General features: G+C 72.2%; 56 protein-coding genes (1 of these 56 cut by a window edge). 30 read left to right on the forward strand and 26 right to left on the reverse strand.

Translation table 11 applies throughout. From position 1 onward, the window contains the following. A protein-coding gene (locus tag HP507_RS12280; RefSeq protein ID WP_175352076.1) for a DHA2 family efflux MFS transporter permease subunit crosses the window boundary here: on the forward strand, positions 1-260 show its end. 1,312 nt of this gene lie to the left of the window's left edge; the window shows 260 of its 1,572 coding nt (coding positions 1,313-1,572); its start codon lies off the left edge, out of view; the stop codon is at positions 258-260. Between the two features lie 11 nt (positions 261-271). Here HP507_RS12280 and HP507_RS12285 read toward each other — a convergent pair whose 3' ends face one another. Continuing rightward, a complete protein-coding gene (locus HP507_RS12285; protein ID WP_338085063.1) occupies positions 272-1,102 on the reverse strand; it encodes a cytochrome c oxidase assembly protein in 831 nt (276 codons plus the stop codon). A gap of 223 nt (positions 1,103-1,325) precedes the next feature. On the opposite strand from HP507_RS12285, the gene HP507_RS12290 reads away from it, so the two are divergent. Together HP507_RS12290 and HP507_RS12295 are read left to right on the forward strand one after the other, a co-directional pair. Beyond that, a complete protein-coding gene (locus HP507_RS12290; RefSeq protein ID WP_175352078.1) occupies positions 1,326-1,769 on the forward strand; it encodes a Fur family transcriptional regulator in 444 nt (147 codons plus the stop codon). Between the two features lie 75 nt (positions 1,770-1,844). Further along, positions 1,845-3,350 carry a catalase gene (locus HP507_RS12295; protein ID WP_175352079.1) on the forward strand — a complete coding sequence of 502 codons (1,506 nt, stop codon included), beginning with the start codon at positions 1,845-1,847 and terminating at the stop codon, positions 3,348-3,350. Between the two features lie 74 nt (positions 3,351-3,424). On the opposite strand, the gene HP507_RS12300 is transcribed toward HP507_RS12295, so the two are convergent. Further along, entirely contained in the window at positions 3,425-3,991 is a 567-nt protein-coding gene (locus HP507_RS12300; RefSeq protein ID WP_175352080.1) for a GNAT family N-acetyltransferase, read from the reverse strand. Between the two features lie 104 nt (positions 3,992-4,095). On the opposite strand from HP507_RS12300, the gene HP507_RS12305 reads away from it, so the two are divergent. The 5 genes from HP507_RS12305 (at position 4,096) to HP507_RS12325 (ending at position 7,722) form a co-directional block, all read left to right on the forward strand. Then, a complete protein-coding gene (locus HP507_RS12305) occupies positions 4,096-4,380 on the forward strand; it encodes a hypothetical protein (protein WP_175352081.1) in 285 nt (94 codons plus the stop codon). Between the two features lie 36 nt (positions 4,381-4,416). Beyond that, complete coding sequence (locus HP507_RS12310; protein WP_175352082.1) at positions 4,417-4,986, forward strand: hypothetical protein; 570 nt, start codon at positions 4,417-4,419, stop codon at positions 4,984-4,986. Positions 4,987-5,123: 137 nt separating this feature from the next. Continuing rightward, the gene (locus tag HP507_RS12315) at positions 5,124-6,029 is read left to right on the forward strand and encodes a peptidoglycan-binding domain-containing protein (protein ID WP_175352083.1); all 906 of its coding nucleotides are present in this window, start codon (positions 5,124-5,126) and stop codon (positions 6,027-6,029) included. After that, entirely contained in the window at positions 6,020-6,622 is a 603-nt protein-coding gene (locus tag HP507_RS12320) for an ABC transporter ATP-binding protein (protein WP_175352084.1), read from the forward strand. Before HP507_RS12315 ends, HP507_RS12320 begins: the two co-directional genes overlap by 10 nt. Positions 6,623-6,645: 23 nt before the next feature. Further along, positions 6,646-7,722, forward strand: a complete 1,077-nt coding sequence (locus tag HP507_RS12325) for a hypothetical protein (RefSeq protein ID WP_175352085.1) — start codon at positions 6,646-6,648, stop codon at positions 7,720-7,722. 27 nt (positions 7,723-7,749) lie between these two features. Here HP507_RS12325 and HP507_RS12330 read toward each other — a convergent pair whose 3' ends face one another. Next, entirely contained in the window at positions 7,750-8,610 is an 861-nt protein-coding gene (locus tag HP507_RS12330) for a VOC family protein (protein WP_254701096.1), read from the reverse strand. A 225-nt stretch (positions 8,611-8,835) separates the two neighbouring features. On the opposite strand from HP507_RS12330, the gene HP507_RS12335 reads away from it, so the two are divergent. Beyond that, entirely contained in the window at positions 8,836-9,333 is a 498-nt protein-coding gene (locus HP507_RS12335) for a hypothetical protein (protein WP_175352086.1), read from the forward strand. Then, entirely contained in the window at positions 9,330-9,962 is a 633-nt protein-coding gene (lepB, locus tag HP507_RS12340) for a signal peptidase I (protein WP_175352087.1), read from the forward strand. The genes HP507_RS12335 and lepB overlap by 4 nt, the downstream gene beginning before the upstream one ends. Positions 9,963-9,976: 14 nt before the next feature. Here lepB and HP507_RS12345 read toward each other — a convergent pair whose 3' ends face one another. The 7 genes from HP507_RS12345 to purD form a co-directional block, all read right to left on the reverse strand. Then, positions 9,977-10,300, reverse strand: coding sequence for a hypothetical protein (locus tag HP507_RS12345; RefSeq protein WP_175352088.1), 324 nt, complete (start codon positions 10,298-10,300; stop codon positions 9,977-9,979). 67 nt (positions 10,301-10,367) lie between these two features. Then, a complete protein-coding gene (locus HP507_RS12350; protein ID WP_175352089.1) occupies positions 10,368-10,994 on the reverse strand; it encodes a response regulator transcription factor in 627 nt (208 codons plus the stop codon). After that, complete coding sequence (locus HP507_RS12355) at positions 10,991-12,247, reverse strand: sensor histidine kinase (protein WP_175352090.1); 1,257 nt, start codon at positions 12,245-12,247, stop codon at positions 10,991-10,993. The genes HP507_RS12350 and HP507_RS12355 overlap by 4 nt, the downstream gene beginning before the upstream one ends. A 23-nt stretch (positions 12,248-12,270) precedes the next feature. Then, positions 12,271-13,068: an ABC transporter permease gene (locus tag HP507_RS12360; RefSeq protein WP_175352091.1), complete on the reverse strand. Its 798-nt coding sequence runs from the start codon at positions 13,066-13,068 to the stop codon at positions 12,271-12,273. After that, positions 13,065-13,991 carry an ABC transporter ATP-binding protein gene (locus HP507_RS12365; RefSeq protein ID WP_175352092.1) on the reverse strand — a complete coding sequence of 309 codons (927 nt, stop codon included), beginning with the start codon at positions 13,989-13,991 and terminating at the stop codon, positions 13,065-13,067. Before HP507_RS12365 ends, HP507_RS12360 begins: the two co-directional genes overlap by 4 nt. 114 nt (positions 13,992-14,105) lie before the next feature. Further along, on the reverse strand, positions 14,106-14,975 hold the full coding sequence (locus HP507_RS12370) for a phosphoribosylaminoimidazolesuccinocarboxamide synthase (protein WP_175352093.1): 870 nt from the start codon (positions 14,973-14,975) through the stop codon (positions 14,106-14,108). Further along, entirely contained in the window at positions 14,972-16,240 is a 1,269-nt protein-coding gene (purD, locus tag HP507_RS12375; protein ID WP_175352094.1) for a phosphoribosylamine--glycine ligase, read from the reverse strand. The genes HP507_RS12370 and purD overlap by 4 nt, the downstream gene beginning before the upstream one ends. Positions 16,241-16,297: 57 nt before the next feature. Here purD and HP507_RS12380 point away from each other — a divergent pair, with 57 nt between their 5' ends. Next, entirely contained in the window at positions 16,298-16,660 is a 363-nt protein-coding gene (locus HP507_RS12380; RefSeq protein WP_175352095.1) for a sterol carrier family protein, read from the forward strand. A gap of 223 nt (positions 16,661-16,883) precedes the next feature. Here HP507_RS12380 and HP507_RS12385 read toward each other — a convergent pair whose 3' ends face one another. Then, entirely contained in the window at positions 16,884-19,457 is a 2,574-nt protein-coding gene (locus HP507_RS12385; protein WP_217508759.1) for a helix-turn-helix transcriptional regulator, read from the reverse strand. Between the two features lie 109 nt (positions 19,458-19,566). On the opposite strand from HP507_RS12385, the gene HP507_RS12390 reads away from it, so the two are divergent. Next, the gene (locus tag HP507_RS12390; RefSeq protein ID WP_175352096.1) at positions 19,567-19,962 is read left to right on the forward strand and encodes a hypothetical protein; all 396 of its coding nucleotides are present in this window, start codon (positions 19,567-19,569) and stop codon (positions 19,960-19,962) included. Positions 19,963-20,103: 141 nt separating this feature from the next. Here HP507_RS12390 and purF read toward each other — a convergent pair whose 3' ends face one another. Next, positions 20,104-21,561: an amidophosphoribosyltransferase gene (gene purF / locus HP507_RS12395; protein WP_175352097.1), complete on the reverse strand. Its 1,458-nt coding sequence runs from the start codon at positions 21,559-21,561 to the stop codon at positions 20,104-20,106. 70 nt (positions 21,562-21,631) lie between these two features. On the opposite strand from purF, the gene purM reads away from it, so the two are divergent. Next, positions 21,632-22,726, forward strand: coding sequence for a phosphoribosylformylglycinamidine cyclo-ligase (purM, locus tag HP507_RS12400; protein WP_175352098.1), 1,095 nt, complete (start codon positions 21,632-21,634; stop codon positions 22,724-22,726). Positions 22,727-22,983: 257 nt separating this feature from the next. On the opposite strand, the gene HP507_RS12405 is transcribed toward purM, so the two are convergent. Then, positions 22,984-23,205, reverse strand: coding sequence for a DUF3073 domain-containing protein (locus tag HP507_RS12405; RefSeq protein WP_175352099.1), 222 nt, complete (start codon positions 23,203-23,205; stop codon positions 22,984-22,986). Between the two features lie 157 nt (positions 23,206-23,362). Between HP507_RS12405 and HP507_RS12410 the strand changes: the two genes are divergently transcribed. Then, a complete protein-coding gene (locus HP507_RS12410; RefSeq protein WP_175352100.1) occupies positions 23,363-24,478 on the forward strand; it encodes an NAD(P)-binding domain-containing protein in 1,116 nt (371 codons plus the stop codon). 81 nt (positions 24,479-24,559) lie between these two features. Here the strand turns inward: HP507_RS12410 and HP507_RS12415 are convergent, their stop codons facing one another. The 3 genes from HP507_RS12415 to HP507_RS12425 are packed head-to-tail and all read right to left on the reverse strand — an operon-like array spanning position 24,560 to position 27,879. After that, on the reverse strand, positions 24,560-24,838 hold the full coding sequence (locus HP507_RS12415; protein ID WP_175352101.1) for a DUF3072 domain-containing protein: 279 nt from the start codon (positions 24,836-24,838) through the stop codon (positions 24,560-24,562). A 51-nt stretch (positions 24,839-24,889) separates the two neighbouring features. Beyond that, positions 24,890-25,645 carry a hypothetical protein gene (locus HP507_RS12420; RefSeq protein WP_175352102.1) on the reverse strand — a complete coding sequence of 252 codons (756 nt, stop codon included), beginning with the start codon at positions 25,643-25,645 and terminating at the stop codon, positions 24,890-24,892. A gap of 11 nt (positions 25,646-25,656) precedes the next feature. Then, positions 25,657-27,879, reverse strand: a complete 2,223-nt coding sequence (locus tag HP507_RS12425) for an APC family permease (protein ID WP_175352103.1) — start codon at positions 27,877-27,879, stop codon at positions 25,657-25,659. A 130-nt stretch (positions 27,880-28,009) separates the two neighbouring features. Between HP507_RS12425 and HP507_RS12430 the strand changes: the two genes are divergently transcribed. After that, on the forward strand, positions 28,010-28,798 hold the full coding sequence (locus tag HP507_RS12430; RefSeq protein ID WP_175352104.1) for a MerR family transcriptional regulator: 789 nt from the start codon (positions 28,010-28,012) through the stop codon (positions 28,796-28,798). A gap of 165 nt (positions 28,799-28,963) precedes the next feature. On the opposite strand, the gene HP507_RS12435 is transcribed toward HP507_RS12430, so the two are convergent. From HP507_RS12435 to yczE, 3 genes are all read right to left on the reverse strand, one after another. After that, complete coding sequence (locus tag HP507_RS12435) at positions 28,964-29,545, reverse strand: PadR family transcriptional regulator (protein ID WP_175352105.1); 582 nt, start codon at positions 29,543-29,545, stop codon at positions 28,964-28,966. Further along, a complete protein-coding gene (locus tag HP507_RS12440; RefSeq protein WP_175352106.1) occupies positions 29,542-30,375 on the reverse strand; it encodes a DUF4097 family beta strand repeat-containing protein in 834 nt (277 codons plus the stop codon). Before HP507_RS12440 ends, HP507_RS12435 begins: the two co-directional genes overlap by 4 nt. A 76-nt stretch (positions 30,376-30,451) precedes the next feature. Then, positions 30,452-31,117, reverse strand: coding sequence for a membrane protein YczE (yczE, locus tag HP507_RS12445; protein WP_175352107.1), 666 nt, complete (start codon positions 31,115-31,117; stop codon positions 30,452-30,454). A gap of 61 nt (positions 31,118-31,178) precedes the next feature. On the opposite strand from yczE, the gene yczR reads away from it, so the two are divergent. The 3 genes from yczR (at position 31,179) to HP507_RS12460 (ending at position 36,642) form a co-directional block, all read left to right on the forward strand. Continuing rightward, on the forward strand, positions 31,179-32,633 hold the full coding sequence (yczR, locus tag HP507_RS12450) for a MocR-like transcription factor YczR (RefSeq protein ID WP_175352108.1): 1,455 nt from the start codon (positions 31,179-31,181) through the stop codon (positions 32,631-32,633). A 104-nt stretch (positions 32,634-32,737) separates the two neighbouring features. After that, a complete protein-coding gene (locus tag HP507_RS12455; protein ID WP_175352109.1) occupies positions 32,738-33,406 on the forward strand; it encodes a DUF6518 family protein in 669 nt (222 codons plus the stop codon). Between the two features lie 89 nt (positions 33,407-33,495). Continuing rightward, complete coding sequence (locus HP507_RS12460; RefSeq protein ID WP_175352110.1) at positions 33,496-36,642, forward strand: efflux RND transporter permease subunit; 3,147 nt, start codon at positions 33,496-33,498, stop codon at positions 36,640-36,642. Here HP507_RS12460 and HP507_RS18440 read toward each other — a convergent pair. Continuing rightward, on the reverse strand, positions 36,639-36,953 hold the full coding sequence (locus tag HP507_RS18440) for a hypothetical protein (RefSeq protein ID WP_175352111.1): 315 nt from the start codon (positions 36,951-36,953) through the stop codon (positions 36,639-36,641). The genes HP507_RS12460 and HP507_RS18440 overlap by 4 nt on opposite strands. Before the next feature lie 89 nt (positions 36,954-37,042). After that, a complete protein-coding gene (locus HP507_RS12470; protein ID WP_175352112.1) occupies positions 37,043-38,071 on the reverse strand; it encodes an alpha/beta hydrolase in 1,029 nt (342 codons plus the stop codon). A gap of 72 nt (positions 38,072-38,143) precedes the next feature. On the opposite strand from HP507_RS12470, the gene HP507_RS12475 reads away from it, so the two are divergent. Together HP507_RS12475 and HP507_RS12480 are read left to right on the forward strand one after the other, a co-directional pair. Further along, on the forward strand, positions 38,144-39,025 hold the full coding sequence (locus HP507_RS12475) for a PPK2 family polyphosphate kinase (RefSeq protein ID WP_175352113.1): 882 nt from the start codon (positions 38,144-38,146) through the stop codon (positions 39,023-39,025). Between the two features lie 268 nt (positions 39,026-39,293). After that, positions 39,294-41,393: a DEAD/DEAH box helicase gene (locus tag HP507_RS12480; protein WP_175352114.1), complete on the forward strand. Its 2,100-nt coding sequence runs from the start codon at positions 39,294-39,296 to the stop codon at positions 41,391-41,393. A gap of 79 nt (positions 41,394-41,472) precedes the next feature. Here HP507_RS12480 and HP507_RS12485 read toward each other — a convergent pair whose 3' ends face one another. After that, a complete protein-coding gene (locus HP507_RS12485; protein ID WP_175352115.1) occupies positions 41,473-41,982 on the reverse strand; it encodes a mycothiol transferase in 510 nt (169 codons plus the stop codon). A 92-nt stretch (positions 41,983-42,074) separates the two neighbouring features. On the opposite strand from HP507_RS12485, the gene HP507_RS12490 reads away from it, so the two are divergent. Both HP507_RS12490 and HP507_RS12495 read left to right on the forward strand, forming a co-directional pair. After that, a complete protein-coding gene (locus HP507_RS12490) occupies positions 42,075-43,238 on the forward strand; it encodes a metallophosphoesterase family protein (protein WP_175352116.1) in 1,164 nt (387 codons plus the stop codon). Further along, positions 43,238-46,213, forward strand: coding sequence for an AAA family ATPase (locus HP507_RS12495; protein ID WP_175352117.1), 2,976 nt, complete (start codon positions 43,238-43,240; stop codon positions 46,211-46,213). Before HP507_RS12490 ends, HP507_RS12495 begins: the two co-directional genes overlap by 1 nt. Positions 46,214-46,291: 78 nt before the next feature. On the opposite strand, the gene HP507_RS12500 is transcribed toward HP507_RS12495, so the two are convergent. Next, entirely contained in the window at positions 46,292-46,468 is a 177-nt protein-coding gene (locus HP507_RS12500; RefSeq protein WP_175352027.1) for a hypothetical protein, read from the reverse strand. After that, positions 46,465-47,280, reverse strand: a complete 816-nt coding sequence (locus HP507_RS12505) for a class E sortase (RefSeq protein ID WP_271207294.1) — start codon at positions 47,278-47,280, stop codon at positions 46,465-46,467. The genes HP507_RS12500 and HP507_RS12505 overlap by 4 nt, the downstream gene beginning before the upstream one ends. A gap of 97 nt (positions 47,281-47,377) precedes the next feature. Here HP507_RS12505 and HP507_RS12510 point away from each other — a divergent pair, with 97 nt between their 5' ends. Beyond that, entirely contained in the window at positions 47,378-47,815 is a 438-nt protein-coding gene (locus HP507_RS12510) for a GNAT family acetyltransferase (protein ID WP_175352118.1), read from the forward strand. A 37-nt stretch (positions 47,816-47,852) separates the two neighbouring features. Here the strand turns inward: HP507_RS12510 and HP507_RS12515 are convergent, their stop codons facing one another. Then, positions 47,853-48,776, reverse strand: a complete 924-nt coding sequence (locus HP507_RS12515; RefSeq protein WP_175352119.1) for an EamA family transporter — start codon at positions 48,774-48,776, stop codon at positions 47,853-47,855. A 36-nt stretch (positions 48,777-48,812) separates the two neighbouring features. Here HP507_RS12515 and HP507_RS12520 point away from each other — a divergent pair, with 36 nt between their 5' ends. From HP507_RS12520 to HP507_RS12545, 6 genes are all read left to right on the forward strand, one after another. Further along, entirely contained in the window at positions 48,813-49,934 is a 1,122-nt protein-coding gene (locus HP507_RS12520) for a CPBP family intramembrane glutamic endopeptidase (RefSeq protein WP_175352120.1), read from the forward strand. Positions 49,935-49,943: 9 nt separating this feature from the next. Beyond that, on the forward strand, positions 49,944-51,791 hold the full coding sequence (gene recQ, locus HP507_RS12525; protein WP_175352121.1) for a DNA helicase RecQ: 1,848 nt from the start codon (positions 49,944-49,946) through the stop codon (positions 51,789-51,791). A gap of 79 nt (positions 51,792-51,870) precedes the next feature. Beyond that, complete coding sequence (locus HP507_RS12530) at positions 51,871-52,614, forward strand: lysophospholipid acyltransferase family protein (RefSeq protein WP_175352143.1); 744 nt, start codon at positions 51,871-51,873, stop codon at positions 52,612-52,614. A gap of 116 nt (positions 52,615-52,730) precedes the next feature. Then, complete coding sequence (locus HP507_RS12535) at positions 52,731-53,087, forward strand: hypothetical protein (protein WP_175352122.1); 357 nt, start codon at positions 52,731-52,733, stop codon at positions 53,085-53,087. A 17-nt stretch (positions 53,088-53,104) separates the two neighbouring features. After that, on the forward strand, positions 53,105-54,310 hold the full coding sequence (locus tag HP507_RS12540; RefSeq protein WP_175352123.1) for a M23 family metallopeptidase: 1,206 nt from the start codon (positions 53,105-53,107) through the stop codon (positions 54,308-54,310). Between the two features lie 61 nt (positions 54,311-54,371). Further along, positions 54,372-55,220 (forward strand): NAD(P)-dependent oxidoreductase, encoded by an 849-nt coding sequence (locus tag HP507_RS12545; RefSeq protein WP_338085240.1) that lies wholly within the window; start codon positions 54,372-54,374, stop codon positions 55,218-55,220. A 6-nt stretch (positions 55,221-55,226) separates the two neighbouring features. On the opposite strand, the gene HP507_RS12550 is transcribed toward HP507_RS12545, so the two are convergent. After that, a complete protein-coding gene (locus tag HP507_RS12550) occupies positions 55,227-55,451 on the reverse strand; it encodes a hypothetical protein (protein WP_175352124.1) in 225 nt (74 codons plus the stop codon). A gap of 135 nt (positions 55,452-55,586) precedes the next feature. Between HP507_RS12550 and HP507_RS12555 the strand changes: the two genes are divergently transcribed. Continuing rightward, complete coding sequence (locus tag HP507_RS12555; protein ID WP_175352125.1) at positions 55,587-56,480, forward strand: alpha-E domain-containing protein; 894 nt, start codon at positions 55,587-55,589, stop codon at positions 56,478-56,480. Positions 56,481-56,508: the final 28 nt, after the last annotated feature.

A 56,508-nucleotide genomic window follows, 5' to 3' on the forward strand; every position in this document is an offset into this window, starting at 1 on the left:
GTGGCACGAGCGCCGGCGGTGCGGAGCAGCAGGTCGGCGCGCTCCCGGGTTTCCTGCAGCAGCCGTTCGCCACCGCCATGGGGCAGTCCCTCGTGCTGCCGGCCGTGGTGCTGGTCATCGCGATCGTCGCGGCCCTGTTCCTGGCGAAGCCGAAGCAGACCGTCGCCTGGCAGCAGACGGGGTCCGTCGCGACCCAGCCCGCCACCCACGACGAAGAGCTGGCGGCTGCCGACCACCACGGCAAGCACGCGGGTGCGTAGCCCGCAGGGACTCACCCGCGGCGCTGCAGGTGCGCCCGGGTGAGCTCCTCCATCTCCTCGTCGCTGAGCGCGTCGACCGTGCGGGCCTCCCGCCGGTCGGTGCGCTGCCACCGGATGAACAGGGAGATGAGCACGGGGACGTCCGCCACCTCGGCGATGAACCAGAGCAGGTCGCCAGCCAGGTGCTGATCGCGCAGGGGCGACGGGAACCACGGTTGCCCGACCGCCTGGACGAGCGATCCGTCGAGCACGTGGTTCGACACCCGGAGCACGATGCCCGGGATCGCGTCCGCCAAGAGCTCGACGAAGGCGAGCAGGAACTCGACCGTGACGAACGTCGAGGACCGCAGGACCCCGGGCTCGGACAGGGGCGTCAGCAGGGTGAACCCGAGCATCGGCACGAGCACGGTGATGACCGTCGCGCAGACCGGTGACTCGCGGATCGTCGCCGAGAGCGGGGTGAGCAGGACGCAGAACAGCGCGAGGGCGATCAGTGGCGACACGATCGCGTTGCCGAGGAACCGTGCCGGGCGCGACGCGAGCAGGGCGGAGGCGGTCCGCGCGAGGCGAGCCGGGCCTCCAGTCCGGAGCAGCGAGACCGGCGCGGCGAACGCGGCGAAGGTGGGGACCGCGAAGAACAGCAGGGCCAACCGCAGCACGAAGGCCCACCGCAGGTCGCGGTCGTGCACGCCGACGATGCCGAACTGCAGGATCCCGAACAGGACGAGCGCACCGAGGAACGCGAGGCTGCGCCACCACGGCCACCGGCTGCCGCGTCGGGCGGCCCCGACCACCCACCAGCCGTAGGTGACGGCCGCGACGACGATGAGGGCCGTGGCCAGCGGGTCGAACTGCCAGGTGCTCCAGAACTCGGGTGTCGACGGCGTGGGGTGCCTCCTGCGGGTCGTGCTGCCGAGGACAATCCTCCGCCCGCTCCCCGGTTCGCAGGGGGCGTGAGCGGTGAGAACCGGTTCAGATCCGGGAGGCGCCGGTGGCGGGTGAGGGGCTGCCGGGCTGGTGTACAGTGGTTGCGTTGTCTTGATCTCTGCAAAAGAAAGGCTCAGCATGGACGTCGACGCCGACCTGCTCCGCGCCTCCGGACTCCGGGTCACGACACCGCGGCTCGCCGTCCTCCGGGCGACGGAGACGATGCCGCACGCGACCGCCGACGACATCGTCACGGCACTCGCCGCGGAACTCCCGACGACGAGCCACCAGGCCGTCTACGGCGTCCTCGCCGCGCTGACCGGCGTCGGACTGGTCCGGCGCATCGAGCCCGCCGGCAGTCCCGCGCGCTACGAGCGGCGGACCGGCGACAACCACCACCACATCGTCTGCACGATGTGCGGCGCGATCGAGGACGTCGACTGCGCCGTCGGGCACGCGCCCTGCCTCACCCCGTCCGAGACGCACGGCTTCGCGGTGACCACCGCCGAGGTCACCTACTGGGGCATCTGCGAACGGTGTGCCGCGGCCGAGCGCGACGACGCGGAGCCCCTCCCGGCGTGATCGCCGACGCGATGCGCCCCCACGAGCAACCCGAGCATCCCTGACCGAACCAACCGTTCCACCTGAGGAGGAACCGTGTCCGACCAGCACACGCCCACCACCACGACCAACAGCGGCGCACCCGTCTCGAGCGACCAGCACTCGATGGGTGTCGGCGCCGACGGCCCCCTCGCCCTCCACGACCACTACCTCGTCGAGAAGCTCGCCCAGTTCAACCGCGAGCGGGTGCCGGAGCGCGTCGTGCACGCCAAGGGCGGCGGCGCCTTCGGTACCTTCACCGTGACGCAGGACATCAGCCGGTACACCCGTGCCGCCTTCCTGCAGCCGGGCCAGACCACCGAGATGCTCGCCCGCTTCTCCTCCGTCGCCGGCGAGCAGGGGTCCCCGGACACCTGGCGCGACCCCCGCGGCTTCGCGCTGAAGTTCTACACGACCGAGGGCAACTACGACCTCGTCGGCAACAACACCCCGGTGTTCTTCCTCCGCGACGGCATCAAGTTCCCGGACTTCATCCGCTCGCAGAAGCGCCTGCCGGGCTCGCACCTCCGCGACCACGACATGCAGTGGGACTTCTGGACGCTCTCGCCCGAGTCGGCGCACCAGGTGACGTGGCTGATGGGCGACCGTGGCCTCCCCGCGAGCTGGCGGAACATGGACGGCTTCGGCTCCCACACGTACCAGTGGATCAACGCCGAGGGCGAGCGCTTCTGGGTGAAGTACCACTTCCTCACCGAGCAGGGCCACAAGACCCTCACGCAGGAGGACGCCGACCGCATCGCCGGCGAGGACGCGGACTTCCACATCCGCGACCTGCACGAGGCCATCGAGCGCGGCGACCACCCGCGATGGACCCTCAAGGTGCAGGTCATGCCCTACGCCGACGCCGAGAGCTACCGCTTCAACCCCTTCGACCTCACGAAGGTCTGGCCGCACGCCGACTACCCCCTCATCGAGGTGGGCACGATGGAGCTCAACCGCAACCCAGAGAACTACTTCGCGCAGATCGAGCAGGCGACGTTCGCCCCCTCGAACTTCGTTCCCGGCATCGCGGCGAGCCCGGACAAGATGCTCCTCGCGCGCATCTTCAGCTACGCGGACGCCCACCGCTACCGCGTCGGCACGAACCACGCGCAGCTGCCGGTGAACGCCCCGAAGAACGAGGTCCACTCGTACTCGAAGGACGGGGCGATGCGCTTCGACTTCCAGAAGTCCGAGGTCCCCGTGTACGCGCCGAACTCCCTCGGCGGCGCGCACGCCGACCACGGCGCGACCGACGACACCCCGGGCTGGGAGTCCGACGGCGCCCTGCAGCGCTCCGCCGCGACCCTCCACCCCGAGGACGACGACTTCGGCCAGGCCGGCACGCTCTACCGCGAGGTCCTCGACGCCGCCGCCCGCGAGCGCCTGGTCGGCAACATCGCCGGGCACGTCTCGAAGGTGACGCGCGATGACCTGCGCGAGCGCGTGTTCGCGTACTGGACGAACGTCGACGCCGACCTGGGCGCGCGCGTGCGCGCCGCGGTCGCGCCGAGCGCGCCGGGATCCAACGAGGACCCGGAGAAGGTCGCGGTCGAGGCGTAAGCCCCGATCTCCACGGACGGGAGGCGCGGTGCGGGTCCGACCCGCACCGCGCCTCCCGTCCGTCTGAAGCGGCTCTAGACCTGCTGGCCGTTCAGCCAGATCGGGCCGGCCGGCCAGTCCTCGAGGCGTTCCGCCACCGGGAGCACCATCCAGCCGCCCTGGTCCGTCATCGGGAGGCCGGCGCCCTCCGCGGTGAACGCGGTGTAGTCGGCGACGGCGTCGTCGAAGACGTGCCACCCGAGGTTTGCGTAGAACGGCACGCGGTTCTCGCCCGCACCGAGGAAGCCGTACGGCACCCCGAGCCCCTCGAGCACGGCGTGCGCGCGCTCCATGAGGTCGCGGCCCTTGCCCGTTCCCTGCAGCCGGGGTGACACCGCGACCAATCCCGTGTCCCCGACCAGGACGTCCCGCCCGCCGACGGTGATGAACATCCGGCGGATGCCGACGTGCGCGAGGACGACGCCGCCCGCGTCACGTGCAAGCACGCGCCGTTCGGGTTGCATGCCCGCCCAGCTGCGGCCGCCCACGTACCAGTGCGACCAGTCGGGGAAGGCCCGCCCCAGGAGCGCTGCGATCGCCTCGTGGTCGGGAAGCGACAGCGTGCTCTCCTCGACCACCTCCCACCGGATGTCGTCAGTCACGCGTCCATCCTGCCGGGTTCCGGCCTCCGCGGTTGCATCGGTCCACTGAACGGTAATACGTTAACGGCGGCACCGGGGTGGTGCCACAAGGAATGGGGAGATCGATGTCGATCAAGAACGTCGTGCTCGGTGCTGTTGTGCTCGGGACCGTGGTGGCCGGAGGGGTCGCGGTCGATACCGCGAGCGCGCCGGAGGCGAAGGCTGCCGCCTGTTGGGGGCAGATCACCCTCACGCAGGGCAAGAACTACACCGGGTGCGGTCGAGCACAGCACTTCAACCGCTTCAAGAACGGCACGTACGCGTGGGGCAACATCGTCGGCTCGAACGCCTGGTCGCGGCAGAAGCTCTGTTACGCGAACGTGGCTCAGTACGGAATGGTCAGGGCCTGACCTGTGCCCGTTGGTCGGCCAGTTCGGACAGTCCTGGTGTCCGTCTTGGTCGGGGCGCTTCTCACGGCGTGCTCGGCCGAGCCAGAGGGCCAAGGTCTCGCTCACGAGTCGTTTGCATCAGCGGGCCCCTGGGCTGAGGAGTTCGCCGCGTCCTCCGAGCACGCGAGCGAGTTCGAGACAGCGATCCTACGGGACGGAGTCATCACTCCAGCCGAGCTCGAGGAAGCCCAGAGCCGCAAGCGCCGGTGCATGCTCGATGCGGGGATCATCTGGGACATCTTCGACGATGGAACGTCGCAAGCCGAAGCGGCTGACGGTGGTGCGCTGGGGCCGACCGACGAGGTCCATGCGGTCTTGGACAGGTGTGCTCGACGCTTCGACCGAAGCGTCACCTATCTGTTCAACGAGATCCGGCGCAACCCGGAGAGGCAGGACGAGGCAAAGATCACCGTGACGTGTCTTCGCAACGCGGGCGTCGTCGGCCCGGAGTACGACGAGCTGCGCTGGCGCGCGGACGATGAGGAAGGAACCTATCCGTTCGACGTGTACGACGCTCGAGTTGAGGAGTGTCGGCTGGATCCACTCGGGCTCTGGCGGTCGCCGTGATGCGGCCCCCATCAGGGACACTCGTCGGGCTCGGGGCGATGTTCGTCGCCGCGGGGACCGCGGTGGTGTTGGTGGTGACGCTGCCCGTCGAAGCGCCGCAAGCGCTGCGGACGGCGACGCCTGCCACCACCGTTCGCGTGACCGAACGGTCGGACGCGGATGAGCGGCAGGTGCAGCTCGCCCTCGACACCGGAGCGCCGCGGGCCGTCGTGACCAGTCGGACCGGCACGGTGACCTCGTCCGCCTGCTCGACGGGAGCGACGCTCCGGAGCGGGGACGTCGTCGCTCGGGTCGACGGCGCTCCGGTCATCACGCTCGCGTCCGACGTCCCGCTGTGGCGCGACCTCGCCCTGAACGACGCGGGCGACGACGTCCGAGGCCTGCAGCGCGCACTCAACGCCGGCGGTGCCGGACTCAGCGTGGACGGTGTGCTCGGGAAGGCCACCCTGCACGCGGCGCGGCGGTTCCTCGTGGATCGCGGCGTACACCGGGACGAACTCCCGGACGCCGTCGTCCCGCGCGCGCCCTTCGGCTGGGTTCCCGCGGTCGAGAACACCGTCCGGACCTGTACCGCGGTCGTGGGAGCTCCGGTGGGACCGGACGGCGTGCTCGTGGAGCTCCCCGCCGAGTTGCGCGGCGCACGCATCGACTCGGTGCCGGTCGACCCCGTGCCCGGTGAGCGGCAGCTGCGAATCGGGCGCACCATGGCTGCGGTCGACGCGAGCGGTGTGGTGTCGTCGAGCGAAGCCCTCGCCGCAGTCGCCGCGCTCCCGGAGTACGCCGCGACCGTCGCATCGGCCGACGGTGTGCCGACGCTGCCGGTGACCTGGTCGCTGCGCCGGCCCCGCACGGTGCAGGTGGTCCCGCCGACTGCGTTGTTCGCGATCGAGGGCAACCGCGCCTGTGTCCAGCCGACGAGGGGCGACCCGATCGACGTCGAGGTCCTCGGGTCCGAGCTCGGTCAGTCCTTCGTCCGCGCGCCAGACGGTCGGACGCTCGACCGACTGCGCGCTGTACCCGATCGGACCCGCTCGTGTCGGTGACGCTCGAGGGTGTGGGGCACGGGTGGTCGACCGGATCGGAGCTGTTCCACGGGGTCGATCGCACCTTCGACGAGGGCACCGTCACCGCGCTCGTCGGACCGAGTGGATCGGGCAAGTCGACGCTCCTGGCGATCCTCGCGGGCATGCTCCGTCCGAGGCACGGAACGGTCCGGCGGCCGGACCACTGCCGCCCGCTGTGGGTGTTCCAGAACCCGTACGGCGTCGCACGCCGACGCGTGCTGGACCACGTCGCGATGCCGTTCCTCGCTCGCGGTGCCGACCGCCGGAGCGCCGACGTCCGGTCGTTCGAGGTGCTCGAGCGGTTCGGGCTCGGGCATCGAGCACACGCGCGCTTCGCCGAGCTCTCCGGCGGCGAAGCACAACGGCTCATGCTCGCGCGGGCGATCGCGAGCGCGCCGGACCTCATGCTCGTCGACGAGCCGACCGCGCAGCTCGACCGTTCGACGGCGGACGAGGTCAACCGGGCGATCGGGGCGTTGGCGGAGTCCGGGGTGGTGGTCGTCGTCGCGACGCACGACGAGGACACCCGGGCCGCGTGCGATGCCGTCCTCGACCTCGGGCGGTACCGGTGAGCACACGGGCGCCCGGGTGTCGGATGCGATCGAGTGAGGTCGTTCGCGAGGCGTGGCGGGACATCGCGTCGGGCGCGGCGTGGGCGGCCACGGCCGCGGTCGTCCTCGCCGTGCTCCTCGCCGGGATCGTGGGGCTCCGTGCGATGGGCGTCGTGGCGGACGTTCGTGCGGCGACCCGCTACGTGGCGAGCGGAGCCGCGACGACCGTGCAGCGCGCCGAGGGGCGGATCGACGGGCGGGTGTGCGACGCGCTCGGGGGTTCGGAAGGCGTCATCGCGTCCGGAGCGCTCCGCCGACTGGAACAGGGCGCGGTGCCCGCTGCGCTGCCGCGGTCGGCGGTCCCGACGTACGAGGTGACGGTCGGTGTGCTCGGCGTTCTCGGTGTGCCGGAGTCCGCCGGCTCGGTCGGGGTCGTCCTCTCACCAGCCGTGCACGATGCCCTGGGGCTCGGTCCCGGCGACGACCTCGCGATGACCTCCGGTTCCACCGTCACGGTGACCGGGGTGTACGCGTACCCGGACGATGGGCGCGATCCGGACCTCGAGTACGCGCTCCTCGCCCCGACCGCGGACGACGGCGAGCCGTTCGATGCGTGCTGGGTGACGGTGTGGCCGCTGCGCGACGACACGGTGCCGATGCTCCGTCGGGCGGTCCTGCCGGCGACCGGTGCGGAGGGGGAGGACCGGCCGACCGTGGGGCAGCTGAACCCGCGGCTCGGGGAGACGTTCGTCCGCTCGGGGGACGTACCGGCGGTCGTGCCCATGGCCGTGGCCGGCGCGACAGGTACCGCTGTGGGGGCCGCCGCCGTGATGCGTCGGCGCCTGTCGCTCGCGTCGGACCTGCACGTGGGAGTGCCCAGGAGCGCGCAGGTGGCCGGGATCGTCCTGCAGCACCTCGTGTGGGCCTCGGCGGCGGCGCTCGCCGCGGTGGCGACTGCGACGATCATCGTGCGTGGGCTGCCGGCGGACGACGCGGTGCCGATCGTGACCGCGGCAGTCGCAGTAGCCGTTGTCGGGGTCGTCGGGACGCTGGTCGGTGGAGCGCTCGCCGCGACGTCCGTCCGCGAACGGTCGCTGCACCGCTACTTCCGTGCCCGCTGACCATGACCGGCACCGCGGGCAGCGCCGTCAGCCGCGGTCGGGCGCGGTCACCTCGATGCGGTTCGCCCACGGGTCCTCGAACGCGACCGTCCGCCCGTCGTCGGCCGTCTGCACGCCCGTGTCGTGCATCCGCGCGATGAGCGCGCCGAGGTCGTCCGCGCCGGGCACCTCGATCCGGACGAGCCCCAGGCCGAGGGCGAGCCGGCGGCGCCCGGCCCCACGGGAGTTCCACGTGTTCATGGCCATGTGGTGGTGGTACCCGCCCGCGCTGACGAACAGTGCCTCGCCCCAGCCGGCGGTGGTGGCGAAACCGAGCTTGTCGACGTAGAACTCCTTCGCTCCGGCCACGTCGCCGACGGACAGGTGCACGTGCCCGACGCGCCCCGGACGCGCACCGGCGCCGTCGAGCGCGTCCTGTGTCAGGTGCTCCCGCAGGAACTCGTTCGGGTCGAGGGCGATCGTCGCCATGTCGACCATGCCGTGCGTCCAGGACCACTCGGTCCGGTCGCGGTCCCAGTACAGCTCGACGCCGTTGCCCTCGGGATCGGTGAAGTAGAAGGCGTTGCTGACGAGGTGGTCGGCGCTGCCGGTGAACGTCTGCGGGTACTTCGTCGCGACGGAGTAGAGCGCAGCGGCGAGGTCGGCCTTCGTGTCGAAGAGGATCGCGGTGTGGAACAGCCCGGCCTCGTGGGCGCCGGCGTGCCGCATCGACGGTGCGTGTTCGAGGACCACGATGGGCGTCGTGCCGCGCCCGAGCACGGCGACGCCGCCCTCGTTCGACAGGAGGGAGAGCCCCACGCCCTCGCGGTAGTAGCCGATCATCCGGTCGAGGTCCGCGACCCGGAGCGTCACGGCGCCCATCCCGGTGTCGGCGGCGAGGAGGTCCATCGTGTTCACGGGTCCAGTGTGCGCCGATCTAGGTGACACGTCAACTAAATGCTGGGGGTGATCGCGCCCGCACCCTGTGCCATGGCATCGCACTCGGTGTCCTGTCGGCGGAGCCGTGCAGACGGGGGCCAAGATGGAGGGATGCCACGCACACGACGACCGCCGGACCGGCCCCGAGGCCGTCGGGGCGGCCGACCGGACGGCGGCGGCGACTTTCCGGCCGGCATGGGCATCGAGCAGATGCGCGACCGGATGTCGTCCTACATCTACGGCAACATCACGGTGCTCGCAGCGGCGATCGCGGTCGACCCGGACGCGATCCACCACGGGTCGGCGGTCTGGGCGGTCCTCGGGACCGCCGTGCTCACGTACCTCGCGCACGTGCTCTCGCACCTCGTCGCGCACGGCTTCGGCGACGACGACTCCGCGTCGGACGATGCCCGCCGTGAGTCGGTCCTGACCATCGTGCGCAACGCGAACCCGATCGCGACGTCCGGCCTGATCCCCGCCGTGCTGTACGCGGTGGCGTGGATCGGTTGGCTCCCCGCGCCCTGGGCGCAGACCGCGGCGCTCGTGATCCTCGTCGTCCGCATCGGCATGGTCGGCGTGTTCATGCAGCGGTTCAGCGGGAAGCGCCCCACGTTCCTCGGCCTCTGGGGCGGCATCGTGCTCGCCGCGGTCGCCTTCGTCCTCGGATTCGTGAAGGTGGTGCTGACGCATTGAGCGAGCAGACCGTCCCGGCGCACAGCGCGGAGCCCCGGAAGCGTGCGGGGTGGAAGTTCCTCCGCGACCTCGTCATCATCGTCGTCGCGGCGCTGCTGGCGTCGTTCCTGGTGAAGACGTACCTCGTCCGGTCGTTCTACATCCCCTCGGCGTCGATGGAGAACACGCTCCTCATCGGTGACCGGGTGCTCGTCAACGAGCTCGTGCCCGGCGTCGTGCCGGTGCAGCGCGGGGACGTCGTCGTGTTCCAGGACCCGGGCGGCTGGCTCGGCACGGGGCAGGGGGACGACCTCATCAAGCGGGTGATCGGGCTGCCCGGCGACACCGTCTCGTGCTGCGACGCGCGGGGGCGGCTGTCGGTGAACGGGCATGCGGTCGACGAGTCGTACGTGGTCCTCCAGCCGGGCTCCGACCGGGTCTCGCTGCAGGACTTCTCCGTCACGGTGCCGAAGGGTCAGCTTTGGGTGATGGGCGACAACCGGTACGACTCAGCCGACTCCCGGGCACACGGGACGGTGCCGGTGTCGGACGTCGTCGGGCGCGCGTTCGTCACGACGTGGCCGGTGTCGCGGTGGACGGTCCTGTCACGGTACGGCGACGTGTGGGATCGGGTGCCGGACCCGTCCTGACCGGGTCGCCGTCGTCAGCAGCCCGTCGTCGTCAGGGTGACGCTGGCGACCGCGTCGTTCGTGACGGTCGTCTTCTGCGGGCAGAGCTCGCCCGCGCGGATCGTGACCTCGCCGAGGGGGACTCCTGCGAAGTCCGCGGTGCCGCCGGGGAACACCCGCTGGTGCTCGGAGAGCTTGCCGGTGGAAGCGGTGAACACCTTCACCTCGTACGCATGGTCGGCGGCGTTCGGAGAGACCGTGACGGAGACCTGGCCGGTGGAGTCGTGGGCGCCGCAGCCGGCGAGCGTCAGGACCGCGGCGGCGCCGAGGACGAACACGGGGACGACACGACGGAACACGTCGACAAGGCTACGCCGACCGTGACCGCACGCCGACCGTGACCGCACGCCGACCGCAACCGCGACCTCACGCCGACCCGAGCAGCCAGCCGTTGTCCGCCGCGATCCGGAGCGCTTCCGTGGCGTTCCGCGCCGCCGTCTTCCCGATCGCCGACGACAGGTGGTTCCGCACCGTGCCCTCGGACAGGTGCAGCGCGCCGGCCACCCCGGCCACGGTCGGCGCCGTGCGGAACGCGATGAGCACGTCGGTCTCCCGCGGGGTGAGCGGCGACGGTCCGGCGGCGAGCGACTCGGCGGCGAGCACGGGGTCCACGACGCGGAAGCCACCGGCGACTCGGCGGACGGCGTCGGCGAGCTGTTCGGCGGGGGTGTCCTTCACGACGAAGCCAGCGGCCCCGGCCTCGAGCGCACGGCGGAGGTACCCGGGCCGTCCGAACGTGGTCACGATGAGCGATCGGCAGGTCGGGAGTTCCCGGGCGAGCATCGCCGCGGCGGTGAGGCCGTCGGCGCCGGGCATCTCGACGTCGAGCAGGGCGACCGTGGCGTCGGAGGAACGGGCGGCGTCGAGCACCTCGTCACCGCGGGCGACCTGTGCAACCACGTCGATGTCCCGTTCGAGCGACAGCAGCGAGGCGAGGGCTCCGCGGACGAGCGCCTGGTCGTCGGCGAGCAGGACCCTGATCGTCTCGGTCATCGTCCGCCCCGCTCGACCCGGAGCAGGAACCCGCCGAGGTCGCTCGTGCCGGTGGTCAGGGCCGCCCCGACGGCGTCCGCCCGCTCTCGCAGGCCGCGCAGCCCGTTGCCTCCGGTGACGGTGAACGACTCGGCACCGGAGGGCACCGAACCGACCGGCCCCGTCCCGTCGTCGTCGATCGTCAGCGCGGTCCGCGTGAGCGACACCCGCACCCGGGCGGCGGAGGAGTGCCGGACGACGTTCGTGACGCCCTCGCGCAGGACCCACGCGAACAGGCTGCGCACGTCGTCGGCCGCAGCGTTCCCGTCCGGCGGGAGGACGGCATCGATCCCCGCGGCCGAGTGCGCCGCCCGGGCCGAGACGAGTTCGGCGTCGAGGTCGGCCTCCCGGTAGCCGCTGACGGCGTGCCGGAGTCCCTGCAGGGCCTCGCGGGAGAGCCGTTCGACGTCGTGCATCTCCGCCTTCGCCCGGGCGGGGTCGATCTCCACCAGGCGGGCGGCGAGTTCGGACTTCATGGCCACGATGGTGAGCGAGTGGCCGAGGACGTCGTGCAGGTCACGCGAGAACCGTGCGCGTTCCTCGACGACGGCGAGCCGGGTGATCTCGTCCTGCGCGACGCCGAGGCGCTGCTCGGCCTCGCGCTGTCGCCCGAAGAACAGCATGGAAGCGCCGACGGACACCGTGACGACGGGGGCGAACAGGATGCCACTGTCCACCGAGGCATCCCACCCCCGCGTCGCCGCCACGAGGAACTGCGCTCCGATGATCGCGAGGACGATCACGCCGGAGACCCAGAACCGCTGCGCGACGAACCCGGACAGGGCGGCGACGAGCAGCCACGTCCAGACCGCCAGAGGGCCCACGACGAGCAGGAGCAGCCCCGCGAGCACGCCGACGCCGACGACCACGACGACCCGGCCGCGGAGGCTCCGACGCCACATCGCCTCCGGCGCGAACAGGTACACGGCGTAGAAGGCGCACAGCGCGACGGAGGACCAGACGTGGTCCCGGAGGTCGCGGCCGTCGCTCCACACGGCGACGAACTCGAGCACCTGCCAGAGCAGCGCGAACACCGCTCCGCCGTACCAGCGCCGCCGACCGACGCGGATGTCCTCGTCGCTCGCGCCCGGCGCGACTGCCCACGGGAACGAGCGCGGGGCCGGTCGGGCAGTTCTGGCCGGTTGGGACGGCCGGGAGGCGCGGGGCGCGCCGTCCGCGCCCCGCGCCTCGGCCGTTCCGGTCGCCTCGGACATCGGTCCCAGCGTAGGGCCGTCGGTCACTGTCGTGCGGCGTCGCGGCGGTAGCGCCACACGATCACCGTGGCGAGGACGATCGCCCAGGCCGCCAGCACCATCGCGGGCTCGATCATGCCCGACGATCCGGTCGCGCCGGCTCCGGTCTGCCCGATGCGGTTCAGCCAGTAGGAGGGCAGCAGGTGCGCGACGCTCCCCATCCAGTCCGGCATGACCGAGAGCGGGACCCACAGGCCCCCGAGGATCGCCAAGCCCATGAACACCACCATGAAGAGTGGTTGTGCGAAGGACGGCTTGGCGAACTGCCCGATGAGGATCGCGATGAGCGCGAACGGGATCACCCCGCACCAGATACCGAACCCGGCCGCGATCCAGTGCGCCGGGTCGAGCGAGGCGTGCAGCCCGACGGTCGCGACCAGCACCGTGATGATGATCGACACCGCGGCGAAGGCCATCGCCGCGATCACCTTCGACACCATGAACCCCCAGCCGGACAGCGGTGTGACGCGGAGCTGCCGGTTCCAGCCGATCGACCGCTCGTTGACGATCGCGAACGCCTGGCTGAGCGCGGCCATCATCGCGCCGTAGGACGCCATCTGCAGAGTCGTCACCACGAGGTACTGCAGGTGCGTCGTCGGGTCCAGCTGCGACCCGAACGCCGAGCCGAACACGAGCAGCATGATCACCGGCACGGCGAAGGTGAACACCATCGCCCGGACGTTGCGGAGCTGCCGCTTCGTCTCGAGGTACACGTACCGGAACGGGAGACGTCCGGCCGTGGAACGAGCGGTGGCGGAGCGGGATGCGGCGACGGCGGTCATGCGAGGACTCCTCCGGAGACGGGTTCGGCAGTGCCGGGTTCGGCGGTGAGCGCCAGGAAGGCGTCGTCCATGGTCGAGGCGACCACCTGGATGTCGTGCGCCTGCGGGAACGCGGCGAGGAGGGCCCGGAGCGTCTCGTCGCTGCGGTCCGAGCGGAGCGTGACGGCGTCGTGCCGCGCCTCCAGGCCCACCACGCCCGGAAGACCGCGCAACGCGACGTGTTCGGCGGGGCCGACCCCGGAGAACCGGATCGCGCGCGTCGCGGTGATCGCCTTGATCTCGGCGGGTGTGCCGTCGGCGACCACGCGGCCGGAGCGCATGATGACGATGCGGTCGGCGAAGGTGTCGGCCTCGTCGAGGTAGTGCGTCGCGAAGACCACGGTGCGGCCCGCGTCGGTGAACTCGCGCATCGAGGACCAGAACGTGTGCCTGGCCTCGACGTCCATCGCGGCCGTCGGCTCGTCGAGGACGAGGAGGTCCGGGTCGGAGACCACGGCGACCGCGAAGCGCGCCCGCTGGAGCTGCCCGCCGGACAGCTTGTTGACCCGTCGACCGGCGATCTCCGTGCACCGGGCGCGGCGGAGGGCCTCGTCGACCGGCATCGGTCGACGGTGTGCGGCGGCGACCAGCGCGACCGCTTCGCGCACGGTCATGTCGGGCAGCAGCGCCCCGCCCTGCAGCATCGCGCCGACCCGGCCGGCGACGACGGCGACGCGTGGGTCCTCCCCGAACAGCAGCGCCTCGCCGGTGGTCGGGGTGGAGAGGCCGAGCGCGAGGTCGACCGTGGTGGTCTTGCCCGCGCCGTTCGGGCCGAGGAGGGCGACGACCTCGCCCGGACGGATCGTCAGGTCGACGCCGTCGACCGCGGCCACGGCGCCGAAGCGCTTGCGGAGGCCGCGGAGCTGGATGACCGGTGTGTTCATGGCTCCAGCCTCGCGTGGTGCCGGGCGCCCCACCTCTGCCGGACGTCACGACCGCACCGTGACATCTGTCACGATCGAGGACGGCGGCCCGTGCGGACCCATGGGGCGGTGTCGCTAGGCGCCGAGACGGTCGATCAGCTCGCGGTAGCGCTCGGCCGTCCGCGACACGATCGACTCCGGGAGCACCGGGGGCGTGCCCTGCCGGTCCCAGTGCGCACTGAGCCAGTCCCGCACGATCTGCTTGTCGAAGCTCTCGGTGCGGTTGCCCGATCGGGCGTCCCAGTAGCGGCTGGAATCGCTCGTCAGTACTTCGTCCGCGATCCGGATCCGCCCCGACGCGTCACGTCCGAACTCGAACTTCGTGTCCGCGATGATCACACCCCGCTCGAGTGCGATCGCCGCCGCCTCGGAGTACACGCGCAGCGACAGGTCGCGCAGCGCGCTTGCCGCATCCGACCCCACCAGCGAGACGGTCTGCTCGAACGAGATGTTCTCGTCGTGCTCGCCCTGGGGGGCCTTGTACGCCGGCGTGTAGATCGGCTCCGGGAGCCGATCGCCGTTCGACAGCCCCTCGGGGAGCTGCACGCCGCACACGCTGCCGGTCTCCTGGTACTCCGCCCAACCGCTGCCCACGAGGTACCCGCGGACGACGCACTCGACGGGGAACATCTCGAGCGGCATGACGTGCATCGAACGCGCTGCCACCGAGGAGGGCACCGGTGTCCCACCGGCGGACGGCGCGACGAGGTGGTTCGGCACGTCGGCCAGCTGCGCGAACCAGAACCGGGACAGGCGCGTGAGGAGCTCGCCCTTGCCCGGGATCGGCGGTTCGAGTGCGAAGTCGTAGGCACTCACGCGGTCGGACGCGACGAGCAGGAGTTCGGAGGCGCTGGCGATGTCGGCGGTGCCCTCCGGCACGTAGAGCTCGCGGACCTTGCCGGAGGAGACGTGCGTCCAGCCGGGCAGCGACGGCGCGGCGGTCACCGGACGACCTTCGCGGCGATGTCGGTGCGGAACTGCGCACCCTCGAGCGTGATGTCCCCGACGCCGGCGTACGCCCGGTCGCGGGCTTCGGAGAACGAGGAACCGGTGGCGACGACGCTCAGCACGCGGCCGCCCGTCGCGACGAGGTCGCCGTCGAGCACCCCGGTGGCCGCGTGGGCCACCGAGACGCCTTCGCGTGCGTTCGCCCGGTCGATGCCGGTGATGGGCCGTCCGGTCCTCGGGTTCTCCGGGTAGCCCTCGCTCGCGAGCACGACCGTCACCGCGGCGTCCGGGCGGAACGTTGGCTCCGGAGCGGACGCGAGCTGCCCGGTGGCGGCGGCGAGCATCAGGCTGCTCAGCGGGGTCGCGAGGCGGGGGAGGACGACCTGGGTCTCCGGGTCGCCGAAGCGGGCGTTGAACTCGATGACCCGCACGCCCTGCTCCGTGACGATGAGGCCGCAGTAGAGCAGGCCGACGAACGGCGTGCCCTCGTGCTCGAGTCGGCGGACGGTCGGCAGGGCGACGAGGTCGGTGACCTCTTCCACGAAGGCCCGCTCGGAGGGCCAGCGGTCGGCGAGCCACGGCAGCGGCGAGTAGGCGCCCATGCCGCCCGTGTTCGGCCCGGCGTCGCCGTCCCCGAGGCGCTTGTAGTCCTGCGCGGGACTGAGCGGGCGGACGTCGTGCCCGTCGCTCAGGAAGAACAGCGAGACCTCTTCTCCGTCGAGGAACTCCTCGACCACGACGTGCCCGTGCTGGAGCCAGTACGTCGCGTGGTCGATCGCCGCCTGACGGTCCTCGGTCACGAGGACGCCCTTGCCGGCGGCGAGCCCGTCCGCCTTCACCACGTAGGGGGCACCGAGCTCGTCGATCGCGGCGACGGCCTCGTCCACCGTGCCCGCGTACACCGGACGCCCGGTGGGCACGTCGGCCTCGGACATGATCCGCTTCGCGAACGCCTTCGATCCTTCGAGCTGCGCGGCCGCCTTGCTCGGGCCGAACACCGGGATGCCCCGCGTGCGGACCGGATCGGCGACCCCGGCGATGAGCGGCGCCTCGGGGCCGACGACGACGAGCTCGACGTCGTTCTCGAGCGCGTACTCCGCGACGAGGGCGCCGTTCGTGGGGTCGAGGGAGACGGTCTCGACGTCCGCGGCGATGCCGGCGTTGCCGGGCGCTGCCGTGATGACGTGACCGGCCTGCTCAGCCAGCAGGGCCGTGATGATCGCGTGCTCGCGGGCACCGGAACCGAGGACGAGGATTCGCACCCGATCACCCTACCGAGCCGCACTCGCCGCTCGCGATGCGGCGGCTAGCCTGTGGACATGCCACCGAGGAGGATCGAGGACGCGGAGGGGCGGGCTGCTCTCGTCGCCGTGCAGCAGGGGACGACGGCCCGGCCCGCACTCGCGACGGCCGTCCGCTGGTCGCTGCAGCGCCTCGCCGAGGACGTCCCCGGCAACAGCGTCGAGGTGCGGGTCCCGCCGTTCGCGGCCGTCCAGGCCGTACCCGGCCCGCGGCACACCCGTGGGACGCCGCCGAACGTGGTCGAGACGGACGCGTCGACGTGGCTGGCGCTCGCCACCGGTGAGCTGCGCTGGGACGAAGCGGTCGCGCAGTCGCGGATCAGCGCGTCCGGTTCACGTGCGGACCTGACGGCGTTCCTGCCGGTGCGACTGAGCGTCTGAGTCGCCACGCATCCGTCCCGTGCGACGCAGCGAATTAGGTAGCGCCTACTGATGTGACGTCACCGACCCGGCGAATACCGTGGGAGAAGTCGCCGGGATTCGGACCCGACCCGAACGGGTCCGAACCCGGCGACAGGACAAAGGTACGCGAAATTCGTGATGGGGTGTCAACCGGTCCGGCGAGTCGTGCTGCATTCGGCAACGAAGCAGCGCCGTCGAACGGCTACAGCAGCTCGCCGAGTTCCGTCCGCGCATGCAGGTCCCACTTGGTGAACACGCGCGACAGGTGGGCGTCGATCGTCCGCACGCTCAGTCCGAGCGTCTCCGCGATCCGACGGTTGCTGAGGCCCTGCGCCGCGAGCGTGGCGACCTCGTACTCGCGGTTCGTCAGCCGCGGCTTCACCCGGCCGGCCGAGACCGCCATGCCGTGGCTCGCCAGCACGCCCTGCGCGGCGATGATGCGGGTGCGGTCGTCGGCACGCACCGCATCGGCGTACTCGACGATCGCGCCGGCGAGCGGCCCGTCCACGCGGGCGGCCGCGTCGCGCATCCGTTCGAGCGACGCCGTGGTGTCCCGACCGTTCGCCATGTCGGTCGCGTAGTGCAGGGTCTGCGCGTACATGACGTGCGTCCACGAGCCGCTCGCCGTCCCGCGCTCGATGATCTCGTCCGCGTGTCGCAGCCCGGCCGGGTTGCCCAGCACGGCCTCGGTCCACGAGATCGTCACCGCGATCTGCTCGCCGAGGATCCGCATCGCCCGCAGCGGCGTCGACCGGGCGCGTTCGAGCGCTGCCGAGGCCTCCTCGGGGCGACCCGCGTAGGCGTAGGACATCGCGAGTCGTGCCCAGGGGTACGCGGCGAACCCGCCGTGGTCGGCGACGTCGTAGCGCTCGCACGCAGCCGAGAACGCGGCGATGGCATCGTCCCAGCGGCGCTGCGCGATGGCGAGGTTGCCCTCGCCGATGAGTTCGAGGGTGAAGTCGTACTTCAGGTACGGGCTCGACCGGCGCACGGGCACCTCGGTGATGAGGTCGGCGATGTCGCCGCGCCACACCTGCAGCTGGTGCATCACCGAGACGATCTCGCCCACGCTCCAGGGGGCGTCCTCGAGGTGCTCGACCGCGGTCGCGAGGCAGGCCTTCCCGAAGGCAGCGGCGTCGTCGAGCCGCCCGGCGGTCGCGAGCGCCATGACCGCGCAGGGAGCGAGGCAGAGGAACGTGAGCGGGACCGTGGCGGCCTGCACGATGCCGGAGCGCTCGAGTTCGGCGTGGACCTCGTCGAAGCGCCCGCCCCACCCGAGGTGCGCCAGCCGGAGCAGCCGGAGCCGCTCGGACGCAGCGCCGGACACGAACGGCGCGGCCACCTCCGTGAGCGCGACCGCCGCCAGGGTGTCGTCGTCGTGGAACTGCCGGATGTTCGCGAGGGTCTCGCACGCCTCGAGCACCACGTCGTCGTCGACCTCGTCCGGGGCCGACCGGACGACGGCCCAGGCGGCCTCGGCGTCGGTGCGGCCCGCCTCACGCCCTGTGCTGTACGAGTGCGCCAGGGACCGCAGGCAGTGCGCGGCGACCCGATCGGTCGGGCTGAGCGTCGTGCGCAGGGCCGCGGAGGTGAGGGCGATCCCGCTCTCGTGCTCCTGCAGCCGGACCGCGACCTTCGCGGCGTCGAGCAACTGTTCGACCGGCGGCAGCACGCCGCACTCGAGGGACCACAGCGCGGCGCGGAGCCGGGCGGCCGGCGGAGCACCCTCGGGACGGTCGGTCCGGAAGGCGTTCGCGCGGGCGAACAGCGCCGTGCGTCGGACGACGGGCACGAGGGCACGGACGACCTCGCCGACGAGCGGGTGCGACGGACGGACGACCGTGGCGCCGTCGTCGAGCGAGTCGATCCGGACGAGGCCGAGCGCCACCACCCGGTCGACATCGCCACCGCTGACGAGGCCGATGAGCCGGGCGAGGGGGATCGGATCGGCCAGGGCGACGATGTCGACGACGTCGCGGAGGTCCTCGGGCAGCGAGCCGAGTTCCGTCCGGTACATGTCGGCCAGGCTGCTCGACGCGGTGACCCGCCCGCGCCAGTACCACCCCGAGGACGTCTGCTCGAGCGCGCCCGACGCGAGCGCCGAACGGACGACCTCCCGGAGGTACAGCGGATTGCCGGTCGTCGCACGGTGCACCCGCTCGGCTGAAGCCGTCTCGAGCTGGGCGCCGAGCGCCTGGGCGATGAGCGACGAGGTCTCGTGCAGGTCGAGCGGCTCGAGGTCGATCCGCTCGAGCAGGTCGTCCTGCCACAGGGCGCGCAGGGGTTCGGGCAGCGCGGTGAAGTCGCGGCAGGTCAGCACGAGGCGTGCACCCTGCTCCCGCACGAGCCACGCGACGTACCGCGCGGAGATCGCGTCGAGGTGGTCGGCGTCGTCCACGCGGAGGAGCACGTCCCGGTCGGCGAGCTCCTCGGAGTCGCGCAGGCGCTGCTCGGCGCCACCGGCACCGACGAGTTCGGCGAGGGACCCGGGCAGCTCGCCGAAGCGTTCCGCGACCGCCCCGAACGGCATCGACCGGCTGGCCGCCACCGCGGTGATCGGCACGACGAGCGTCCGGCCGGAGGCGTCGCGGGCGGCCACACGGTCGGTGACCCGGACGGCGGCCGAGCTCTTGCCGAGTCCGGGCGCCCCGACGAGGGCGATGCTCCACCGGTGCTCCGCGACGACCGAGACCGCGCGGTCCTCCTCACGACGCTGGAGGATCGGCCACGCCACGCGGGCCGGGACACGAGACGCACGAGCGCTCCGTTCGCGCATCCGCCTCACCTCCTCCGCTTGGGATACCGATCGGTAGGCACCATCTTCTCCCGGGAACGTCCCCAGCGCACAGACCGGAGCACGTCCCACAGTGGGGGACAATGGAGGGGTGAGCAACACCGACCGACCCGACGAACGACCGGCTCCGGCGCCGAACGCCGTCACCACTCCCGACGAGGTGACGATCCGCCGCGCCCCGAAGTTCGGCGTGTTCATCGTGGGCGGTGCGCTCCTCGGCTTCGTCGCGACGCTCGTCGTGGTGTCGCTGACGATGAACATCGACCGCGGCGACCAGCAGGAGACCGCGAGCTTCGGGTCGCTCGTCGGGTACTTCTCGCTGTGGGGCGTCACGATCGGCGCCTTCCTCGGCGCGGTGGTCGCCGTGGTCCTCGACCGGGTCTTCGCCCGTCGGGCTGCCCGCCTGACGGCGGAGCGGGTCGAGGTCGAACTGCCGCCCGAGACCGTGGAGGGCGAGATCGAGGACCACGGCGACCGGACGCGGTAGAGCCGCCTGCATCGGACTGGAGGCGGGCCCCACCAGCCGGTACCGGCGCACCGCGCCAGCGGGGCGACGGCCGTGCCTGGAGGGACGGTGCCAGCTGGCACCGCGCCTACAGTCCGAACGGGGTTGCGTCCCGCGACGTGCCTAGCTGAGCTGGTTCGCCTCGACCCAGGACAGGTACTCCGGGCTCACCGTGCCCGTCACGTACTCGCCGGTGAAGCAGCTCATCTCGAGGTCCGTGACGTCGGATCCCTCGATGATCGCGTCGCGCATGTCGCCGATCTCCTGGTAGATCAGGTGATCGCTCCCGAGCACCCGGTTGATCTCCGGGATCTTCCGGTCGTGTGCGATGAGCTCCGCCCGCGTCGGCATGTTGATGCCGTACACGTGCGGGTACCGGACCGGGGGAGCCGCGCTCGTGAAGGTCACCTCGTTGGCACCGGCGGCGCGGGCCATCTCGACGATCTCCTTGCTCGTGGTGCCGCGCACGATCGAGTCGTCCACGATGAGGATGTTCTTGCCCTTGAACTCGGACGACATCGCGTTGAGCTTCTGGCGCACGGAACGCTTGCGCTCCGCCTGCCCCGGCATGATGAAGGTCCGGCCGACGTAGCGGTTCTTGTAGAACCCCTCGCGGTACTCGATGCCGAGCTTCTGCGCGACCTGCATGGCGGCGGGACGGCTCGAGTCCGGGATCGGCATCACCACGTCGATGTCACCGGTCGGGGCGTACTGCGCGATCGTGTCCGCCAGGCGGTTGCCGAGCCGGAGGCGGGCGTCGTACACCGAGATGCCGTTCATGACGGAGTCGGGTCGGGCGAGGTAGACGTACTCGAACGAGCACGGCACCAGGCGCGGGTTCTTCGCGCACTGACGGGAGTGCATCTGCCCGTTCATCTCGATGAACACGGCCTCACCGGGGGCGATGTCGCGGACGATCTCGTAGCCACCGGACTCGAGCACGAGCGACTCGGACGCGACGACCCACTCGGGCTTGCCGGCCTCGTCGAACTTGTGCCCGAGGATGAGCGGGCGGATGCCGAACGGGTCGCGGAACGCCAGCAGACCGTGGCCGGCGATCGTCGCGATCGTGGCGTACGACCCCTCGACGCGTTCGTGCACGCGCTCGACCGCGTCGAACACCTGCCCGGGGTCGAGGTCGGTGCCGCGGACCTGCCCCTGCAGCTCGTGGGCGAGCACGTTCACGAGGAGCTCGGTGTCCGAGGTCGTGTTGAGGTGTCGCCGGTCGATGTCGAAGAGTTCACGCGTCAGTTCACGCGTGTTGGTGAGGTTGCCGTTGTGGACGAGGACGATGCCGTACGGCGCGTTCACGTAGAACGGCTGGGCCTCTTCCTCGTTGCTCGCGGCACCCTTGGTGGCGTAGCGGACGTGCCCGAGGCCCATGGTGCCGAGGAGGGCACGCATGTCACGGGTACGGAACGCCTCGCGCACGTGACCGCGGGTCTTGTGCATGTGGTGCACGTGACCCTCGACCGTGGCGATGCCCGTCGAGTCCTGCCCGCGGTGCTGCAGGAGGAGCAGTGCGTCGTAGATGGATTGGTTGGCGGGGCCCTGTGCAACGAGGCCGACGATGCCGCACATTCGCGGTGTGCTCCAGACCGTAGAATCGGGGGGACCGAACAAGTCTGCCATGCCCCGCGGAGGACTACGCATGCCCAACCCGTACGCAGCGGCCGGTGTCGACACCGCCGCCGGTGACCTGGCCGTCGAACTCATGAAGTCGGCCGTCGCGGCCACGCACAACGCATCGGTTCTCGGCGGTGTGGGCGGGTTCGCCGGGCTGTACGACGTCTCATCCCTGAAGTCGTACGAGCACCCGCTGCTCGCGACCTCGACCGACGGCGTGGGCACGAAGGTCGCCATCGCGCAGGCGATCGACAAGCACGACACGATCGGACAGGACCTCGTCGGCATGGTCGTCGACGACATCGTCGTGGTCGGCGCGAAGCCGCTCTTCATGACCGACTACATCGCCTGCGGACGGGTCGTGCCCGAGCGCATCGCGGACATCGTCGCCGGCATCGCCCGCGGTTGCGCGGAGACCGGGACGGCGCTCGTCGGCGGCGAGACCGCGGAACACCCGGGCCTGCTCGGGCCGGATGACTACGACGTGGCCGGTGCCGCGGTCGGTGCGGTCGAGGCCGGCTCGGTACTCGGTGCCGACCGGGTCCAGGACGGCGACGTCGTCGTGGCGATCGCATCCTCCGGCCTGCACTCGAACGGGTACTCGCTCGTCCGGCACATCCTGTCGTCGCGCGGGGTGGGCTACACGGACTCCCTGCCGGAGCTCGGCGGTCTCGTGGGCGAGGCGCTGCTCGAGCCGACCCGCCTCTACACGTCCCCGCTGCTCTCGCTGATCGAGGCGCACCCGGGCGCGGTGCACTCGCTCTCGCACGTCACGGGTGGTGGCATCGCGGCGAACCTCGCGCGCGTGCTGCCCGTCGGGTCGTGGGTCGAGGTCGACCGCTCCGCCTGGGAGCCGCTGCCCGTGTTCCGGGTGCTCGCCGAGATGGCCGGCACCCCGATCGAGGACACCGAGGGCACCTGGAACCTCGGCGTCGGCATGTTCGCGGTCGTGTCGGCGGCGGCGGCGTCCGACGTCATCGCGTCGCTCGGTGCCGCCGGGCTCGCCTCGTGGTCGGTCGGGACGATCTCGACGTCGGCGCGCGACCTCGAGGGGTTCGAGCAGGGCGCCAAGGGCGTGGACGGCGGAGCGGTGCGGCTGGTCGGGGCGTACGCCAGCTGAGCGGCCCGCTCGCGGCGTTGGTGGGCCGGCGCCGCGAGCTGCCTTCTGCGCACGCGTGTACAGACACCGTGCGAGTCGATCGACATGTGCGATGTCGGAACATGCACGGGCATGGGATGCGTGCACATGGTGCGACACACCGCGCGTCGATCGAAGTGTGTCGTGTCGAACCGCGCGCGTGCGTGGTCCGACGACGTCGGCACGCACGAGAACGCCGCGCTACCCGGAGGGAGCGCGGCGTCGACGGTGAGCCGGGGTCAGGCGGACTTGTTGTGGTCCTGTTGCGCTTCGAGCTCGTCGTCCTCGTCGTACTGGTCATCACCGTATTGGTCTGCCCAGCGGTCGACGTAGGAGTTCTCGTCCGAGTGCTGCCCGGCGGAGAGCTCGCGTTCGAGCGCACCGTAGTTCGTCTCCGGGCTGAAGTACTTCAGCTCCCGGGCGACCTTGGTGTGCTTTGCCTTCTGACGGCCGCGCCCCATGCGTGACCCCCTCGTGATCGGCTCTGGTCCGGTCCTGGCGGGAGAGGAGTCACCCGGGGAACCGAACGGTTCGTGGTTTGAAATCTGCCGATCACTCTACCATGTACCCCGATCTGGACGTGGCCGCGACGGCCCCGGGCACAGCAGAATCGAAGTGATGACAGACGACGCCCAGGCCCCAGCCGACCAGCACGCCCGGGTGGTGGTGATCGGTGCGGGCCAGGCCGGTCTCTCGGTCGGGTACCACCTCCGCCGGCTCGGCCTGACGCCCGGGAGCGACCTGGTCCTGCTCGACCGTGCGCCGAGCACCGGCGGCGCCTGGCAGTTCCGGTGGGAAGCGCTCCGGCTCGGGGCGGCGCACCGCGTGCACGACCTCCCCGGGATGAACGCGATGGGCCTCCGGTTCGACGACGCCGACCGTTCGCGACCGGCGCGGGACGTGGTCGGCGAGTACTACCGGCGCTTCGAGCAGCACTACGACCTCCGGGTCCGGCGCCCGGTCACCGTGACGTCCGTGACGCGCATCGGGGACACCGGGCTCTGCGTCACGGTGCGGGCGGCCGACGGGGGCACGAGCCGGATCGGTGCGGAGGTCGTCGTCAACGCCTCCGGCACGTGGGGCACGCCGTTCGTGCCGTGGTACCCGGGCCGAGACGTCTTCCGCGGTAGGCAGCTGGACACGACCGAGTACCGGAGCGCCGCGGAGTTCGCCGGCCAGGACGTGGTGGTCGTCGGCGGTGGGACGAGCGCGATCGGGTTCCTGCTGGAGCTCGACGGGGTCGCCGCCCGGACGCGGTGGTTCACGCGGCGGCCGATGGTCTGGTCGGACACGGCTGCGCTCGACCTCGAGTCCGCCGTCGCCGCCGTCGACGAGCAGGACCGCGCCGCGCGTGCCGGGGCGACCCTGCCGAGCATCGTCTCCGGGACCGGGGTGCCGGTCACGAGGCGGATCCGAGCGGGCCTGGACCGCGGCGTGCTCCGGGAATCGCCGATGTTCACGCGGTTGGACGAGACCGGTGTCGTCACGGCCGACGGCGAGCACGTGCACGCGGACGCCGTGATCTGGGCGACGGGCTTCCGCGCGGACCTGCGGCACCTCGCGCCGCTGCACCTGCGCACCGCTGCGGGCGGGATCGTGGTGGAGGACGGCCGCTCGGTCGGCGAGCCGCGACTGTTCCTCGCCGGGTACGGTCCGCAGGCGTCGACGATCGGTGCGAACCGGGCCGGTCGGCGGATCGCCCGCCAGGTGATGGACGCCCTCGCGGGGTCCTGACCGGCAGCGTGCGGGGTCGCGTCGAGCGGAACGGGCGCGGCGCCGGTGCGGGCGCGGGGTCAGGCGGGGAGGGACCCGTCGTCAGGAGTCAGCGCCGCGCCCGGTCTGCTGCTGCAGGCGGTCGATGTGCTCCGACGCCTCGGCCTTGGTGAGGTCCGCCGGGAGTTCCTCGCCGGCCTCCCGCGCGAGGGTGTCGAGGTAGCTGCGCTGCGGCCCGGTCATCGGCTCGTCGCCGGTGACCCACTCCTCGGGGTCCTTGCTCGCGGTCGTCGAGGGGTCGGGGCGCGGACCGCCGAGGGTCTCGCCCTGGATCGAACCGTCGGCGTTCTGCTGCTGTTCTTCACGGTCTGCGTCACTCATGCCGCCGACCGTACGCGGGACCCCCGACGCCCCGTGCAGGCACCGTGTCGTTCAGGCCGGGACGGCGGTGTAGCGGACGAGGTCGGCGCCCACCGCACTCGCGGCGATCGGCACCGTCCGGTCGCCGCGGCGCACGTGGATCGTCGCCGCCCGCTCGTCGATCCGCTCGACCTCGTGCAGCACCCCGTCGAGCAGCACGGCGGCGCTGACCGAGACGTACCCGGTCGTCGGGCGCGGTGGCAGCCCGACGACGTCGTCGCCGAACGCGGGGTACCGGCCGGGCGACAGGAACGGCGACACCGGGGTGGTCACGATCTCGAGGCCCTCGTCGACCGTCCGCACCGCAACGAGACGCACCGCCTGGTCCGTCGGCAGCGGTACGTCCACGACGGGTGCCTCGCCCGAGCCGGCCAGAGCGCGGAACGCGGGCCGACCGTCGGGGGCGAGCCGCGCCTCCAGACCGTCGATCCGAACCCGTCCGCGCCCGCGGGAATCGGCGTAGGTGCCGGGTTCGAGACCCGAGCGACGCGCCTCGAGCCGCGACACGACGACCCGGTCCTGGCGGTACCAGTCGCGGAGCGTGGCGGGATCGACCCAACCGATGCTCTCGGCGCCGCGGGCCAGCGACGCCGACTCGTCGGCGGCGCGCTCGTCGATCGCACCGAGCGGGTGCTCGCCCCGGACCGCGACCAGGCCCTCGTACGGACCACCGGCGGAGGGCTCGTGGTCGAGCACCTCGACACGCTTCGAGACCTTCCCGCCGTGCCCGTCGAACGTGGCGAACGTGCGCAGGTCGGAGATCGTCATGACGACAGATGCTACGACGAGCGACCGTCTCCGCGTGGAGGTGACGGCACGAGCACGTGCATCTCGCCGGTGCTGAGGTTCGGGTCGACGCCCTCGGCGGGACCCGCGGGGCGGGTGGCGCGTCGCGGGTGCAGGCTGTTGCGCTGCGCGGACCGGAGGAGACGGTCGTCCTCGGCCTCGTGGTGGAAGACGCCGTGCGGAGAGCGGCGGAGGGCCGGCCGGATCGGTTCGCCCCGGCGTTCCTGACCGGGCAGGGGGCGGGAGCGCCGTCCGTAGAGGAGCTCGGAGGAGTCCAGCAGCCACGGCACGAGCGCGACGGTCACGCCGTGCACGAGCAGCAGCTTCTTCCGGATCCGGCGGCCGCGGTGGTTGTGCAGGAGGTTCTCCCACCAGTGGCCCACGATGAACACCGGCGTGTAGACCGTGACGACCTCGGAACCGTGTTCCATCCGGTGCGCCTTGATGTAGTTGATGAGCGGCATGGAGATGTCGCGGTACGGACTCGGCACGATCGTGAGCGGCACCTCGATGCCGTAGGCCTCCCACTGTTCCCGGAGCCGCGTCGACTCGCCGTCGTCGATCGCGACGTGCACGGCCTCGAAGCTCGCGTGCTTCGCCGCGATGGCGTAGTCGAGCGCCTTGAGCACGGGCTTCTGCAGCTTGTTGACGAGGACGATCGCGTGGTCGCCGGTCGCGCCGAACTGGGTCTCCTCGTCGGCCTCGATCTCGTGCGAGACGTCGCGGTAGTACCGGTTCACGCCGAGCATGAGGAGGAACAGGATCGGCATGATGACGAACACGAGCCAGGCGCCGTGCGTGAACTTCGTGATCGTCACGATGACGAGGACGACGAAGGTGAAGGTCGCGCCGGTGGCGTTGATGGCACGCGACCGCAGCACCTGTCCGCGGTTCACCGGCTCGCCGTCGGTCGGGAGCCGTCCGGCGCGGTCGTCGCGGAGCAGCCTCGTCCAGTGCAGCACCATGCCGGTCTGCCCGAGGGTGAACGACACGAACACGCCGATGATGTAGAGCTGGATGAGGCTCGTCACGTTCGCCCGGTAGACGATGAGCAGCGCCGCCGCGACGAGGGCGAGGACGATCACGCCGTTCGAGTAGATGAGCCGGTCACCGCGGGTCGAGAGCGCCTTCGGGGCGTACGAGTCGCGGGCCAGGATCGAGCCGAGCAGCGGGAAGCCGTTGAACGCCGTGTTCGCCGCCAGGAGCAGGACCGCCGCCGTGGTCGCCTGGATGACGAAGAACAGGATCGAGTCGTTCCCGAAGGTCGCGGCCGCGATCTGCGCGATGAGCGAGCGCTGCGGGGTCGTCGCGCACCGGGCGAAGCCCTGCAGGTCGCAGGCGCTCTCGGCGTAGTGCACGCGGGAGATCAGCGCGAGCGTGATGAGTCCGACGAACAGCACGATCGCGATCGACCCCATGAACACGAGGGTCATCTGCGCGTTCTTGATCTTCGGTCGGCGGAACGCCTGCACGCCGTTCGCGATCGCCTCGACACCGGTCAGCGCCGAGCAGCCGGACGCGAACGCGCGGAGCAGCAGCAGGATGAACGCCGCCTGCGTCGTGTGCTCCACGTTCTGCACGGTGTACGCGGCGGACTCGGCGACGGGAGCGTTCCCGAGCGCCGCCCGGAACAGGCCGGTGACCACCATGACGAAGACCGAGGCGACGAAGAGGTACGTCGGCACGGCGAAGGCCTTGCTCGACTCGCGGACGCCACGGAGGTTCGCGGCCGCCAGGAGCACGACGAACAGCAGGGCCAGCTCGACGCGGAACTCGTTGAGGACCGGCAGCGCCGAGATGATGTTGTCCACGCCCGAGGCCACCGACACGGCGACCGTCATGACGTAGTCGACGAGCAGGGCGGACGCGACGACGAGCCCCGCCTTCTCGCCGAGGTTCCGGTGCGCGACCTCGTAGTCGCCGCCGCCGGACGGGTACGCCTTGATGAGCTGCCGGTAGGACGCGACCACCACGACGAGCAGCAGCACGACGAGGGCGGCGACCCACGGGGCGAACGTCAGGAACGCCATCCCGCCGAGCAGCAGGATCATGAGGAGCTCCTGCGGCGCGTACGCCACGGAGGACAGCGGGTCGCTCGCGAAGATCGGCAGTGCCAGGTGCTTCGGGAGGAGCTGTCCTTCGAGCTTCTCGGAGGGGAGGGGCTCCCCGATCAGTCGTGCTTTCAACGACCGGATCTCGTTCGTCACGAGCGGCAAACCTACTCAATTCCGGGCGGGAGTCAACACGGGTGGCCGGCTCGGTATTCCGCCTTCGTCGAACGAGCGACGGTCGGATGCGCCGGAAACCCTTGCAGTTGACGCTGCGTCAACCCCTACGGTCGTGTGCATGAGGGATTCGACAGACACGACCGGCGCAGCTGCGAAAGCACCCCACGGCATCGCCGACGTGGCGCGTTCCGCGGGTGTGTCCAGCCGGACGCTGCGGCACTACGACGCCATCGGGCTGCTGCCCGCGACAGCGATCGGCGACGGTGGCCTCCGCCGCTACGACGACCGGGCGCTCGTCCGGCTGCAGCGCATCCTCCTGCTCCGTGGACTGGGACTCGGGCTGCCCGAGATCCGTCGGGTCCTCGACGGGGAGCAGGACGACGTCGCCGCCCTCACCGCGCACGTCGCGTGGCTCGAACGGGAGCGCGACCGGCTCGCCCGGCAGCTCGCGGCCGTGCGCACCACCATCACCAGGATCGAGAAGGGAGAGGACATGAACGCCACCGACACGTTCGACGGGTTCGACCAGACGAAGTTCAAGCAGGAGGTCGAGGAGCGCTGGGGCGCCGACGCCTGGGACCGCGGCGCACGCTGGTGGGCGTCGAAGGACGCCGCCGCGAAGGACGCCTTCCAGGCCGAGCAGCGGGCGATCGCGCAGGACGCGGCGGCGCTGGCGGCGTCCGGCGACGGCCCGTCGTCGGACGCGGGGACGGCGCTCGCCAGGCGTCAGTTCGCGTGGCTCGCCGAGGCGACACCCCCGTCCGAGCTGACCGCCGACCGGTTCCGCACGCTCGCCGACATGTACGTGCAGGACGAGCGGTTCACCCACGCCTACGAGTGGGCGGGCGAGGGCGCGGCGCGCGCCCTGCGGGACGCGATGCACGCGCTGGCCGACCGCGGCCTGTAGGCGGGCCGGCCCGCCGGCCCGCCCGGCCCGCAAAACGCAACGAGGACGGCTTCTCGCAGCGAGATACCGCTGCGAGAAACCGCCCGGGTTGCGTTTTGCGGGGACGCGGGGACGCGGGGACGGCGGACGGGAGGCGCGGGGCGCGACCGCCTGGCGGCCGGCGGCTCAGAGGGACTTGCGCAGCGCCTCCAGGCCGTCGCGCAGCCGCGTGACGGTGTCCGAGGTGAGCGTCCCGCGGGTCGCGCGCCGACGGAGGTCCGCGCGGACCTGCTGCCGGAACGACGACAGGGCCATCTCGACCTCGCGCAGGGCCCGGGCACCCTCGGACGGGACGTCGACCGGCTCGTCCGCGGTCCGGCCCCGAGGGGCCTGCGCGCTCGCGGCGAGGTCGGCGCGGAGCGACCGCATGGCCTCGCCGACCGACGCTCGGACGCCGTCGGCGAGGGACTTGACCGAGTCGTTGACGCCGTTCTCGACCGCGGCGATCTCGTCGGCGCGGGCGTCGAGCTCGGCGCGGCCCGCCGGGGTGATGGCGTAGACGGTCTTCCGGCCGTCCGCGGACTTCGTCACGAGGCCCTCCTCCTCGAGCTTCGACAGCCGCGGGTACACGGTGCCGGCACTCGGGACGTACGTGCCGCCGAAGCGGTCGCCGAGGGCCTGGATGACCTCGTACCCGTGCATCGGGTGGTCGGCCAGCAGGACGAGCAGGTACAGGCGGAGGTGCCCGTGGGCGAAGACGGGACTCATTCGACGACCTCCGCATCCACGTCCGCGGGGGCCTGGGGTGCGGCGTGCAGCACCGCGATGTCGCCCGAGACCGAGTTCACCCGCAGCTCGAGCCACTGCCCGGACAGTTCGCCGCCCTGCTTGACGTACGAACCACGCACGCCGCGGATCTCGGAGTCGTCGAACTGCAGCTTGCCCGATGCCGTGCTGACGGTGCACCGGTAGGGCACACCGTCCTCGAGCCGGACGCTGACCGAGCCGGACACCGTGTTCACGCGGGCCGATTCCGGCGTGCCGTGCAGGTCGAGCACGACGTCGGCCGAGACGCCGTCCGCCGAGAAGCGCGGGATCGTGCCGGTCGCCACGACGTCGCCGGACACCGTGTGCACGGCGAGCGCGCCGTCGAGCTCGCGGATCGTCGTCGTGCCGGAGACCGCGTTGACGGTGACGTCGCCGGCGACGTCGTCGACGACCACGTCACCGGAGACCGTGTTGAGCGTCGCTCCCCGGTTGGTGCCGGAGAGCAGGACGCCCGCGGAGACCACGCCGAGGGTGACGACCGCGTCGCGGGGCACCAGGACGCTGACGTCCGCGTGCGCCTTGCCGCGGAAGGACTTCAGGAAGCCGAGGGGGTCGTCCCACCGGATCTGCGGATGGTCGATCGTGAGCGTGTCGCCGTCGAGCTCGATCTTCATCGGCTTGCCGGACACGCTGTGCACCTCGACGCGGGCAGTCGGCTCGTCGTGCGCGACGACGTCGACCTGTCCACCGGCGAGGCCCACGCGCAAGCGGCGGACGATCCCGGTGTCGATCACCTTCGGCTCTTCGACGAGCCACTTCTCCTGGGCCATGTTGCATCCTCCAACTCGCGATGTATCGCGTCTGTGCAGGACACGCTATATCGTGATCTGGAGGTGTGCAAGCGGTTCAGGCGACCTCCGAGGCGGGGACGCGCCGTGCCTCCAGGGCGAGCGCGTCCTGCGTGGTCCGCTCCGGACTCCAGGGGAAGCGGCGGAAGACGGGCATGAGCGGCTGCACCATCGGTCCGATGGCGAACGCGGCGATCACCGTGCCGGCGCCGACGTCGCCGCCGAGGAACCAGCCGACGATGACGACCGACACCTCGATGACGGTCCGCGCCAGCCACACCGGCCAGCCGAGCCGCTCGTGCAAGCCGACCATCAGACCGTCCCGCGCTCCCGTGCCGAAGCCGGCGCCGATGTAGAACGCGGTCGCGACCGCGAGCAGCAGGAGTCCGGCGACGAACAGCAGGATCCGCCCCACGAGCTCGGAGGGTGTCGGGACGAGCCACAGCACCAGGTCCGCCGACGGTCCGATCGCCAACGCGTTGAGGAGCGTGCCGATCCCGGGCTTCTGGCGGAGCGGGATCCAGAAGAGCAGGATGACGCCGCTCGACACCACCGTGATGACGCCGAACGACCACGGCACCACGTGCTCGAGGCCTTCGGTCAGCACCGTCCACGACGCGACGCCGACGACCGCGCGGACCTGCAGTGCGGTGGAGGCGCCGTAGAGGAACAGGCCGACGAAGAGCTGGAGGAAGCGGAGCGTGAGGGCGGTCGAGCGGGGCATGCCCTCGATCGTTCCCAAGATTGGACTGCACGTCGAGGGCCAATCCGACTACCGTGGATCCATGACCCCGGTCCTGCTCAGTGCCCGCTCCGCCGCGCTCCTCCTCACGGACTGGCGCGCCGGCACCGATGCCCCCGCCTACGAGGCGCTGTCCGACGCGCTCCGGGTCCTCGTCATCGACGGCCGGATCCCGCAGGGGGTGCGGCTGCCGGCGGAGCGGGGGCTCGCGGCGGCGCTCCACGTCTCGAGGACCACCGTCGCGAACGCCTACTCGCGGCTCCGCTCCGACGGCTTCGTCGTGTCGGTCCGTGGCTCCGGCAGCGTGGTCCGCCTGCCCGCGGGGCTCATCGGCCGGCCGGACCCGGAGCGGCTCGGCGGAGTCGTCGACGACGACCTGCTCGACCTCCGGAAGGCCGCGCTGCACTCGGCGCCGGGCATCGCCGAGGCCGTCGAGCGGGCGATGCGGCACGTGCCCGCGGCGCTCGCCGGCATCGGCTACGACACGGTCGGCGACCCCGGGCTGCGGGCCGCGATCGCCTCGCGGTACACCGACAGGGGGCTGCCGACCGATCCCTCGCAGGTCGTCGTGACCATCGGTGCGCAGCACGCCATCGCCCTGCTCGCCCGGGTGCTCGTCCGCCGGGGCGACGCGGTGCTCGTCGAGTCGCCGACCTACCCGCACGCGCACGAGGCGTTCCGCGACGCCGGCGGGCGGCTCGTCGGGGTCCCCGTCGACGCCCGCACCGAGTGGGACGCGACGGCCCTCGAGACCACGCTGCGCCGGACCGCCCCCGCCGTGGCCTACGTGATGCCCGAGCTGCACAACCCGACCGGGGCGACCATGTCGGCGTCGACGCGCGAGCTGCTGCTGTCGGTGGCGGCGTCCACCGGGACGACCGTGATCGCGGACGAGACGATGGGGGAGCTGCGGATCGAGGGCGAGCCCTCCGTGCCGCTCGCGGCACGCGCCGGTTCCGCCGACGCGTCGGTCGTCATGATCGGGTCGGCCGACAAGGTGTTCTGGGGCGGCCTGCGCATCGGTTGGATCAGGGCGTCTCCGGAACTGCTGCAGCGCCTGTTGCTCGCCCGGCCGACGGGGGACCTCGGTACGCCCGTGCTCGACCAGCTCGTCGCGCGGGAGCTCGTCCCGCGGACGGAGGCCGTCCTGGAGGCGCGGCGCGAGTACCTGCGCCAGGGTCGCGACGACGTCGTGGGCGCGTTGCGTGCGCGGCTCCCGGAGTGGGACGTCCCGTCGCCGGCGGGCGGGTTGACGACGTGGGTCGGGCTCGGGAGACCGGTGTCGAGCGCCCTGGTGCTCGCCGCCCGGTCCGAGGGCGTCGTGCTCGCCTCCGGCGGGGTGTTCGGTCCGGACGGCGGGTTCGAGCGGTTCCTGCGGGTGCCGTTCACGATGCCGCCGGCGGACCGGGTGCGCCTCGTCGACGTGCTGGAGCGGTCGTGGGCGCGGATCGGTGGCGACGCTGCCGGCGTGCGGGGATCGCTGGCCGCGGTGGTGTGAGTCTGTCCGGTCGTGCTGGCGTCATCCTGGAGGGTGACGCGGCCGGCGGGATCTGGCTCCGCAGGGTGATGTGTGGCGGCCTGGCGGGCCGGGATCCTGGTCGCATGGAGACGACCATGAACGCGCGTGGGCCGGCCGGGGTCCTCCCCTCGGGCTCGGCCACGACCGTGCCGCCGGCGGCGAGGGTCTCGATGGCGCTGACCGGTGCACTGCTCGCGGGTGTGCTGACCTCGTTCGGGCAGAGCGTGCCCGCACTCTCGTCCGCCGCGAACTCGGCGGGCCCGTGGTTCGTCGTCGCCACGGCCCTGTGCCTGCTCGCCGGCGCCCGTGTCGGACGGGTGGCGATGCCGGTCGCGATGGTCCTCGGCGTCGTGCTCCTCGAACTGATGCACGTGGGGTACTGGGCGACGACGAACCTCCGCGGCTACCCGGACTCGCTGTCGATCGCGAACTTCTGGGTCCTCGTGGGAGTGCCCGCGGGAGCGTTGGCGGGCGCGGTAGCGGTGTCGATCCGGTCGCGCGACGTCCGCTGGCGCGGGGTGGCGATGGGCGCGACGGCCGCCGTGTTCATCGGCGAGGGGGTGCGTGCGCTGCTCCAGGTGGCGGACACCACGGGACCGTCGACCTGGGTGGTCGAGATCGTCGTCGGCGTCGCCGTGCTCGTCGCCGCGGTCCTGACGGCTCGGACACCGGTCTGTCGGATCGCGGCGCTCGGTACCGGGGTGCTCGGCACCGTGGGGGTGTTGGCCGCGTACCTGGCACTCGCCGGCTGAGCTCCTCCACCGGCCCGCGTCCTGTCCGGGTTGTCCACCGATCGTGCAGATCGGGTCCGGCCACGGGTGCGTCCTGCGAGGATCGGGTCGTGCACCTCCTCTCGGTCTTCAGCCTCCGCAACCGGGCGCTCATCGCGCTCGTCACCGTCGTCGTCGCGGTGTTCGGCGGCATCGCACTGACGAGCCTCAAGCAGGAGCTCATCCCGAGCGTGGAGTTCCCCGAGGTCGCCATCGTGAGCGCCTACCCGGGTGCGACGCCGGAGGTCGTGTCGAACGACGTCTCCACGAAGATCGAGCAGGGGATCCAGGCGGTCCCCGACCTGAAGTCGACGACGGCGACCTCGTCGACCGGGCAGAGCGTCGTCTCCGCCGAGTTCGCCTACGGGTCGAACCTGGCGAGCGCCGAGGACAAGATCCAGACCGTGGTCAACGCCCTGTCGCTGCCGGACTCCGTGCAGACGCAGATCGTCACCGGGTCGTTCGACGACCTGCCCGTCATCCAGCTCGCCGTCTCGGCGAAGGGTGATCAGGAACAGCTCGTCGACCGGCTGAACGCCACCGCCGTCCCCGACCTCGAGAAGCTCGACGGCGTGCGCGAGGCCGACGTGTACGGCAACCCCGGCCGCCGGGTCGTCATCACCCCCGACCCGGAGTCGCTCGCCTCGCGGGGTCTCTCCCGGACCGCGATCTCCGATGCGCTCGACGACAACGGCACGCTCGTCCCCGGCGGGACGATCACCCAGGACGGGTCGACGCTCTCGGTGCAGACCGGGGAGCGCATCGCGTCCCTCGCCGACATCGAGGCGCTGCCGCTCACCGGCGGGACCACCGCCGCGACGATCGGCGACGTGGCGAAGGTCCGGATCGAGGAGTCCCCACGCACGTCGATCAGCCGCGTGGACGGCGAGCAGGCGCTGACGATCGCGATCACCAAGACGCAGGAAGCCAACACCGTCGACGTCTCCACCACCGTGCGGGACGCCCTGCCCGGCATCGAGAAGAAGATCACCGGCGACCCGCGGATCACCGTCGTGTTCGACCAGGCGCCGTACATCCAGCAGTCGATCGACTCCCTCGCCGAAGAGGGGCTGCTCGGCCTCGGGTTCGCCGTGGTCGTGATCCTGCTGTTCCTGCTGTCGGTCCGCTCCACGATCGTCACCGCGATCTCGATCCCGACCTCGGTGCTGCTCGCCGCGATCGGCATGCGAGCGGCCGACTACACGCTGAACATCATCACCCTCGCGGGGCTCACGATCGCGATCGGCCGTGTCGTCGACGACTCGATCGTGGTGATCGAGAACATCAAGCGGCACCTGCAGCCCGGCGTCGACCGACGGCGGGCCGTGCTCGACGGCGTGCGCGAGGTCGCCGGCGCCGTCACGGCGTCGACCCTCACGACCGTGGTCGTCTTCCTGCCGGTGGCGTTCGTCGCCGAGCTCGTCGGCGAGCTGTTCCGGCCGTTCGCCCTGACCGTGACGATGGCCCTCGTGGCGTCGCTGCTCGTCGCCCTGACGATCGTGCCGGTGCTCGCGTACTGGTTCCTGCGGGCGCCGAAGTCCCACAAACACGCGGGGGTGACCACGCCGGGGACCGCAGCCGACGCGCCTGCCGGCACCGCGCCTCCCGAGCCGTCCGCAACCGCCGGGGTACTGGCCTCCGCCGCCGACCTGCACGACGCGGCGGCACCCGACCGGCTCCGCCGGGGGTACCAGCCGGTGCTGCGCTGGGTGCTCCGCGCGCCGTGGACCGTGCTCGTGCTGGCGATCGTCGTCCTCGGCGGGACCGCGGCCGCCCTGCCCTTCGTGAAGACGAACTACCTGGGCGACTCCGGACAGAACACGTTCACCGTGACGCAGGACCTCGACCCGGGCACGAGCCTCGACGTGCAGTCCGACGCCGCGCGGAAGGTCGAGCAGCAGCTGCGGGCCGTCGACGGCGTCGAAACGGTGCAGACCACCATCGGCACGAGCGGACAGTCCATCCAGGCGGCGTTCGGCGGCGGGGGCACCGCCTCGATCCAGTACGCCGTCACCACCGACGCCGACGTCGACCAGGAGCGCATCCAGTCGGACACCCGGAAGCGGTTGGACGCGCTCGACGACGCCGGCGACGTCACCGTGTCGTCCGGCGGCGGCGGGTTCGGCGGCAGCAGCGACATCGAGGTCGACGTCACCGCGCCGACCCAGGCGCAGCTCCGGACCGCGGCCGACCAGGTGCTCAGCGAGATGCGGAAGGTCGACCACACCACCGGGGCTTCGAGCAACCTGTCGTCGGCGGAGCCGTACCTCGCGGTGCGGGTCGACCGGTCGAAGGCGGCCGCCCTCGGCCTCACCGAGACGCAGGTCGGCGGGATCGTCGCCGCCGCGGTCTCCCCGCAGGACACCGGCACCGTCGAGATCGACGACGCCTCGCTCGACGTGTACATCGCGGACTCCGATCCGCCCACGACCGCTGCCGCGCTGCGGGCGCTGTCGATCCCGACCTCGACGGGCGTCGTCCCGCTGTCCGACGTCGCGACGGTCCAGCGCGCCGAGGGCCCGACGACCGTGACCACCTCGGACGCGGTCCGCACCGCGACGATCACGGTCACGCCGGACGCCACGAACCTCGGCGCCGCCGTGCAGTCGGTGACCACCGCGGTCGACGGGCTGGACCTGCCGCGGGGCGCCTCGGCCACGATCGGCGGGGTCGCATCGAGTCAGTCGTCCGCGTTCAGCCAGCTGCTGCTCGCCGCGCTCATCGCGATCCTCATCGTCTACGTGGTCATGGTGGCGACGTTCCGCAGCCTGCTGCAGCCGCTGCTGCTGCTCGTGTCGGTGCCGTTCGCCGCGACCGGGGCGATCCTGTTGCAGATCGCGTCGGGCATCCCGATCGGGGTGGCATCGCTCATCGGCGTGCTGATGCTCGTCGGCATCGTCGTGACGAACGCCATCGTGCTCATCGACCTCGTGAACCAGTACCGGCGACGAGGGCTCCGCGTACGGGAAGCGCTCGTCGAGGGGGCGACCCGACGCCTCCGGCCGATCCTGATGACGGCGCTCGCGACGATCTTCGCGCTCATGCCGATGGCGATCGGACTCACCGGGCGGTCGGGGTTCATCTCGCAGCCGCTGGCGCTCGTCGTGATCGGTGGCCTGGTGTCGTCGACGCTGCTGACCCTCGTGGTGCTGCCGGCGCTGTACTTCGTCGTGGAGCGCGCCGGTGAGCGCCGGGCGGACCGGCGCGCGGGGGACTAGCGGCGGTACTCGGCGTCGACGGCCGCGATCGGGTCGACGGCCGCGGTCGTGGTCGTGGTCGTCGACGGGTGCCCGTCGTGCTCGACCGCGCGGAACCACGACACGAGCACGCACGTCAGCGTCACCAGGAACACGATCCCGGCGCCCTGCGACAGGACGGTCATCCGACCGGTCACGGCGGCGTACCCGCCGAAGGCCACGGCGGCGGTGAACGACAGCCCGAGGAGGAGCTCCGCGAACGTCTGCAGCGAGGAGTGCCGCTCCCACGGGGTGGCGGTATCGCGTGCGGAGCGGGTCGAGGTGTCGGTCACCCCGGAATTCTCCGGCGCACCGGGCCGTCGGCGGCAGTCCCGACTCCGGGTGCCACCCGCCCGGGGCGCACGAGGCGCGCCCGGCGCACTCAGCCCAGGTGCCGCCGCAGGAACGTCGCCACGCGCTTGCTCATCGCCTGGTCCAACTGCGCGATCGAGTGCGCCGTCCCCTCGACCGCGACGAGCGTGACCGGCACGTCGTGCTTCCGCAGGGTCGCCGCGAACTCCTGCGACTCCCACATGGGGATGAACTCGTCCGTGGAGTGCCCGATGAAGAACGGCGCCGTGTCCGAGGTCACGTGGTACTCCGGTGACGCCCGGGTCGCCGCCGGGCACTCCGCGTACGTGCGGCAGCCGAGGTAGAGCAGCTGCTTCCGCTGGAACGACGCCGAGACCCCGTCGGCGTCGGTCGAGCGCGTCGTCAGGTTCGTCGGGCCGCTCAGGTCGACGACGGCACGGATCCGGTCGCCCTCCGCGTAGGCGGTCGAGTCGTGGTCGGTGACGGCGAGCATCGCGGCGAGGTTGCCCCCGGCGCTGCCGCCGAACACCCCGACCCGCTTGCTGTCCACGTCGTACGTCGACAGCGTCGTCGGCCGGAACACCCAGTCGAGGGCGCGTCGGACGTCATCGAGCCCAGCTGGGAACGGGTCCGTCGGAGCGAGCCGGTAGTCCACGTTGAACGTGACGAACCCCTCGGACGCGAGGTACTTGCACACCGCTCGGTACGCCGCGGTGGCCTTGTCGCCGTGCGACCAGCTGCCCCCGTGGATCATCAGCACGGCGGGGCGGGTGCCGCCGGCGGCCTCCTCGAGGGCCCCGGCGTCCGGCGCAGCGGAGGCGGAGGGAGACGCAGCGGCCGTCGCGGTCGGCGTCGTCGTGGTGTCCGGCGCACTGTCGGCGGGCAGGCACACGTCGAGCCGCTGGAGGGCGTCCGATCCGTACGGCACGTCCGCGACGACGTCGATGCCGTGGTACCGGAGCGACAGCGGGTAGATGACGGGATCAGCGGTGACCGTGCGGTTCTCGTCACCCACCGGATCCGAACTGCACGACGCGACCGCGCCGAGCGCCACGACCGCGGCGACGAGCGCGAGCAGCGTGCGACGGCCTGACCTCATCGGGTCAACGGTAACCCGGCCCCCGCACGGCGGCGTCCACCCTGCGGACGAACCGCGACGAGCGGTGCCAGGATGAGAGACGACCCCGGAGGAGGAGCCGTGAGCCGTCGCAAGGCCTGGAACGCCGACCCCGAACCGCTGCTCCGCGTCGAGGAGGGCTTCCGTCTCGACCGCGTCGACCCGGACGGCACGCCGGGGTTCCCGGGTCGGAAGATCGACGGGCTGGAGGCGCTCGCCGCGGGTGCCTCCCGGCTGTCCGCGCTCCAGGAACGGCTCTGGGCGGCCTCCACCGCGGGGGACCAGCGCCGGGTGCTCCTCGTGCTGCAGGCGATGGACACCGCGGGCAAGGGCGGGATCGTCTCGCACGTCGTCGGCGCGGTGGACCCGAACGGCGTGCACTACGCCGGCTTCAAGGCGCCGACCGCCGAGGAGCGCGAGCACGACTTCCTCTGGCGGGTCGAACAGCAGCTCCCGGGCGCCGGACAGCTCGGCGTCTTCGACCGCTCCCACTACGAGGACGTGCTCATCCAGAAGGTCCGGGCCGTCGCCCCGCCGGAGGAGATCGAGCGGCGCTACGGCGCGATCGTCGACTTCGAGGATCGACTCGCCGAGGCCGGGACGAGCATCGTGAAGGTCATGCTGCACATCTCGAAGGACGAGCAGCGCGAACGGCTCGGCGAGCGCCTGGACCGTCCGGACAAGCACTGGAAGTTCAACCCGGGGGACATCGACGAGCGGCTGCTCTGGGACGACTACCAGGCCGCGTACCAGACCGTGTTCGACCGCACTTCGACGTCGCGGGCGCCGTGGTACGTCGTCCCGGCGAACCGCAAGTGGTACGCGCGGCTCGCCGTCCAGCAGCTCCTGCTCCGCACCCTCGAGGACATGCGGCTCACGTGGCCCGCGGCCGACTTCGACGTGGCCGAGCAGCGCCAGCGGCTCGCCGAGTCCTGACCCGCTGACGGTCCTGGAGGCGCGGATCACCTCGACCTCGCGGGACGCGCCCGACATCGGGCTGGCCTGGCGTGCCCGGATCGCGTAGACTCACTCGGTCGGCCTTCGACGCCGTGACATTGCGATCACGGAGTTTTCGTTTGGGTGTGTGTTGCTCGAGGGCTGGATTCACGTCGATCCGCGACGGGAAGAACCCCCTCTCCGCATTCAGCCCCCGCCGATGTCGCTGCCGGGCGCTGCGGTACGTCTGCACCCTGAGAAAGTAGCCATGGCCCCGTACAACAAGGGCGGCGCGGACAACCGCGCCTCCGACCGTGTCCGTCACCCGAACGGCACCCCCGCCGCTCGCAGCAGCAAGCACCGCGGGTTCCGCGCCGCCGACCCGTCGCAGCCGCGGCAGAAGCAGCGCTGGGACGCCGAGGAGCGCCGCGGCCGTGCGGCGCAGGGCGAGCGCCCCGGCCGCCCGAACTGGGAGCCGCGCGACGGCGGACAGCGCCGCCCCGAGCGCGACGACCGTGCGCCGCGTCGTTTCGACGGCGATGACCGTGCCCCGCGTCGGTTCGACCGTGACGACCGTGCGCCGCGCCGGTTCGACCGCGACGACCGTGCGCCGCGTCGTGACTCCGACGACCGTCCGGGTCGGTCCTTCGACCGTGACGATCGTGCTCCCCGTCGTTTCGACGGCGACGACCGTGCCCCGCGTCGTTTCGACCGCGACGACCGTGCCCCGCGTCGTGACTCCGACGACCGTCCGCGTCGGTCCTTCGACCGTGACGATCGTGCTCCCCGTCGGTTCGACCGTGACGACCGTGCCCCGCGCCGGTTCGACCGTGACGACCGCGCTCCCCGTCGGTTCGACCGTGACGACCGTGCCCCGCGTCGGTTCGACCGCGACGACCGGGCCCCGCGTCGTGACTCGGACGACCGTCCGCGTCGGTCCTTCGACCGTGACGATCGTGCCCCGCGTCGTTTCGACCGTGATGACCGTGCGCCCCGACGCGACGGCGACGACCGTGCGCCGCGTCGTTTCGACCGTGACGACCGCGCTCCCCGTCGGTTCGACCGTGACGATCGTGCCCCGCGTCGTTTCGACCGCGACGACGCCGAGCGCAAGCCGTTCGTCCCCGCCGACGACGTCAAGCTCGAGAAGCTCCAGGCCGAGGCCACCCTCGCGGCCGACGTCGAGGGCGTGACCTTCGCCGACCTCGGCATCGGCGGCAACATCTCCCGCACCCTCGCCGAACTCGGCGCGCTCACCCCGTTCCCGATCCAGGCCGCGACGATCCCCGACGTGCTCGCCGGCAAGGACGTGCTCGGCCGTGGCCGGACCGGTTCCGGCAAGACCATCGCGTTCGGCGCCCCGCTCGTCGAGAAGCTCATGGAGAACGGCGGCGGCACGAAGCGCAAGATGGGCCGCGCCCCGCGTGCGCTCATCCTCGCCCCGACCCGCGAGCTCGCCCTGCAGATCGACCGCACGGTGCAGCCGATCGCCCGCTCGGTGGGCCTCTTCACGACGCAGATCTACGGCGGCGTCCCGTACGGCCGTCAGGTCGGTGCGCTCGAGCGCGGCGTCGACATCATCGTCGGCACCCCGGGCCGTGTGCAGGACCTCATGAACAAGGGGACGCTCGACCTCAGCGAGGTCGTCATCTCCGTCCTCGACGAGGCCGACCACATGTGCGACCTCGGGTTCCTCGAGCCGGTGCAGGAGATCCTCTCCGCGACCGCCGAGGTCACCCCGGAGGGCAACCGTGCCCAGAAGCTCCTGTTCAGCGCCACGCTCGATGCCCAGGTCGCGTCGCTCGTCGAGCAGTTCCTGCACGAGCCGAGCGTGCACGAGGTCGCCGGTGAGGACCAGGCGTCCTCGACGATCGACCACCGCGTGCTCGTGGTCGAGCAGCGCCAGAAGGACCAGCTCCTCGAGGAACTGGTCGCCGGCGAGGGCAAGACGATCGTGTTCGCCCGCACCCGTGCCTACGCCGAGCGTCTCGCCGACCAGTTCGAGGACGCCGGCATCCGCGCGACCTCGCTCCACGGCGACCTGAACCAGTCGCGCCGGCAGCGGAACCTCCAGCTGCTGACGAGCGGCCGCGTGAACGTGCTCGTCGCGACCGACGTCGCCGCTCGTGGCATCCACGTGGACGACGTGTCGCTGGTCGTGCAGGCCGACGCCCCGGACGACTACAAGGCGTACATGCACCGCTCGGGCCGTACGGGTCGTGCCGGCAAGGAGGGCACGGTCGTCACGATCGTCCCGCGCAGCCGTCGCCGCAAGATCGAGGGCATCCTCGAGCACGCGGAGATCGAGGCGGACCTCGTCGACGCCGCCCCCGGTGACGGGATCGTCGCGGAGCTCGCCGCGCGGTAGGCGCGAGCAGACGACGGACTGGAGGCGCGGTGCCGGCTGGCACCGCGCCTCCAGTCCGTCGTCGGGCGCGGAAGACCGCTCAGCGGTTGAAGAAGAGCAGCCCGCGCACGTACCCGGCCTGCCCCGCGTGCTGCGTGCAGTCGTCGAGGATGCTGACGAGCCGCGCGCCGCGCGTGACGGGCGGGTCCCACGCGTCGTCGACCACCGGGTCGAAGTCCTCCGGCGAGAGGGTGCCGACGTACGCGACGGTGCGCTCGTGCACCGCCCGCAGGTAGCCGAGCAGCAGCTCGGCGGAGGCCCGCACGCGTCCGACGTCGTCGCGGGACATGCCGTACCCGAGCGCCTCGGCGGGGAACGGCAGGCCGAACCGTTCCACCCAGCCGTCGGCGGTCCACACCTGCTCGGTGCCCGCGAGGTCGGCGATCTGCGCGTCCTGCCCACGGGCGATGTGCCACGCGAGCCAGGCGAGCGTGTTCGCACCGGCGGCCGGACGTGCGGCCAGCTGGTCCTCCGACAGCCCGTCGACGGCCCGCTCGACCGTCTCGGGCACGCGGGAGAACGCTTCGATGAGGAGTTCTGAGGGGGTCATGACGGCAACGGTACGCGCGCCGTGAGCCCGCGTTCTCCACAGGCCACCGCGGGGCGCCTCGGGATGTCCCCGGCCGGCGCTAGCGTGACCGCATGCGCATCCTGCACACCGGCGACTGGCACCTCGGCCGCACCCTGCTGGGCGCAGACCTGCTCGAGCACCAGGCCGCGTTCCTGGACTGGCTCGTCGAGCAGGTGCGCGCGCGGGCGATCGACCTCGTCGTCGTCGCGGGCGACGTGTACGACCGCGCCATCCCGCCCGTCGACGCCGTCCGGATGCTGTCACGCGTGCTCGAACGGCTCGCCGGGACCACGACGGTCGTCATCACGCCGGGCAACCACGACTCCGCCGCGCGACTCGGGTTCGGGGCCGGCGTGATGGGCGCGCGGGTCCGGATCCTCGCCGAACCGGCCGGCATCGCCCTCCCGGTGGTCGTCGACGACCCGGACGGCCCGGTGGCGGTCTACGGCATCCCGTACCTCCACCCCGACCTCACCCGGTACGCGCTCGCGGCGGTGCCGGACGAACCGCTCGCCCGGTCGCACCAGGCGGTCGTCGGCGCCGCGATGGACCGCGTCCGTGCGGACCTCGCCGAGCGCCCGGGCACGCGCAGCGTCGTCGTGGCGCACGCCTTCGTCGGCGGGACCGAACCGAGCGACAGCGAGCAGGACATCCGCGTCGGCGGCGTCGACCGCGTCGCCGAGTCCGTGTTCGACGGCATCGACTACGTCGCGCTCGGGCACCTGCACGGCCCGCAGCGGGTGGGCGTCAGCGATCGGGTCCGGTACGCGGGGTCGCCGCTCGCGTTCTCCTTCGGCGAGCGGAACCAGCGGAAGTCGGTGACCGTCGTCGACCTCGACGCCTCGGGGGCGGTCACGGTCGAGCTCGTCCCGGCACCCGTGCCACGACGCCTCGTCGACGTGCGTGGCGGCATCGACGACATCGAGTCCGGCGTGTACCGGTCCGCGGCGGACGCCTGGGTGCGGGTCGCCGTGACCGACACGGTGCACCCGGAGCGCATGTACGCGCGGGTCAAGCACCACTTCCCGCACGCGCTCGCCATCACCCACGAGCCGGCTGACCGTGGCGAGCGCGTCGCGGCCCGCGCGGTCACGGCGACGTCCGACCCGGTCGAGGTCGCAGCCGACTTCGTGTCCTTCGCCACCGGGGCCACGCCGGACGACGACGACCGGGCGATCCTGACCGAGGCGTACGAGGCCGCCGCTCTCGCCCTGCAGCGCGAGGGGGACCGCTGATGTACCTGCACCGTCTCGAACTCCGCGCGATCGGCCCCTACCCGGACCTCGTGTCGATCGACTTCGCTGCGCTCGCCGCCTCCGGGGTGTTCCTGCTCGAGGGTCCGACGGGTTCGGGCAAGTCCACGATCATCGACGCCGTCGTGTTCGCCCTGTACGGCGGACTCGCCGGTGCCGACGCCAGCAACGACCGCCTGCACAGCCAGCACGCCGACCCCGCGGTCGAACCGTACGTCGAACTCGTCTTCGAGACCGGAGCGGGCGTGTACCGGGTCCGGCGCACCCCGCAGTACGACCGTCCGAAGCAGCGTGGGACCGGCACGGTCAAGCAGCAGGCTTCCGCCCAGCTCTTCCGGCTCGCCGGCCCGGCCGACGTCGCGGGTGAACCGATGTCCTCCCGCATCCCCGAGGTCGGTGTCGAGATCGCCCGGATCGTCGGTCTCGACAAGGCGCAGTTCCTGCAGACCGTGGTGCTGCCGCAGGGCGAGTTCGCGCGCTTCCTTCGGTCCCCCGGCGAAGAACGTCGGAAGCTCCTGCAGTCGCTGTTCGGCACGCAGGTCTACGACCGGACGGCGGACGAACTCGCCGCGCGGCGCCGTGCGGTCCAGGCCGAGGTCGACGGCGCCGACGCCCGGGTCCGCGACGCCCTGAACCGCTTCGCGCAGGCGGCCGGCGTCGACGAACCCGACGAGTCCGGTGTCCAGGGGACGGTCGCGGAGCTCCGGGCGACGGCCGACGCTGCCGAGTCCGCCCGTGCGACGGCTGCCCGGGCCGCGGCCGCGGCGGCGGAGCACGAGCAGTCGGTCACCGCCCGTGCCGCCGCGCTCGATCGTCGCGCCGCACTCCTCGTTCGTCGTGCACTGCTCGACGAGGGTGCTCCTGCGGTCGACGCCGCCCGGACCCGTCTCGCGCTGGGTGAGCGGGCAGCGCGGGTCGCGGCCGTCGCCGACGGGCTCGACGCCGCTCGTGCCCGCTCCGACGCCGCGACCGCCGCGGCTGACGCCCTCCGCTCCGGGCACGGCGTGACGGTCCACGGTGAAGCACTCGAGCGACAGCGCGCGACCGTGGCCGAGTGCCGTGCTGCGGTCCGGCACCTGATCGCCGTCGAGGACGGCATCCCGGGTCGCCGCCGGGCCATCAAGGATGCCGCCGTCCGCGGCGAGCAGCTCACCGCACGGCTCGCCGAGCTCGACGCCGCGCTGGAGTCCCGCCCGGCCGAACGCGCGCGCATCGTCGAGGACGCACGCGCGGCCGCCGAGCTGGCCGCCGGTGCCGAGGCCGCGCGGCTCGAGGTCGACCGCGTCCACCGGGTGCGCACGGACCTCGTGGCCCGGGCCGAACGGGAGCGACGCGTCCGCGGCGCCGAGCAGGCGGTGACGAGCGCGCGTTCCGCCGCGCACGAACTCGTCCGCGCCGAGCAGCAGCTGCGGGAACGACGGATCGCCGGGCTCGCCGGGGAGCTCGGGTCCGCACTCGCGCCGGGGGACCCGTGCCCGGTGTGCGGCGCCATGGAGCACCCGGTCGTCGCGACCCCGCAGGACGACCACCCGACGACGGAATCGATCGACGCCGCAGCCTCCCTCGCTCGGCGTGCCGAGCAGGACCTCGGCGACGCGGCCACCGTGCTCGCGGTCGAGCGCGCCGAACTCGAGCGGCTCGTGCAGGTCCTGGGCGACACGGACGCTGCGACCGTGGACGCTCTGGCAGCCGCCGCCGACGCCAGGGTCGCAGCCGTGCACGACGCGTCGGTGCGGGTCCGCCGGCTCGAACAGCAGCGCGCCGCGCACGACGAGCAGACCCGGACGCTCGAACGACAGCGCAACGAGGTCGACGCCGAACGGGCCGTCCTCGCGGGGTCGGCCGCCGCGGACACGGAGCGCCTCGAGCAGGACGTCACGGCGGTGCGCGGGGCGGTCGAGCGGTTCGCCGGACACCTCGACGAGGCGCAGGGCACCCTCCGCGCGGGTGTCGAGCAGCTCGATGTCCTCATCGCCCGCCTGGACGCCGTCGCGCAGGCCGACGACCGCGCCGCCGTGGCCGCAGCGGCCGTGCGGGACCGCGCCGACGAGGTCGAGCGTGCCCTCGCCGAGCAGGAGTTCGACGACGTGTCAGCGGCCCGCGCCGGCATCCTGGACCGGGCCGACGCCGAACGACTCCGGGACGACGTCGCACGCGCCGACCGGGAACGCGCCGTGGTCGACGCCGGACTCGCCGAGCCTGCGGTGATCGCTGCTGCCGAGGACGATCCGGCAGCGCTCGACCTCGCTGCCGCCCGGGCCGCGCGGGACGAGACCGCGGCGGCAGCGGACGCCGCGACACGTGTCGCGACCTCGGCGGGTGACCGTGCCGCCGCCTCCGAGCAGTGCGCGGCCGACCTCGCCCTCGCGATCAGTGCGCGTGACGACACGTCGGCTCGCAGCCGCGCGGTCGTGCGGCTCGCCGACATCGCCGCGGGCGCGCCCTCGGTGAACCCGAGCGGCATCACCCTCGGCACCTACGTCCTGATGCGGCGGTTCGAGGACGTCGTCGCCGCGGCCAACGACCGGTTGCGGGCGATGCTCGCGGGCCGGTTCACGCTGGAGACCTCGGACGAGCGGGAGTCCGGCTCACGTGCGCGTCGCACGGGTCTCGCGCTCGCCGTGCACGACCAGTCGACCGACACGGTGCGCGACCCCCGGAGCCTCTCCGGCGGTGAGACCTTCACGGTGTCGCTCTGCCTGGCGCTCGGGCTCGCCGACGTGGTGCAGGCCGAGGCGGGTGGGGTGTCGCTCGGCACGCTGTTCGTCGACGAGGGGTTCGGCACGCTCGACCCGGAGACGCTCGACGACGTGATCGGGCAGCTGTCCCGGCTGACTGCGGGCGGTCGGCAGGTCGGGATCGTCAGCCACGTCGAGGAACTCAAGCAGCGCATCCCGGAGCGGATCGCGGTGCGACGCACGGCGATGGGCGGCTCGCGCGTGACGACGACCGTCTGACCCCGCACGAACGCGTGGCGCGCACCCGCACGCCGAGCGCACCCGGGCGCCGAGTGCACCCGGCGCCGAGCGCACCCGTCAGGGCGAGGGCGAGACGTCCACCGTGCCGTCGGGCGGCGGCAGGATGTCCGCTGCGATCCACGGGAACACCCACGTGAAGAGCACGAAGACGATCGCGGCGAGGAGCACGAGCAGCTCGATCACCTTGACGACGGCCGGGCCGGGCAGGATGCGCCACACGAACGGGAAGATCACTTCGGCGTCTCCGAGAGTTCCTTCGGGGTGCCCTCCGAGGCGGGCATCCAGTAGTCGAGCTTGGCGTGCGTGATGAACCGCTCCTTGGCGGACCACATCGGGTGGCACGCGGTGAGGGTGAGCCAGCGGTCGTCGGCGGTGGGCTCGACCCCGGGCTTGTTCGGCACGGGAGCGATGGTCTCGATGTGGTCCGGCGTGACGATCTGCGAGTCCGTGACCTTGTACACGTACCAGACGTCGAACTTCGTCTTGGCATCGGTGACGCGCACGACGATGTCGTCCCCGGTCTTGAGCTCGGCGATCTGGTTCAGCGGCTTGCCGTAGGTCACGCGGTGTCCGGCGACGGCGAAGTTGCCCTCGGCACCCGGCATCGCGGTGCCCTGGTAGTGGCCGAGGCCGACGGTGTTGAGGACCTTCTCACGATCGGTTCCCTCGCCGATGGGACGGTCGTAGTCCGTGCCGAAGCGGGGGATCTGCATCGTGCCGAACACGTCCGCGAGGTTCGGCGGCTCGGCGAGCACGGGCGCGGTTCCGCGGTGCTCGGTGCCGGTGTCGGTACCGGTCCCGGAGGTCTTTTTCTGCCCGAGGCCTTCGACGAGCTTCGTCTGCGCGTTCACGGCGACGACGTCGGTCCACCACGCCGTCCACACGACGTACAGGCCGGTTCCGGCGCCGGCGATGATGAGGAGTTCCGCGATGAGCGAGACGATCGCGCCGCCCACGGTCTGGCGACGGCGCGGTGCCGGAGGTGCCCCACCGGCGGAACCGTCGCGGCGGTCTCGGCGCGACGGGAGTGTCTCGTGTGCGGTCACGGGGCTCCTGATCCGGGTGGGGTGGTGGGACAGGTCTATCAGATCACGGCGTCGGGCCCGTGACGAGGTTGCCCACAGGGACCGTTACCGTGAGGAGATGCAGCACGTCCTCCGCCCGTTCACGCCCGCCGACACCGAGTCCGTCATCGCCGTCTGGGAGGCGTGCGGCCTCGTCCGGCCGTGGAACGACCCGCGACGTGACATCGCGCGCAAGCTGACGGTGCAGCCCGAGCTGTTCCTCGTGGCCGAGGATGCGGGGGACCCCGGGCGTCCGATCGTCGGCGCGGGCATGGCCGGGTTCGACGGGCATCGCGGCTGGGTGAACTACCTCGCGGTGCGGCCGGACCTGCAGGGGTCGGGGCTCGGACGGGCGTTCATGGCCGAGTTCGAGCGGCTGCTGACGGACCTGGGGTGCCCGAAGCTCAACCTCCAGGTCCGTGCCGGGAACGAGCAGGTGCTCGGCTTCTACGAGGCGCTCGGCTACGCGGCGGACCACACCGTCTCGCTCGGCAAGCGTCTCATCCCCGACGTCTGACCTCCCGAGACTCGGTTCGCTTCCGCCGAGCGCCCCGCTACGCGAGCGCGAGGCCGACGGACGCCGCCAACGCCAGCACGATGCCGGTCCACTGCACGGCCGTGAGCCGCTCGCGCAGCACGACCCCCGCGAGCACGACCGTCCCGATCGGGTAGAGCGCGTTGAGCACGCTCATCACGGGCAGCGTCGCCGGGTCGTCGCTGGAGTGCAGCCCCGCCTGGATGAAGACGTTCGCCAGCGCGTCGAGGACGCCGCAGGCGACCACCGTGACCAGCAGGCGGACCGGCCGGCGTCCGGACGGCCCTGGAGTCGCGGCAGACCCCGCGAGGACGGCCTCCGTTGCCGGGTCTGCCGTGCCTCCAGATCGTGCGACCGGTCCCGAGACGACCGCCGCCGTGCCGAGCAGCACCGCCTGCAGCACCCGCGCCACGACGAGCGGTGCGACCCGGGAGTCCGACGGCGTCATGTCGTAGGCGAGCACGATCCCGCCGAAGCCGCACCCGGCGACCGCGGCCGTCACGAGGCCGCCGACCGTCACCCGCGCGCCGGAGGTGTCCCGGACCGCCGCGACGAGCACGACCGCGACGACCGCGACCACCAGCGCGGCGACCGCGAGCCCGGACAGCGCCGTCCCGCGGAACACCGCGACCAGCACCGGCACGACGGCTGCGAACACGGCGGTGAGCGGCGAGAGCACGCTCATCGGCCCGATCGCCAGCGCACGGTAGAGGAGGAGCACCGCGACGCCGCCGGACGCCCCCGCGACCGCGCCCCAGAGCACGGCCGTCCCGGTGAACGCCCCGCCGACCACCACGAGCCCGAGCAGCAGTGGCACGATCCCGACCGCCGCGGCGACGGCGGTGACCGTGACCGCACGGAGGCGACGGGACGCGAGCCCGCCCAGGAAGTCGGCGAACCCGTAGACGAGGGCGCCGGACAGGCCGAGGAGGACGGTGAGCACGGCTCCCATCCTGCCCGGCCCGGTACCCTGCGTGGCGTGAGCGTTCCCTACCACCGCCTGCCCCGCGTCGACGCACGCTGGAGGTGGTGGCGCCCGTTCGTGGCCCTCGCGTTCCTGGCCGGCTGGTACGTCGTCTCGCAGGTCCTGATCGTGTTCGGGTTCATCATCCCGATCGGCCGGATCGGTGGCGTCGACGCGGTCCTGGACTTCCAGCGGAAGCTCGCGGACTCGGCGCTCGACCCGACCGATCCGCTCGTGATCTCGGTGTCGCTCGTGTCACTCGTGGTGCTCCTGCCCGGCATCCTGCTCGCGGTGAAGGTCGCTCGCATCGGTCCGGCGGGCATCCTGTCGTCCACGCGCTTCCGGGTCCGTTGGCGGTGGACCGCGTGGTGCCTGCTCCCGACGCTCGTGATCTCCGCGATCATGTTCGTCGCGCAGACGTGGGGCACGTTCACGTTCGACGGCGGCCTCGGCTGGAACACCGCCGTGATCGGGCAGTCCACCGTGACGCTGGGCACACTCACCACGACGATCGTGCTCGTCGTGGTGCTCGTGCCGTTCCAGGGCGCGGCGGAGGAGTACATCTTCCGCGGCTTCCTCATGCAGACGATCGGCTCGTGGATCCCGGTCCGTGTCGTCGGCACCGTGGTCGCCGTCGCGGTCTCGACGGTGGTGTTCGCGCTGCTGCACATCCCCAACGGCTACAACGTGTGGGGCATCCTCGACGTCGGCTCGTTCGGCCTCATCGCGGCCGTCATCGTGCTCCGGACCGGCGGCCTGGAGGCAACCGTCCTGCAGCACGCGTTCAACAACATCATGATCTTCGTGCTGCAGGCGCCGGGCTGGTCGAAGATCGACCTCGACTCGTCGAACGGCACGATCGGCGGATGGCTCCTGACCCTGGTGACGTCGCTCGCGTACTGGGGGATGGTGGAGTTCCTCGCGAAGTGGCGGGGGCTCGACCGGCGGTGCGCCGGCTCTCCGGCTCCCCGGTTCCGTGGTGCGGTGCCGGCCTGGGCAGGCGGCAAGCGCTGGTTCCGACCTGGAGGCACGGGCTGGGCGAGCGCTCCGGCCCGGCTCGACGACGCGGTCGCGTCGGACGACGGGGCCTCCGGCGGGGCTGTGGACAACGTCGTGGGTGTCGCCGGTCGCCCGTAGGCTCGTCGCATGAGCACCACGCCCGCGCCCGCCGCCGTGTCTGCTTCCCGCGCCGCAGCGCTCGACGTGCTGCACCGCGTGTGGGGTTACGACGACTTCCGCGGGGCGCAGGCGGCGATCATCGACCAGGTCGTCGCGGGCGGTGACGCGCTCGTCCTCATGCCGACCGGTGGCGGCAAGTCGCTCTGCTACCAGGTGCCCGCGCTCGTGCGGGACGGCGTCGGCGTGGTCGTGTCGCCGCTCATCGCCCTCATGCAGGACCAGGTCGACGCCCTCGCGGCGAACGGCGTCAAGGCGGCGTTCCTCAACTCCACGCAGGGGCCGGACGAACGCGCCCGGGTCGAACGCGCCGTCGTCTCGGGTGAGGTCGACATGCTCTACCTCGCGCCCGAGCGGCTCCGGCTCGAGTCCACGCGCGCGCTGCTCGACCGTGCCCGGATCGCCCTCTTCGCCATCGACGAGGCGCACTGCGTCGCCCAGTGGGGCCACGACTTCCGCCCGGACTACCTCGAGCTGAGCGTCCTGCACGAGCGCTGGCCGACGGTGCCGCGCATCGCCCTCACCGCGACCGCGACGCCGCAGACCCACCGCGAGATCTCCGCACGCCTCGGCCTCGACGACGCCGCGCACTTCGTCGCCGACTTCGACCGCCCGAACATCCAGTACCGCATCGAGCCGAAGACCGGGGCGCTGCAACAGCTGCTCACCTTCATCCGCACCGAGCACAGCGGCGACGCGGGCATCGTCTACTGCCTGTCCCGGAACTCGGTCGAACGCACCGCCGCAGCCCTGTCCGAGCAGGGCATCCCGGCCCTGCCGTACCACGCCGGTCTCGACGCCAGGGTGCGGGAGCGGAACCAGTCCACCTTCCTGCGCGAGGACGGCGTCGTCATGGTCGCCACCATCGCGTTCGGCATGGGGATCGACAAGCCGGACGTCCGGTTCGTGGCGCACCTCGACCTGCCGAAGTCGGTGGAGGGGTACTACCAGGAGACCGGTCGCGCCGGCCGTGACGGACTGCCGTCGACCGCCTGGCTGGCGTACGGCCTCAACGACGTGGTGCAGCAGCGCCGGATGATCGACCAATCCGAGGGCGATGCCGCACACCGCCGGCAGCTCAGCGCCCACCTCGACGCCATGCTCGCCCTGTGCGAGACGATCGAGTGCCGCCGGGTCCGGCTGCTCGCCTACTTCGGGCAGGACTCCACGGCGTGCGGCAACTGCGACACGTGCATCGCCCCGCCCGAGTCGTGGGACGGCACGGTGCCGGCGCAGAAGCTCCTCTCCACCGTCGTCCGCCTCGACCGTGAGCGCGGGCAGCGGTACGGCGTCTCGCACCTCGTCGACATCCTCGTCGGCAAGCAGTCCCCCCGCGTGCAGGAACTCCGGCACGAGTCCCTCGCCACGTTCGGCATCGGCAGTGACCTGAGCGAAGGGGAGTGGCGTGCTGTGGCCCGGCAGCTGCTCGCGCAGGGGTACGCCGCGGTGTCCGGGGACGGCTTCGGCACCGTCGTGCTGAGCCCGACGAGCGCCGACGTCCTGGGTGGCAAGGTGGTCGTCCGGATGCGCCGGGACCCGGTCAGGGCACCTCGCGCCAGCCGCTCCCGCCGCGCGGTCGTGACCGACATGCCACAAGAGGCAGTGGGACTGTTCGAGGCCCTGCGCGCCTGGCGTGCGGCCCAGGCGCGCGAGCAGGGCGTCCCCGCGTACGTCGTCTTCAACGACGCGACGCTGCGCGGCATCGCGGCGGTGAAGCCCGCCGACGAAGACCAGCTCTCCGAGATCTCCGGCGTCGGCGGAGCGAAGCTCGAACGGTACGGTCGCGCGGTGCTCGACGTGGTCGCGGCCGCCGAGTGATCCGGGCACATGCCGCCAAGGGCATGCAATCGCATCCGTGATCACTACACTCGGAACCTCCCGTCACGAGGAGGCCCCGGTGTCCGGTTCGTCGAAGTACACCACCACGCTGAGCCGCGCGGTGGTGACGCCGCTCGCACGTCTGCTCTGGCGTCCGCGGATCATCGGCCGGAAGAACGTCCCGAAGCGCGGCCCCGTGATCCTGGCGAGCAACCACCGCTCGTTCATCGACTCGCCCGCGATCACGCTCATGGCGCCGCGGAAGGTGTCGTTCCTGGCCAAGCAGGAGTACTTCACGGGGACGGGGTTCCGCGGAGCCCTGTCGCGCGCGTTCTTCGGTGGCATCGGCGCCATCGGGGTCGAGCGTGGTGCGGGTTCGGCGGCGCAGCACGCGCTCGACCTCGGACTCGAACGGCTCGAGGCTGGAGAGGCGTTCGCGATCTACCCCGAGGGCACCCGTTCCCTCGACGGGCGCCTGTACAAGGGCCGCACGGGCGTGGCCTGGCTGGCGTTGACGAGCGGCGCTCCCGTGGTGCCCGTCGCGCTCACCGGCACCGAGGACGTCCAGCCGGTGGGCTCGCGCGTCCCGAAGCTCGCGAAGGTGACGATCGAGTTCGGGCAGCCCCTCGACCTGTCCGGCTTCGGCGAGGCCTCCTCCGGCCGCGCACGCCGGCACGCCACCGATGCGGTGATGGCCGCGATCCAGGAGCTCAGCGGTCAGGAAACCGCGAACGCCTACAACAACCCGCCTGCCACGATCGTGGAGCGGGTGCGCCAGGTGCTGCACCGGGACGACCCGACCGAGGCCGTCGAACCCGACTGACTCGGTATTGCACATCCGGCATATTGGTGTTTCAATGGAGTCGTGCCCAGGGCACACTCCGAAAACGGCCCGACCGAGAACGGGCCGCCCGAACACCTGATCGGAAGGCAAGCAGCATGTCCTCCACGCCGCTCTTCGACTCCATCGCCCGCCGTACTGACCCGTCGGTCCCCGCGCAGACCGCGTCGGCGCCGAGCATCGCCCGCGCCACCTTCACCCCGGCCCCGGCCCCGACCTCGCCGATGTCGCCGCCGGTCGACACCGCGGACGCGGTCCAGGTCCCCGCTGCCCTCGTCGCGGCGATCGAGGACGTCCCCGCCCGCGTGGCCGCCGCGATGCAGAACGAGCACGTCGTGTCCGCCGAGCAGCTCGTCCTGGTCGAGGCGGTCGCCGACGCGATCACCCGCGCGGTGGTCGACGCCGTGGCGACCGAGCTCGAGCGGATCGCCCGCGACGGCATCGTCCGCGCCTGATCGGGCTCGTCGATCCGATGACCACGACGACGGACACCCTGACGCAGCGCCCCCGCGACGCGGCGCCCGCCCCCGGTGCGTACCCGACGCGTCGTGCGCGCCGCGCTGCCGAGGCCGTGCCCGGCACCCCCGCGGATCAGCGCGACGTCACGGCCGCGGTGTCTCGGCAGCCCGTCGTCCCGGCCGTGCCGGGCGTCTCACCGACCGTGGACGCGGACGCGGTCAGCCACGAAGCCACCGGGGCGGCGGCGACCACACCCGCCGCTCCGGTCTCCACCACCCACCGGTCGGCCGCGCGCCGGGCCGCCGCCGACACGGGCGGGACGAGCCGCGCCTCCAGGCCGACCGACGGACCGACCGACGGACCGACAGACGGGCCGACAGGCGGACCGACAGGCGGGCCGACTGACGGACCGACCGACGGGCCGACCGACGCGCTCACCCCTGCCGTCCCGCTGCCGTCGCGCCGCACGCTGCGCGTCGATGCCCGGTCCGGAGGGACGGCCGACCTCGGCCGCGCCGTCACCCAGGCGATCACCCTGCCGCTCCGGACGATCGGCGCGGCGGTCGCCTCGGCGAAGACCGTTCCCCTGACCGCGACGGCCGTCGTGGCGTGCCTGTTCGTCACCGTGGCGACCCCGCAGACGGCCGTGGCGGCGACGCCGCAGGCGACGCTCCCGGCGCTCGACGTGCAGGACTACACGGCGTCGGCAGGTTCGTCGATCTCCGTCCAGCGCGACGCGTTCGCGATCAGTCGGATCCCGGCACGCCCGGCACGTCCGGCGCCGGCCGCCTCGCCCGCGAAGCCCTCCGCCGCTTCGGCAGCACGTCCCGTCTCGGGGTCGATCCCGGCAGCGGGAGGCTTCGGCTCCCGCTGGGTCCGCGGATGCGCGGCGTGCTCGACGAACCACCAGGGGCTCGACTTCGCAGCACCGACGGGGACCGCGGTCGTCGCGGCGATGTCCGGCCGCGTGGTGTCCGCCGGTGTCTTCGGCGGCTACGGCAACCAGGTCCTGCTCCAGCACTCCGACGGTTCGCAGACCCGCTACGGCCACCTGTCGCAGATCGGCGTCCGGGTCGGCCAGACCGTGACGGTCGGCCAGCGCATCGGTGCCGTCGGCAACACGGGTGTCTCGACCGGATCGCACCTGCACTTCGAGGTCATCCTCGGTGGGAACCCCGTCGACCCCGCCGCGTGGCTCTCGGCCCGCGGACTGCTCTGACCCCGGGCGCGTAGCGTCGGACCCGCGGCGGCAGGGAGTCGCCGCGGAGACGGAGACGCGCGTGCGGGTGAGTGTGCTGGGGACGGGGACGATGGGGGCCGGGGTGGCGGGCTCGCTGCTCCGCGAGGGGCACGAGGTGACGGTGTGGAACCGGAGCATCGACAAGGCCGCGCCGCTCGGCGAACGGGGAGCGGTGGTCGCGCCCGACCCGGCAGCGGCGGTCGCGGATGCCGAGGTCGTGCTGCTCACCCTGTTCGACACCGACGCGGTGGTCGACGTGCTCGAGGCCGCCGCGGGCGAGGCGCCGGCCGAAGCGATCTGGGTGCAGTGCTCCACGATCGGTGTCGCCGGCACCGAGACCGTCGTGCAACTCGCCGGCAAGTACGGCATCACCCTCGTCGAGGCGATGATGCTCGGTACGAAGGCCCCGGCCGAGCAGGGCACGCTGACGATGCTCGCGGCCGGCCCCGCGGACGTGCTCGACCGCATCGACCCGGTCCTCGACGCGATCGGGGCGAAGACCGTCCGCGCGGGCGACCAGGTCGGCGCCGGGACCGCGCTCAAGCTGGCCGCCAACGCCTGGATCGCGTCGCTCACCGCCGCCGCCGGGCAGTCCCTCGCGGTCGCGAAGTCGCTCGGGCTGGACCCGGCGCTCTTCCTCGAGGCGATCGACGGCAGCGCGAGCGACTCGGCGTACGCGCACACCAAGGGCAAGGCGATCATCGACGGTGCGTTCCCCGCGCAGTTCGCGCTCGACGGCCTGCGGAAGGACATCGAGCTCATCACCGACGCCGCTCGTAGCGCCGGTGTCTCGACGGTGCTGCTCGACGCGCTCGGTCGTGTGTACGCGGACGCCAGCGCCGCGGGTCACGGCGGTGACGACATCGCGGCGGTCGGCACCGCCTTCTGACCCGGCCTACCGGCGCCTGAAGAGCCGTCGGACGGCGTTCGTCAGCCGTCCGACGGTCTCGTCGTTCATGGTGTTCGCGAGGTCGAACGCCTCCCGCGCGGGGTCGGAACCGGCCCGGATGCGGCGCAGTGCGGCGTCCGCGCGGGCCCGGGCGTCGAGTTCCGCGAGGGGCATGTCGTCCTCGGGGTCGTGCGCGGGCGTCGCGGAACCGTCGGTGCCCGGGTCTGCCATGGGAGCAGGGTACGCGGATCGGCCGGGCCGTGGCGTCGGACCGGTACACGCCGACGCCGCAACACTCGTGACGCGGCGACGAAACACCCTCGCAATCCCCGGTCAGTAGGTTCGCGGCATGCAGGAACCGACGTGTTGAGCCGACTCGCGGGGAGCGTGTTCCACGTCGGGAGCGCCGTCGAACGCGCGGACGTGGTCGCCCGGATGGTCGACGTCTACATCGCGCGACGCGAACCGGCCGGTGACGGGCAGGACCGCGCGGTCGCCGCCGAGCTCCGGTCCGTGGTGGGAGCGACGGGTCCGGCGAGCGATCCGGACCGTGGTGCGACCATCGACTCCCTCGCGCTCGACCGTCACGAGCCGGCATCCATCGCCTCCGCCGTCGCCGTCGCCCGGGACAACGCCCGCCGTGCCCGCGAGGTCGTCTCCACCGAGCTCTGGGACTGTCTCAACGTCACCCGTTCCCGCATGCCCCGCAAGGTCGCGCCGGACCGAGCCCACGAGTTCCTCGGCTGGGTGCGGGAGCGCAGTGCCCTCGCGATCGGCGTGGTCGAGGCCGATGCGAGCCGTGACGAGGTCTGGGAGTTCTTCACCCTCGGACGCTCGCTGCAGCGGTGTGCGACGACGGCCAGGCTGCTCGCATCGGATCTGCTCGACCGTAGGTCCACCGCCTCGTGGGTGACCGCGCTCCGGGCGTGCAGCGCGGGCGAGGCGTTCCAGCGCGGCCGCGACCACCACACGCCGAGTCCCGAGGACGCCGCCGCCTTCCTGCTCCTCGACGAGCGCAGCCCGCGGTCGCTGCGGTTCCTCGCCCGGCGGGCGGACGAGTGCCTGACGGACGTCGCGCCGTCGTGCATCGAGGACGAGGTGCGCGCCTTCGCCGAGGTCCGGGCCGCGCTCGAGTCGGTGACCGAGACCACGGCGCTCCTGGCCGCACGGGCGGCGGGGGAGCAGTTCGCGGTCGCGGCCGACCGTGTCGTCGAAGCGCTCGACGCACGCGTCTTCGCGGCGTCCGAACCGGCTCGCTGACGGACCGGACCCGCGCCGCCGGTTCCGG

Origin of the sequence: Curtobacterium pusillum (genome assembly GCF_013359865.1) — a bacterium.
In the GTDB taxonomy this organism is placed as follows: domain Bacteria; phylum Actinomycetota; class Actinomycetes; order Actinomycetales; family Microbacteriaceae; genus Curtobacterium; species Curtobacterium pusillum.

Coding starts and splice junctions, on each gene's coding strand:
- HP507_RS12385 (WP_217508759.1), bottom strand. CDS start 19,457: ATGCGCGAACGGAGCGCTCGTGCGTCTCGTGTCCCGGCCCGCGTGGCG.
- yczE (WP_175352107.1), bottom strand. CDS start 31,117: ATGCCCCGCTCGACCGCCCTCACGCTCCGCTTCCTCCAGCTCTTCGTC.
- purM (WP_175352098.1), top strand. CDS start 21,632: ATGCCCAACCCGTACGCAGCGGCCGGTGTCGACACCGCCGCCGGTGAC.
- HP507_RS12415 (WP_175352101.1), bottom strand. CDS start 24,838: ATGAGTGACGCAGACCGTGAAGAACAGCAGCAGAACGCCGACGGTTCG.
- purF (WP_175352097.1), bottom strand. CDS start 21,561: ATGTGCGGCATCGTCGGCCTCGTTGCACAGGGCCCCGCCAACCAATCC.
- HP507_RS12380 (WP_175352095.1), top strand. CDS start 16,298: ATGCCACCGAGGAGGATCGAGGACGCGGAGGGGCGGGCTGCTCTCGTC.
- HP507_RS12480 (WP_175352114.1), top strand. CDS start 39,294: ATGGCCCCGTACAACAAGGGCGGCGCGGACAACCGCGCCTCCGACCGT.
- HP507_RS12495 (WP_175352117.1), top strand. CDS start 43,238: ATGTACCTGCACCGTCTCGAACTCCGCGCGATCGGCCCCTACCCGGAC.
- HP507_RS12440 (WP_175352106.1), bottom strand. CDS start 30,375: ATGGCCCAGGAGAAGTGGCTCGTCGAAGAGCCGAAGGTGATCGACACC.
- HP507_RS12360 (WP_175352091.1), bottom strand. CDS start 13,068: ATGACCGCCGTCGCCGCATCCCGCTCCGCCACCGCTCGTTCCACGGCC.
- HP507_RS12305 (WP_175352081.1), top strand. CDS start 4,096: ATGTCGATCAAGAACGTCGTGCTCGGTGCTGTTGTGCTCGGGACCGTG.
- HP507_RS12455 (WP_175352109.1), top strand. CDS start 32,738: ATGGAGACGACCATGAACGCGCGTGGGCCGGCCGGGGTCCTCCCCTCG.
- HP507_RS12405 (WP_175352099.1), bottom strand. CDS start 23,205: ATGGGGCGCGGCCGTCAGAAGGCAAAGCACACCAAGGTCGCCCGGGAG.
- HP507_RS12475 (WP_175352113.1), top strand. CDS start 38,144: ATGAGAGACGACCCCGGAGGAGGAGCCGTGAGCCGTCGCAAGGCCTGG.
- HP507_RS12435 (WP_175352105.1), bottom strand. CDS start 29,545: ATGAGTCCCGTCTTCGCCCACGGGCACCTCCGCCTGTACCTGCTCGTC.
- HP507_RS12550 (WP_175352124.1), bottom strand. CDS start 55,451: ATGGCAGACCCGGGCACCGACGGTTCCGCGACGCCCGCGCACGACCCC.
- HP507_RS12470 (WP_175352112.1), bottom strand. CDS start 38,071: ATGAGGTCAGGCCGTCGCACGCTGCTCGCGCTCGTCGCCGCGGTCGTG.
- HP507_RS12335 (WP_175352086.1), top strand. CDS start 8,836: ATGGGCATCGAGCAGATGCGCGACCGGATGTCGTCCTACATCTACGGC.
- HP507_RS12365 (WP_175352092.1), bottom strand. CDS start 13,991: ATGAACACACCGGTCATCCAGCTCCGCGGCCTCCGCAAGCGCTTCGGC.
- HP507_RS12490 (WP_175352116.1), top strand. CDS start 42,075: ATGCGCATCCTGCACACCGGCGACTGGCACCTCGGCCGCACCCTGCTG.
- HP507_RS12355 (WP_175352090.1), bottom strand. CDS start 12,247: ATGTCCGAGGCGACCGGAACGGCCGAGGCGCGGGGCGCGGACGGCGCG.
- HP507_RS12330 (WP_254701096.1), bottom strand. CDS start 8,610: ATGGACCTCCTCGCCGCCGACACCGGGATGGGCGCCGTGACGCTCCGG.
- recQ (WP_175352121.1), top strand. CDS start 49,944: ATGAGCACCACGCCCGCGCCCGCCGCCGTGTCTGCTTCCCGCGCCGCA.
- HP507_RS12410 (WP_175352100.1), top strand. CDS start 23,363: ATGACAGACGACGCCCAGGCCCCAGCCGACCAGCACGCCCGGGTGGTG.
- HP507_RS12420 (WP_175352102.1), bottom strand. CDS start 25,645: ATGACGATCTCCGACCTGCGCACGTTCGCCACGTTCGACGGGCACGGC.
- HP507_RS12290 (WP_175352078.1), top strand. CDS start 1,326: ATGGACGTCGACGCCGACCTGCTCCGCGCCTCCGGACTCCGGGTCACG.
- HP507_RS12485 (WP_175352115.1), bottom strand. CDS start 41,982: ATGACCCCCTCAGAACTCCTCATCGAAGCGTTCTCCCGCGTGCCCGAG.
- HP507_RS12325 (WP_175352085.1), top strand. CDS start 6,646: ATGCGATCGAGTGAGGTCGTTCGCGAGGCGTGGCGGGACATCGCGTCG.
- yczR (WP_175352108.1), top strand. CDS start 31,179: ATGACCCCGGTCCTGCTCAGTGCCCGCTCCGCCGCGCTCCTCCTCACG.
- HP507_RS12540 (WP_175352123.1), top strand. CDS start 53,105: ATGACCACGACGACGGACACCCTGACGCAGCGCCCCCGCGACGCGGCG.
- HP507_RS12350 (WP_175352089.1), bottom strand. CDS start 10,994: ATGACCGAGACGATCAGGGTCCTGCTCGCCGACGACCAGGCGCTCGTC.
- HP507_RS12510 (WP_175352118.1), top strand. CDS start 47,378: ATGCAGCACGTCCTCCGCCCGTTCACGCCCGCCGACACCGAGTCCGTC.
- HP507_RS12430 (WP_175352104.1), top strand. CDS start 28,010: ATGAGGGATTCGACAGACACGACCGGCGCAGCTGCGAAAGCACCCCAC.
- HP507_RS12535 (WP_175352122.1), top strand. CDS start 52,731: ATGTCCTCCACGCCGCTCTTCGACTCCATCGCCCGCCGTACTGACCCG.